The sequence below is a fragment of the Streptomyces sp. NPDC041122 genome (genome assembly GCF_055592445.1).
This window is the reverse complement of record NZ_JBVIYQ010000002.1, coordinates 476,993-531,894: the sequence shown is the minus strand read 5'-3', so window position 1 is coordinate 531,894 and position 54,902 is coordinate 476,993. Positions and strand designations below refer to the sequence as shown.

General features: G+C 72.6%; 56 protein-coding genes (2 of these 56 running past the window's edge). 29 read left to right on the top strand and 27 right to left on the bottom strand.

Annotation, left to right across the window (positions count from 1 at the left end):
• On the top strand, window positions 1-148 hold the final stretch of the coding sequence (locus ACZ6B8_RS08610; RefSeq protein ID WP_471077634.1) for a hypothetical protein. Its footprint begins 1,289 nt before the window's first position; 148 of the gene's 1,437 nt are visible here — the last part of the coding sequence; its start codon lies off the left edge, out of view; the stop codon is at window positions 146-148.
• Between the two features lie 36 nt (window positions 149-184).
• The gene (locus ACZ6B8_RS08605; RefSeq protein ID WP_471606706.1) at window positions 185-955 is read left to right on the top strand and encodes a hypothetical protein; all 771 of its coding nucleotides are present in this window, start codon (window positions 185-187) and stop codon (window positions 953-955) included.
• Window positions 956-1,020: 65 nt separating this feature from the next.
• Here ACZ6B8_RS08605 and ACZ6B8_RS08600 read toward each other — a convergent pair whose 3' ends face one another.
• Window positions 1,021-1,431 carry an NUDIX hydrolase gene (locus ACZ6B8_RS08600; protein ID WP_471606705.1) on the bottom strand — a complete coding sequence of 137 codons (411 nt, stop codon included), beginning with the start codon at window positions 1,429-1,431 and terminating at the stop codon, window positions 1,021-1,023.
• 205 nt (window positions 1,432-1,636) lie between these two features.
• On the opposite strand from ACZ6B8_RS08600, the gene ACZ6B8_RS08595 reads away from it, so the two are divergent.
• Window positions 1,637-2,065 carry a VOC family protein gene (locus ACZ6B8_RS08595; RefSeq protein ID WP_471606704.1) on the top strand — a complete coding sequence of 143 codons (429 nt, stop codon included), beginning with the start codon at window positions 1,637-1,639 and terminating at the stop codon, window positions 2,063-2,065.
• On the opposite strand, the gene ACZ6B8_RS08590 is transcribed toward ACZ6B8_RS08595, so the two are convergent.
• A complete protein-coding gene (locus tag ACZ6B8_RS08590; protein ID WP_471606703.1) occupies window positions 2,048-2,794 on the bottom strand; it encodes a DUF6597 domain-containing transcriptional factor in 747 nt (248 codons plus the stop codon). The genes ACZ6B8_RS08595 and ACZ6B8_RS08590 overlap by 18 nt on opposite strands.
• 9 nt (window positions 2,795-2,803) lie before the next feature.
• The gene (locus ACZ6B8_RS08585) at window positions 2,804-3,742 is read right to left on the bottom strand and encodes an AraC family transcriptional regulator (protein ID WP_471606702.1); all 939 of its coding nucleotides are present in this window, start codon (window positions 3,740-3,742) and stop codon (window positions 2,804-2,806) included.
• Between the two features lie 80 nt (window positions 3,743-3,822).
• Between ACZ6B8_RS08585 and ACZ6B8_RS08580 the strand changes: the two genes are divergently transcribed.
• The gene (locus ACZ6B8_RS08580) at window positions 3,823-4,680 is read left to right on the top strand and encodes an NAD(P)H-binding protein (RefSeq protein ID WP_471077616.1); all 858 of its coding nucleotides are present in this window, start codon (window positions 3,823-3,825) and stop codon (window positions 4,678-4,680) included.
• A gap of 51 nt (window positions 4,681-4,731) precedes the next feature.
• On the opposite strand, the gene ACZ6B8_RS08575 is transcribed toward ACZ6B8_RS08580, so the two are convergent.
• The gene (locus tag ACZ6B8_RS08575; protein WP_471606701.1) at window positions 4,732-5,946 is read right to left on the bottom strand and encodes a YihY/virulence factor BrkB family protein; all 1,215 of its coding nucleotides are present in this window, start codon (window positions 5,944-5,946) and stop codon (window positions 4,732-4,734) included.
• 17 nt (window positions 5,947-5,963) lie between these two features.
• Here ACZ6B8_RS08575 and ACZ6B8_RS08570 point away from each other — a divergent pair, with 17 nt between their 5' ends.
• Window positions 5,964-7,598: an acyl-CoA dehydrogenase family protein gene (locus ACZ6B8_RS08570; protein ID WP_471077610.1), complete on the top strand. Its 1,635-nt coding sequence runs from the start codon at window positions 5,964-5,966 to the stop codon at window positions 7,596-7,598.
• Between the two features lie 165 nt (window positions 7,599-7,763).
• On the opposite strand, the gene ACZ6B8_RS08565 is transcribed toward ACZ6B8_RS08570, so the two are convergent.
• Window positions 7,764-8,486, bottom strand: a complete 723-nt coding sequence (locus ACZ6B8_RS08565; protein ID WP_471606700.1) for a cysteine hydrolase family protein — start codon at window positions 8,484-8,486, stop codon at window positions 7,764-7,766.
• A complete protein-coding gene (locus ACZ6B8_RS08560) occupies window positions 8,483-9,070 on the bottom strand; it encodes an isochorismatase family protein (protein WP_471606699.1) in 588 nt (195 codons plus the stop codon). The genes ACZ6B8_RS08565 and ACZ6B8_RS08560 overlap by 4 nt, the downstream gene beginning before the upstream one ends.
• Window positions 9,071-9,269: 199 nt before the next feature.
• Here ACZ6B8_RS08560 and ACZ6B8_RS08555 point away from each other — a divergent pair, with 199 nt between their 5' ends.
• Complete coding sequence (locus ACZ6B8_RS08555; protein WP_471606698.1) at window positions 9,270-10,271, top strand: GlxA family transcriptional regulator; 1,002 nt, start codon at window positions 9,270-9,272, stop codon at window positions 10,269-10,271.
• Between the two features lie 74 nt (window positions 10,272-10,345).
• On the opposite strand, the gene ACZ6B8_RS08550 is transcribed toward ACZ6B8_RS08555, so the two are convergent.
• Complete coding sequence (locus ACZ6B8_RS08550; protein WP_471077598.1) at window positions 10,346-11,062, bottom strand: MIP family channel protein; 717 nt, start codon at window positions 11,060-11,062, stop codon at window positions 10,346-10,348.
• Window positions 11,063-11,348: 286 nt separating this feature from the next.
• Here ACZ6B8_RS08550 and ACZ6B8_RS08545 point away from each other — a divergent pair, with 286 nt between their 5' ends.
• The 15 genes from ACZ6B8_RS08545 to ACZ6B8_RS08475 all read left to right on the top strand — a co-directional run bounded on the left by ACZ6B8_RS08545 (window position 11,349) and on the right by ACZ6B8_RS08475 (window position 24,439).
• Window positions 11,349-12,647 (top strand): GAF domain-containing protein, encoded by a 1,299-nt coding sequence (locus tag ACZ6B8_RS08545; protein WP_471077595.1) that lies wholly within the window; start codon window positions 11,349-11,351, stop codon window positions 12,645-12,647.
• A gap of 49 nt (window positions 12,648-12,696) precedes the next feature.
• Window positions 12,697-13,284, top strand: a complete 588-nt coding sequence (locus ACZ6B8_RS08540) for a GNAT family N-acetyltransferase (RefSeq protein WP_471077592.1) — start codon at window positions 12,697-12,699, stop codon at window positions 13,282-13,284.
• Window positions 13,285-13,410: 126 nt separating this feature from the next.
• Window positions 13,411-13,494, top strand: a complete 84-nt coding sequence (locus ACZ6B8_RS08535; RefSeq protein WP_355806261.1) for a putative leader peptide — start codon at window positions 13,411-13,413, stop codon at window positions 13,492-13,494.
• Window positions 13,495-13,631: 137 nt separating this feature from the next.
• The gene (locus tag ACZ6B8_RS08530) at window positions 13,632-15,329 is read left to right on the top strand and encodes a nitrite/sulfite reductase (protein ID WP_471077589.1); all 1,698 of its coding nucleotides are present in this window, start codon (window positions 13,632-13,634) and stop codon (window positions 15,327-15,329) included.
• Complete coding sequence (locus ACZ6B8_RS08525) at window positions 15,326-15,505, top strand: hypothetical protein (protein ID WP_471077586.1); 180 nt, start codon at window positions 15,326-15,328, stop codon at window positions 15,503-15,505. The genes ACZ6B8_RS08530 and ACZ6B8_RS08525 overlap by 4 nt, the downstream gene beginning before the upstream one ends.
• A complete protein-coding gene (locus ACZ6B8_RS08520) occupies window positions 15,502-16,218 on the top strand; it encodes a phosphoadenylyl-sulfate reductase (protein ID WP_471606697.1) in 717 nt (238 codons plus the stop codon). Before ACZ6B8_RS08525 ends, ACZ6B8_RS08520 begins: the two co-directional genes overlap by 4 nt.
• Window positions 16,215-16,799, top strand: a complete 585-nt coding sequence (gene cysC, locus ACZ6B8_RS08515; protein WP_471077580.1) for an adenylyl-sulfate kinase — start codon at window positions 16,215-16,217, stop codon at window positions 16,797-16,799. The genes ACZ6B8_RS08520 and cysC overlap by 4 nt, the downstream gene beginning before the upstream one ends.
• Window positions 16,796-17,731 (top strand): sulfate adenylyltransferase subunit CysD, encoded by a 936-nt coding sequence (gene cysD / locus ACZ6B8_RS08510; protein WP_471077577.1) that lies wholly within the window; start codon window positions 16,796-16,798, stop codon window positions 17,729-17,731. Before cysC ends, cysD begins: the two co-directional genes overlap by 4 nt.
• 2 nt (window positions 17,732-17,733) lie before the next feature.
• On the top strand, window positions 17,734-19,104 hold the full coding sequence (locus ACZ6B8_RS08505) for a sulfate adenylyltransferase subunit 1 (RefSeq protein ID WP_471606696.1): 1,371 nt from the start codon (window positions 17,734-17,736) through the stop codon (window positions 19,102-19,104).
• A 246-nt stretch (window positions 19,105-19,350) separates the two neighbouring features.
• The gene (locus ACZ6B8_RS08500) at window positions 19,351-20,454 is read left to right on the top strand and encodes an ABC transporter substrate-binding protein (protein ID WP_471077571.1); all 1,104 of its coding nucleotides are present in this window, start codon (window positions 19,351-19,353) and stop codon (window positions 20,452-20,454) included.
• Between the two features lie 36 nt (window positions 20,455-20,490).
• On the top strand, window positions 20,491-21,282 hold the full coding sequence (locus ACZ6B8_RS08495) for an ABC transporter ATP-binding protein (RefSeq protein WP_471077568.1): 792 nt from the start codon (window positions 20,491-20,493) through the stop codon (window positions 21,280-21,282).
• Window positions 21,269-22,177, top strand: coding sequence for an ABC transporter permease (locus ACZ6B8_RS08490; RefSeq protein WP_471077565.1), 909 nt, complete (start codon window positions 21,269-21,271; stop codon window positions 22,175-22,177). Before ACZ6B8_RS08495 ends, ACZ6B8_RS08490 begins: the two co-directional genes overlap by 14 nt.
• A gap of 6 nt (window positions 22,178-22,183) precedes the next feature.
• Window positions 22,184-22,972: a sirohydrochlorin chelatase gene (locus tag ACZ6B8_RS08485; RefSeq protein WP_471606695.1), complete on the top strand. Its 789-nt coding sequence runs from the start codon at window positions 22,184-22,186 to the stop codon at window positions 22,970-22,972.
• Between the two features lie 11 nt (window positions 22,973-22,983).
• The gene (locus ACZ6B8_RS08480; protein ID WP_471077559.1) at window positions 22,984-23,841 is read left to right on the top strand and encodes an SCO6745 family protein; all 858 of its coding nucleotides are present in this window, start codon (window positions 22,984-22,986) and stop codon (window positions 23,839-23,841) included.
• 70 nt (window positions 23,842-23,911) lie between these two features.
• On the top strand, window positions 23,912-24,439 hold the full coding sequence (locus tag ACZ6B8_RS08475) for a GNAT family N-acetyltransferase (protein ID WP_471077556.1): 528 nt from the start codon (window positions 23,912-23,914) through the stop codon (window positions 24,437-24,439).
• Between the two features lie 27 nt (window positions 24,440-24,466).
• Here the strand turns inward: ACZ6B8_RS08475 and ACZ6B8_RS08470 are convergent, their stop codons facing one another.
• The 7 genes from ACZ6B8_RS08470 to ACZ6B8_RS08440 all read right to left on the bottom strand — a co-directional run bounded on the left by ACZ6B8_RS08470 (window position 24,467) and on the right by ACZ6B8_RS08440 (window position 30,560).
• The gene (locus tag ACZ6B8_RS08470; protein WP_471606694.1) at window positions 24,467-25,129 is read right to left on the bottom strand and encodes a mycothiol-dependent nitroreductase Rv2466c family protein; all 663 of its coding nucleotides are present in this window, start codon (window positions 25,127-25,129) and stop codon (window positions 24,467-24,469) included.
• Between the two features lie 88 nt (window positions 25,130-25,217).
• Window positions 25,218-26,234 (bottom strand): ketopantoate reductase family protein, encoded by a 1,017-nt coding sequence (locus ACZ6B8_RS08465; RefSeq protein WP_471606693.1) that lies wholly within the window; start codon window positions 26,232-26,234, stop codon window positions 25,218-25,220.
• Window positions 26,235-26,277: 43 nt separating this feature from the next.
• Window positions 26,278-26,661 carry a nuclear transport factor 2 family protein gene (locus ACZ6B8_RS08460; RefSeq protein WP_471077547.1) on the bottom strand — a complete coding sequence of 128 codons (384 nt, stop codon included), beginning with the start codon at window positions 26,659-26,661 and terminating at the stop codon, window positions 26,278-26,280.
• On the bottom strand, window positions 26,654-27,205 hold the full coding sequence (locus ACZ6B8_RS08455) for a DUF1697 domain-containing protein (protein ID WP_471606692.1): 552 nt from the start codon (window positions 27,203-27,205) through the stop codon (window positions 26,654-26,656). The genes ACZ6B8_RS08460 and ACZ6B8_RS08455 overlap by 8 nt, the downstream gene beginning before the upstream one ends.
• 73 nt (window positions 27,206-27,278) lie before the next feature.
• Window positions 27,279-28,487, bottom strand: a complete 1,209-nt coding sequence (locus tag ACZ6B8_RS08450) for a S8 family peptidase (protein WP_471077541.1) — start codon at window positions 28,485-28,487, stop codon at window positions 27,279-27,281.
• 347 nt (window positions 28,488-28,834) lie between these two features.
• Complete coding sequence (locus tag ACZ6B8_RS08445) at window positions 28,835-29,881, bottom strand: CDP-alcohol phosphatidyltransferase family protein (protein ID WP_471606691.1); 1,047 nt, start codon at window positions 29,879-29,881, stop codon at window positions 28,835-28,837.
• Between the two features lie 265 nt (window positions 29,882-30,146).
• The gene (locus ACZ6B8_RS08440; RefSeq protein ID WP_471078471.1) at window positions 30,147-30,560 is read right to left on the bottom strand and encodes a MarR family winged helix-turn-helix transcriptional regulator; all 414 of its coding nucleotides are present in this window, start codon (window positions 30,558-30,560) and stop codon (window positions 30,147-30,149) included.
• 189 nt (window positions 30,561-30,749) lie between these two features.
• Between ACZ6B8_RS08440 and ACZ6B8_RS08435 the strand changes: the two genes are divergently transcribed.
• From ACZ6B8_RS08435 to ACZ6B8_RS08425, 3 genes are all read left to right on the top strand, one after another.
• Window positions 30,750-31,829 carry an ABC-2 transporter permease gene (locus tag ACZ6B8_RS08435; RefSeq protein WP_471606690.1) on the top strand — a complete coding sequence of 360 codons (1,080 nt, stop codon included), beginning with the start codon at window positions 30,750-30,752 and terminating at the stop codon, window positions 31,827-31,829.
• A gap of 83 nt (window positions 31,830-31,912) precedes the next feature.
• Window positions 31,913-32,512 (top strand): DUF2975 domain-containing protein, encoded by a 600-nt coding sequence (locus tag ACZ6B8_RS08430; protein WP_471606689.1) that lies wholly within the window; start codon window positions 31,913-31,915, stop codon window positions 32,510-32,512.
• Window positions 32,512-32,745: a helix-turn-helix domain-containing protein gene (locus tag ACZ6B8_RS08425; protein WP_471606688.1), complete on the top strand. Its 234-nt coding sequence runs from the start codon at window positions 32,512-32,514 to the stop codon at window positions 32,743-32,745. Before ACZ6B8_RS08430 ends, ACZ6B8_RS08425 begins: the two co-directional genes overlap by 1 nt.
• 44 nt (window positions 32,746-32,789) lie before the next feature.
• On the opposite strand, the gene ACZ6B8_RS08420 is transcribed toward ACZ6B8_RS08425, so the two are convergent.
• Genes ACZ6B8_RS08420 through ACZ6B8_RS08410 form a run of 3 tightly spaced genes read right to left on the bottom strand, consistent with a single transcriptional unit; the run spans window position 32,790 to window position 35,841 of the window.
• Entirely contained in the window at window positions 32,790-34,085 is a 1,296-nt protein-coding gene (locus tag ACZ6B8_RS08420; RefSeq protein ID WP_471077526.1) for an ABC transporter substrate-binding protein, read from the bottom strand.
• Entirely contained in the window at window positions 34,085-34,921 is an 837-nt protein-coding gene (locus ACZ6B8_RS08415) for a carbohydrate ABC transporter permease (RefSeq protein ID WP_471606687.1), read from the bottom strand. Before ACZ6B8_RS08415 ends, ACZ6B8_RS08420 begins: the two co-directional genes overlap by 1 nt.
• Complete coding sequence (locus ACZ6B8_RS08410; protein WP_471606686.1) at window positions 34,918-35,841, bottom strand: carbohydrate ABC transporter permease; 924 nt, start codon at window positions 35,839-35,841, stop codon at window positions 34,918-34,920. The genes ACZ6B8_RS08415 and ACZ6B8_RS08410 overlap by 4 nt, the downstream gene beginning before the upstream one ends.
• Before the next feature lie 171 nt (window positions 35,842-36,012).
• On the opposite strand from ACZ6B8_RS08410, the gene ACZ6B8_RS08405 reads away from it, so the two are divergent.
• Window positions 36,013-36,876: a phosphotransferase enzyme family protein gene (locus tag ACZ6B8_RS08405; protein ID WP_471606685.1), complete on the top strand. Its 864-nt coding sequence runs from the start codon at window positions 36,013-36,015 to the stop codon at window positions 36,874-36,876.
• 61 nt (window positions 36,877-36,937) lie between these two features.
• Here the strand turns inward: ACZ6B8_RS08405 and ACZ6B8_RS08400 are convergent, their stop codons facing one another.
• From ACZ6B8_RS08400 to ACZ6B8_RS08385, 4 genes are all read right to left on the bottom strand, one after another.
• Window positions 36,938-37,645, bottom strand: a complete 708-nt coding sequence (locus ACZ6B8_RS08400; protein ID WP_471077514.1) for an exonuclease domain-containing protein — start codon at window positions 37,643-37,645, stop codon at window positions 36,938-36,940.
• Window positions 37,646-37,738: 93 nt separating this feature from the next.
• Window positions 37,739-38,980: an SAV2148 family HEPN domain-containing protein gene (locus ACZ6B8_RS08395; RefSeq protein ID WP_471606684.1), complete on the bottom strand. Its 1,242-nt coding sequence runs from the start codon at window positions 38,978-38,980 to the stop codon at window positions 37,739-37,741.
• A gap of 101 nt (window positions 38,981-39,081) precedes the next feature.
• Window positions 39,082-40,401 carry a copper amine oxidase gene (locus tag ACZ6B8_RS08390; protein ID WP_471077508.1) on the bottom strand — a complete coding sequence of 440 codons (1,320 nt, stop codon included), beginning with the start codon at window positions 40,399-40,401 and terminating at the stop codon, window positions 39,082-39,084.
• 63 nt (window positions 40,402-40,464) lie between these two features.
• A complete protein-coding gene (locus ACZ6B8_RS08385; RefSeq protein ID WP_471077505.1) occupies window positions 40,465-41,250 on the bottom strand; it encodes a Tat pathway signal sequence domain protein in 786 nt (261 codons plus the stop codon).
• 158 nt (window positions 41,251-41,408) lie between these two features.
• Here ACZ6B8_RS08385 and glgX point away from each other — a divergent pair, with 158 nt between their 5' ends.
• Window positions 41,409-43,517, top strand: coding sequence for a glycogen debranching protein GlgX (gene glgX / locus ACZ6B8_RS08380; protein WP_471077503.1), 2,109 nt, complete (start codon window positions 41,409-41,411; stop codon window positions 43,515-43,517).
• On the opposite strand, the gene ACZ6B8_RS08375 is transcribed toward glgX, so the two are convergent.
• On the bottom strand, window positions 43,492-44,817 hold the full coding sequence (locus ACZ6B8_RS08375) for an MFS transporter (protein WP_471606683.1): 1,326 nt from the start codon (window positions 44,815-44,817) through the stop codon (window positions 43,492-43,494). The genes glgX and ACZ6B8_RS08375 overlap by 26 nt on opposite strands.
• Window positions 44,818-44,907: 90 nt before the next feature.
• On the opposite strand from ACZ6B8_RS08375, the gene treY reads away from it, so the two are divergent.
• Entirely contained in the window at window positions 44,908-47,367 is a 2,460-nt protein-coding gene (treY, locus tag ACZ6B8_RS08370; RefSeq protein ID WP_471607173.1) for a malto-oligosyltrehalose synthase, read from the top strand.
• 18 nt (window positions 47,368-47,385) lie between these two features.
• On the opposite strand, the gene ACZ6B8_RS08365 is transcribed toward treY, so the two are convergent.
• On the bottom strand, window positions 47,386-48,456 hold the full coding sequence (locus tag ACZ6B8_RS08365; protein ID WP_471606682.1) for a cytochrome P450: 1,071 nt from the start codon (window positions 48,454-48,456) through the stop codon (window positions 47,386-47,388).
• Window positions 48,457-48,884: 428 nt separating this feature from the next.
• On the opposite strand from ACZ6B8_RS08365, the gene ACZ6B8_RS08360 reads away from it, so the two are divergent.
• Window positions 48,885-50,138, top strand: a complete 1,254-nt coding sequence (locus ACZ6B8_RS08360; protein ID WP_471606681.1) for a M14 family zinc carboxypeptidase — start codon at window positions 48,885-48,887, stop codon at window positions 50,136-50,138.
• A gap of 1 nt (window position 50,139) precedes the next feature.
• Here the strand turns inward: ACZ6B8_RS08360 and ACZ6B8_RS08355 are convergent, their stop codons facing one another.
• A complete protein-coding gene (locus tag ACZ6B8_RS08355; RefSeq protein ID WP_471077491.1) occupies window positions 50,140-50,691 on the bottom strand; it encodes an FHA domain-containing protein in 552 nt (183 codons plus the stop codon).
• Between the two features lie 157 nt (window positions 50,692-50,848).
• Between ACZ6B8_RS08355 and treZ the strand changes: the two genes are divergently transcribed.
• Window positions 50,849-52,594, top strand: a complete 1,746-nt coding sequence (treZ, locus tag ACZ6B8_RS08350; protein WP_471606680.1) for a malto-oligosyltrehalose trehalohydrolase — start codon at window positions 50,849-50,851, stop codon at window positions 52,592-52,594.
• Window positions 52,595-52,632: 38 nt separating this feature from the next.
• Here treZ and ACZ6B8_RS08345 read toward each other — a convergent pair whose 3' ends face one another.
• The 3 genes from ACZ6B8_RS08345 to ACZ6B8_RS08335 form a co-directional block, all read right to left on the bottom strand.
• Entirely contained in the window at window positions 52,633-53,775 is a 1,143-nt protein-coding gene (locus tag ACZ6B8_RS08345; protein ID WP_471606679.1) for an aminopeptidase P family protein, read from the bottom strand.
• A 103-nt stretch (window positions 53,776-53,878) separates the two neighbouring features.
• Window positions 53,879-54,478 (bottom strand): PDZ domain-containing protein, encoded by a 600-nt coding sequence (locus tag ACZ6B8_RS08340; protein WP_471606678.1) that lies wholly within the window; start codon window positions 54,476-54,478, stop codon window positions 53,879-53,881.
• 274 nt (window positions 54,479-54,752) lie between these two features.
• A protein-coding gene (locus ACZ6B8_RS08335; RefSeq protein ID WP_471606677.1) for a LysR family transcriptional regulator crosses the window boundary here: on the bottom strand, window positions 54,753-54,902 show its 3' portion. 723 nt of this gene lie beyond the right edge of the window; 150 of the gene's 873 nt are visible here — the last part of the coding sequence; the start codon falls outside the window, past its right edge; its stop codon occupies window positions 54,753-54,755.

Sequence of the window (54,902 nt, the reverse complement as noted above, 5' to 3'; positions counted from 1 at the left end):
GGGCGCCGCCGCCTCGGTGTGGCGGCAGCAGGAGAACGGGATCTGGACGTGGGACGGGGTCGATCTCGCCTACCCGCTGTGGATGACCTATCAAGGCCTTTCGGCGCTGCGGGCACATGCCGTATGGATGTATCAGCCGGGCGGGTGAGCCCCCGGCGGTGCGGCGGACGAGGGGGAGAGTGCATTGGGCGGTCGGCACGTCCACGACGCCAGGCGGCTCCTCGCGGAGCGGCTGGACGGGCCGGCCGGGGACGAGCTGGTGCGGGCCGCCCGCGCGGCCGTCACCGAACTGGCCGCGCCGGGGCTCCTGTTGCCGCTGATCCGGGAGCTCGCGGCGGGCGCCGGCGACCCCTCGGGGTGCGCGCTCCTCTCCTACCGGCACGTCCTCGGCTTCGACAAGCTGCTGCTGATCGACGGCGGGCCGCGGCACATGCTCCGCGCCCACGTGTGGCACCCCGGCCGCGGCACGCAGGAGGACATCCACAACCACCGCTCGCCGCTGGCCTCGTGCGTGGTGCGGGGCGCCCTCGGCATGGAGCTGTACGAGCCCGCGGACGCCGCCGCCGCGGAGGGGCTCGACACGTCCTGGTACCGGGAGTCGCTCGCGGGCGAGGAGGCGGACTGGCTCCTGGAGCCAGCGGGCGCCGCCCGGCTGCGGCTGACCCAGACCGCGCGGTACGCGGCGGGGAGCGGGTACGCGCTGCCGCCGCACGTCCTGCACCGCGCCTGGTGCGCCTCGCCCGGCACGACGGTCACGCTGTTCCTGGAGACGGGGGCGGGGCGGCGGCGGTACACGGACGTGTTCGCCGGACCCGGCACGGAGGCGGTCCGGACGGAGGCGGCCCACACGGAGGCGGCCAGCACGGACCAGGTCGGGCGGGCGGTGGCGAAGAAGCCCCTGGAGGTGGGGGACTATCTGGCGGAGCTCTCGGCACTGGCCGAGCTGCTCGGCTGACGGCACCGGGCGGCGGTGCGGGGCGACGGTGCGGGGTGCGTGCGGGCCCGCTCCGGGCCAACGGCTCAGCCGAAGGCCTGGCGGACGATCTCGCGGTTGTAGGCGTCGATCTCGACCTCGCCGAGCTCGGCGGGGGCGAGCCAGCGGTGCGCCTGGTCGGGCAGCGGCAGCGCCACGTCGAAGGTGAGGGGGCGGACGAGGAAGTTGTCCTGCCAGTTCTTCACCTCGTGCCCGCGGTAGGTGCTGAGGAAGGAGGACTCGCCGACCTTGCGGAGCACCTGGCCGAGCAGGCCCGTCTCCTCCTTGAGCTCTCTGAGGACGCCGTCCCGGGGACTCTCGTCCGGCTCCAGCTTGCCGCACGGCACACCCCACACGCCGGGCAGGAACCGCTCGGTCTCACTGCGCCGCACGAGCAGCACGCGCCCGCGGTGCGCCACCACGGCCGCCGCGAGCCGGTTGTCGCCGGGATAGTCCATGCCTTCCAACGTAGCGGGGAATCAGGGGGCGTGACAGCCGGGCCCGCGGACCTCGGCCACCGTTTCGCGTTCCCGCTGGTCGCGGACGAGCGGAACATAGACGTCCGTCAACCGACTGCCGTAGGCCATCACCCACACGCGTCGACGCGGCCGGTGTCCGATTCCTTCAAGACCGGGCGCGGGGCCACTGCCTACGCTGCCGGACATGAACAGCACACCGACATCACCCACCCCCCGCTTCGACCTGATCGGTCTCGTCGTCTCCGATCTGACCGCCTCGCTCGCCTTCTACCGCAGGCTCGGCCTGGAGTTCCCCGACGGCGCCGAGAGCGCGCCGCACGTGGAGGCCGAGCTCCCCGGCGGGCTGCGCATCGCCCTCGACACCGAGGAGACCGTCCGGTCCTTCCACCCGGGCTGGCGGGCGCCCACGGGCGGGGGCCGGATCGGGCTCGCCTTCCACTGCGAATCGGCCGCCGGCGTCGACGCCGTGTACGAGGACCTGACGGCCGCCGGGTACGCGACCGAGCTCAAGCCGTTCGACGCGCCCTGGGGCCAGCGGTACGCCGTCGTGCTCGACCCGGACAGCAACGGCGTCGACCTCTTCGCGCCGCTCGGATCAGCCCCCGCCCAGTAGCTCGCCCAGCGCAAGCCCGGTGAACTCCTTGACGTCCCGGGCGAGATGGGCCTGGTCGGCGTAGCCCGCGACGGCCGCGGTCTGCGCGTACGGCAGCCCGTCGCGGGCCAGCGCGAGCGCCCGCTGGAGCCGCAGGACGCGGGCCAGCGTCTTGGCCCCGTACCCGAAGGCCGCCAGTGAACGGCGGTGCAGCAGACGCGCGTTGACGCCGACGTCCGCCGCGGTCCGGGCGACCGGGCGGCCCGCGCGCAGCGCTCCGACCACCTCGGCGATGAGCGGGTCGGGCGGTTCGGCGTCGGCGGCCCGCTCCAGCGCGAGCTCCTCCAGGGCGGCCACCGGGTCGCCGGCGCCGTCCATCCGTCCGGTGAGGCGGCGGGCCCGCGACGCGGTCCACAGGTCGGCCAACTCCACGCGCCGGTCGCGCAGTTCGTGGGCGGGCACGCCGAGCAGGGCGGGCGCGGTACCCGGGGAGAAGCGGATGCCGACGTAACGGGTGCCGGGTCCGGTGTCGTCCGGCAGGTACGCGCGGGTGTCCGGTCCCGCGACGAGGAGCCGCCCCCGGGCCCACAGCAGGTCCATGCACCCGTCGGGCAGCACCGGACGGGTGCCGTCGGGAGCGCCGACGGCATCGCGGGTCCACATGACGGCGCCGGGCAGCCGGGCGGGCCGCTCCCGGTAACCACCGCTCCCGCCGGTCCCGGGCACCTCCGGACTCTCGTGGGCGGCCATGGGAAAAGGCTACGCCGCGCGCGTGCGGTGGTCCTGCGGGCTGACCCCGTACACCCGCTTGAAGGCGCCGGACAGCGCGAACGCGCTCCCGTACCCGACCCGGCGGGCTATCGAGGCGATGGTCAGCTCGCTGTCGCGCAGCAGGTCCGCGGCGAGCGCGAGCCGCCAGTGGGTCAGGTACGTCATCGGGGGCTCCCCCACCAGCTCCGCGAACCGCCGGGCCAGCGCGGCCCGCGAGACGCCCGCCCCGGCGGCGAGGTCCGCGATGGTCCACGGGTGGGCCGGGTCGTCCTGGAGCAGCCGCAGGGCGCGGCCCACGACCGGGTCGCCCATCGCCCGGTACCAGGCGGGCGCGGCGGCCTCCGGGCGGGAGAACCAGGCGCGCAGCGCGGCGATCAGGAGCAGGTCGAGGAGCCGGTCGAGGACGACGGCCTGACCGGGCTCGTCCCTGCCCAGCTCCGCCGCGACCATCGGCGTCAGCGGGCACTCCCACACCTCGCCGGGCAGGACGAGCAGCGGCGGCAGCGCGTCGAGGAGCCGTCCGGTGATCTCGCCCCGCATCTGGTAGGTGCCGATCAGCATCTCGACCGAGCCGTCGGGCGACTCGCCCCAGGAGCGCAGGCCGAGGTCCCGGTAGCGGGCGACCGGCGCGCCGTCCAGCGGTACGCACTGCTCGCCCGGCCTGATCTCGGCGAACGGCGCCGTGCCGGGCTCGTCGGCGCAGGTGTAGTGGTCGGGGCCGCGGGCGATGGCGAGGTCGCCGGGGCGGATCCGCTGGGCCGGGGCCCCGTTCTCGGGGGTGATCCAGGCGCTGTCGCGGACCATGACCATGACCGACAGGGGTGCCTCGTCGGCGATCCGGACGGACCAGGGCGGGTCGAACAGGGCGCGGATCATGAACGCGCCGCGCGCGCGGGGACCCTCCAGGAGGCCTGCCAGTACGTCCATGGCGGCAGCGTAGACGCACGCGTATGGCCGTGAGCCGCTCGGCGATGGTCCGGTGACCTGCGGGCCGGTTCACTGAGGCCATGACGACGAACACGGCCGAGACGGCGGGCACGACGGACATGACGGTTCTGGTGACGGGCGCGACCGGGCGGGTCGGGCGCAGGGTGGTGGAGTCCGCGAAGGCGGCGGGGCTCACGGTGCGGGCGGCCTCGCGGTCGGGCGCGGTGCGGTTCGACTGGGCGGACCGGTCGACCTGGGCGGGGGCCCTGCGGGGCGCGGACGCGGCGCACCTCGCGTATCTGCCGGACGTCGGCGCGCCGGGCGCGGCCGGGACGGTCGGCGCGTTCGCCCGGCTCGCGGTCGAGCTGGGCGTGCGGCGGCTCACGCTGCTCTCGGCGCGCGGCGAACCCCAGGCGCACGCGACGGAGCAGGCGGTGCGGGAGGCGGGCGCACGGTGGACGGTGGTGCGGGCCGCGTGGTTCGCGCAGAACCTCAGCGAGGGGCCGCTCCTGGAGGGGATGCGCGGCGGGGAGCTGGTGTTCCCCGCCGGTGAGGTCCTCGAACCGTTCATCGACGCGCGGGACATCGCGGACGTGGTGGTGGCGGCGCTGACCGGCGGCGAGCGCTTCGCGGGGCGGACCCTCGACCTCACCGGCCCCCGGCTGCTGACGTTCCGGCAGGCGGTGGCGGAGGTCGCGGCGGCAGCGGGGCGGGAGATCGCGTACGTGCCGGTGTCGGCCCGCGACTACGGGGCCGCGCTCGCGGGGTTCGGGATACCGGCGGCGGAGGTGGAGTTCCTGGTCGACCTCTTCGAGACGAACCTGGACGGGCGCAACGCGAAGCTCTCCGAGGGGGTGCGGGAGGTACTGGGCCGGGACCCCAGGGATTTCGCCGCCTTCGCCGGGGAACTGGCCGAGGCCGGCACCTGGAAGAGGTAGGTCCGGCCCCCCCGGGGCGAGGTCTCGGGGCTCTGCCCCGGACCCCGCTCCTCAATCGCCGGAGGGGCTGTTCCCACCGTTTCCGCTGTCTCCCCCGCGCCCCGTGCCGTTGCGCTTCGCGTGCTTGGCCTGCTTCGTGGGCTTCGCGGGTTTCGCGGGCGTCCGCAGCCGGGACGACACGTCGTCCGGGGGCAGGAAGCGGGACCAGCGTTCGGGAAACTCGGAGGGCATCTCGGGGTCGTCGGGATCGTCGAGATCCGCGAGCGCCTCGCGGGCGGCGGCCGCGCGGGCCACCACCTCCGCGGCCTGCGCCTCCCTTATGCGGTCGTTGGCGGCGCGGGCCGCCGCCGTGGCGACGGACGGCCAGACCCGGTCGATGGCCGCGTTGACGGCGGCGCCGACGAGGACCGCGAACGCCGACACCCCGATCCACAGCAGCACGGCGACCGGGGCCGCGAGCGAGCCGTAGATGGTGGGCCCCTCCACGGTGCTGGTGAGGTAGATGCGCAGCAGGAAGCTGCCGAGCACCCACATGGCGAGCGCGATCAGCGCCCCCGGCATGTCCTCCACCCAGGGCGAACGCACCGGCACGGACACGTGGTACAGCGTGGTCAGGAAGACCACGGAGAGGATCACGACGACCGGCCAGTAAAGGATCTGGACGACCGTCGTGGAGCCCGGCAGCAGGTTCACCACCGCGTCCGGGCCCGCCACCATCAGCGGCAGCGCGACCGAGCCGATCAGCAGCGCGACGATGAACAGGCCGAAGGCGAGCATCCGGGTCTTGACGATGCCGCGCACGCCGTCCAGGCCGTACATCACAGTGATGGTGTCGATGAAGACGTTCACCGCGCGCGAGCCGGACCACAGGGCGAAGACGAAGCCGATGGAGATGACGTCGGGCCGGCCGACCCGCAGCACGTCGTCCAGTATCGGCTCCGCGATCTGGCTGACGCCCTTGTCGGAGAGGACCGTGCGGGACGCCTCGAGGATGTTGTTCTGGACGCTGGCGATCGTGTCCGCGCCCGTCCACCGGTCCACGTAGGCGAGCAGCCCGATGAGGCTGAGGAGCAGCGGCGGCACGGAGAGCAGCGTGAAGAACGCCGCCTCGGCCGCGAGCCCAAGGATGCGGTACTCGACGCACGAGTTGACGGTGTCCTTGAGCAGCAGCCAGGCGGTCCTGCGCTTGGAGACGTTCCGGTAGAGAGCGCGGGCCCGTTTCCAACGGCCCGACGGCCGCCCGGGTGTTTCTTTTGCCTGGTGCACCTCCTTACCGTAGCGGCATGGCAGCCAGCACCCACACAGTGACCAACCAGGCTCCGCCCCTGGTGGGATATGACGTATTCGCGTCCGACCGCGCCCTCGTGGAGGGCGTCGAGCGGCACCTGGATCCGGAGCTCCTCGATTCCGCATCCGCGGAGCTCTCCCTGCTCGGCCGCTCCGCGGGTTCCGCCCAGGCACAGAGGTGGGGGGACCAGGCCAACGACAATCCGCCCGTCCTGCGCACGCACGACCGTTACGGCCACCGGATCGACGAGGTCGACTTCCACCCGGCGTGGCACCGGCTGCTCGGCAAGGCCGTCTCCGGCGGGCTGACCGCGGCCTGGTCGCGGCCCGGCGGACATCTGCGGCGGGCCGCGGGCTTCCTGGTGTGGACGCAGGCCGAAGGGGGGCACGGCTGCCCGGTCTCGATGACGCACGCCGCGGTGCCCGCGCTGCGCGCCGACCCGGAGCTCGCCGCCGAGTGGGAGCCGCGCCTCACCTCGACGGTCTACGACGAGGGGCTGCGCCCGGCGTCGCAGAAGGCCGGCGTCCTCTTCGGGATGGGCATGACGGAGAAGCAGGGCGGCAGCGACGTGCGGGCCAACACGACGCGCGCGTCGGCCCTCTCGGAGGACGGGACGTACACGCTCACCGGCCACAAGTGGTTCTGTTCGGCGCCCATGTCGGACGGGTTCCTGGTGCTCGCCCAGGCCGAGCAGGGGCTGACCTGCTTCCTGGTGCCTCGGGTCCTGGAGGACGGCACGCGCAACGCCTTCGCCATCCAGCGCCTCAAGGACAAGCTCGGCAACAGGTCCAACGCCTCCAGCGAGGTCGAGTTCGACGGGACGTGGGCGCGCCGGGTGGGCGACGAGGGGCGCGGGGTGCGCACCATCATCGAGATGGTGGCGGCGACCCGGCTGGACTGTGTGATCGGGTCCGCCGCGCTGATGCGGCAGGCGGTGGTGCAGGCGGTGCACCACGCCACGTACCGGGAGGCGTTCGGCGGCAAGCTCGTCGACAAGCCGCTGATGCGCAACGTACTGGCCGATCTGGCCCTCGAGTCCGAGGCGGCCACGACGCTGGCGCTGCGGCTGGCGGCGGCCTACGACGACGGGAGCGAGCAGGAGCGGGCGTTCCTGCGGCTCGCGGTGCCGACCGCGAAGTACTGGGTGACCAAGCGCTGCACGCCGATGGTCGGCGAGGCCCTGGAGTGCCTGGGCGGCAACGGCTATGTGGAGGAGTCCGGGATGCCCCGGCTGCTGCGCGAGGCGCCGCTCAACTCCATCTGGGAGGGCTCGGGCAACGTGCAGGCCCTCGACGTGCTGCGGGCGCTGCAGCGCGAACCGCAGGCGCTCAACGCGTTCCTCCAGGAGGTCGGCCGGGCCCGCGGCGCCGACCACCGCCTGGACGGCGCGATCAAGAACCTGCTGACCGAACTGGCCGATCTGGACGGCATCGAGGGCCGGGCGCGGCGGCTCGTGGAGCGGATGGCACTGGTGCTCCAGGGCTCGCTGCTGGTGCGGTACGCGCCACCGGAGGTGGCCGACGCGTTCTGCGCCTCGCGGCTCGGCGGGGACTGGGGCGCGGCGTTCGGCACGCTGCCGCACAGTCTGGATCTGGCCGCCGTGGTGGCGCGGACCGCACCGTCGGTCTAGCCCGGCACCCTGGTGCCGGCACGGGGGTGGTGCTGCGCCGACACGGCACCACCCCCGCCTCTCGGGCCCCCTGAGGAGCGAGAACACCGCACGGGCGGTGTGCTGTCCACCCTCGGACAACGTCCGGTCCTTGACCAGAGTTGCAAGAGGTTGCAACGGTCGGGGCTATGTGAGGTCGCGCTGCTCGGGGACCACGACGCCGAAGCGGTCCTGGATCGTGGCGAGGGCGGACTCGTGCACCTGCCGGGCGGGGATGCCGCGCGGGTTGCCGTTGACCGGGAGCGGGCGGGTGGCCGAGGTGTCGCCGATCACGGTGGGGTGGTAGCCGTGGTAGACGGCGCCCTCGGCGGTGAAGAGGGTGCACATGTGGGTCATGAAGCCGGAGATGATGACGTTCTTGCGGCCGGTCTTCTTGAGTTCGGCGGCGAGGTCGGTGTCGTGGAAGCCGTTGGGGACGGCCTTTTCGACGACGGTCTCCCCCTTGGCCGGCTTGAGTGCCGGAATGATCTGGCCGGCCTTCGACGTGAGGTCGTAGCCCTTTTCCACGACGTGGATGACGGGCGTGTGCGCCGTGCGGGCCCGCTCCAGGAGGGTCTCGGTGTTCTTGACCGCCTCGCGCCAGCCGGTGAGCTCCATCGTGCCGCCGGTGTAGACGTTCTGGTAGTCGACGAGGACCAGCGTCGCGTCGGACAGCTTCGCGGGCGTCTCGTCCAGCTTCATCAACTGGCGCAGCGTCGTGGTGTTCTTGGCGTGGTTCTTCTCGTGGCGCCGGTCGCGGCTGTCGGTGCGCGTGGCGGCCTCGGAGGTTCCGCCGCAGGCGGTCAGGGTGGTGGCGAGCACGGCGGCGGCGCCCAGGGCGGCGGCCGAACGCAGCAGCGCGGTCTTCATCGGACGATCTCCTTGTGGCTGGGAACCACGACCCCGTACAGGTCGGCGATGGTGGCCAGCGCACTGTGGTGCACCTGTGAGGCGTCGATGTCGGTGCCCGCGACCGGGAGCGAGCGGGTAGCGGTGGCGTCGGCGACGACGGTGGGACGGTTGCCGTTGAGGAAGGCGCCCTGGGCGGTGAACGCCACGCACATGTGGGTCATCCAGCCCGCGATGACGACGTCCTGCCCCTCGGTGAGGTGGGTGGCCAGGTCGGTGCCCACGAAGGCGTTCGGGACCTGCTTGACGACGACCGGCTCGCCCTCCAGGGGGGCGACCTGGGGGTGGATGGCGCCGATCTCGGCACGGATGTCGTACGGGGTGCCCTCGCCGCCGTCGTTGATGACGTGCACGACGCGGGTCCCGGCCTCGCGGGCCCGTGCCAGCAGCTGCGCGGCGGCGTCCAGGGACTCCTCCCAGCCGTCGAGTTCCATGACGCCCCGGGTGTAGGTGTTCTGGAAGTCGATCAGGATCAGCGTCGAGCCGGTGAGCTTCGCGGGCTCCTGGTCGAAGCCGTTGAGCTCGCGCAGCGTCGTTCTGGACATGGGTGTACCGCCTTCGGTGAGGTGTGGGAGAGGTGCAGTTCGCGGTGGCCCGCCGCGCTGTGCCTCCCACGCTAGGACCGGGCCGGCGCGTCGGCAATGACATGTAATCTGCAGATCCAGACATGGTGCAGACAGGGTCCAGGCGCGGGCCGGACGTGGACCAGACCTGCCCGCAACCCGGCTGACCAGGGGGAGTTCCGTGCCGGACACCGCCGCCCGACGGCTCATCGTCATCGTGCTCTTCGAGGGCGTCGACCTGCTCGATGTCACCGGGCCGCCCGAGGTGTTCTCCCTCGCCCTGCGCGAGACGGACGAGGCGGCGGGCTACCGGGTCGTGCTCGCCGCCGCGCGCATGGACCCGGTCACCACCGGCGCGGGCGTGCGCATCCTGCCCGACCTCACCTTCGAGGAGGCCGCGCGCCGCAGCATCGACACCCTGCTGGTGCCCGGCGCCGTGGAGGTGGACGAGGAGCGCCGCGTCCACCCGCTGGTCGACCCCGATCTCGTCGCGTGGGTGAAGGTGCTCGCCGGGCGTTCTCACCGGATCACCTCCGTGTGCGTGGGCGCGCATCTGCTCGCCGCGGCAGGGCTGCTGGACGGCAAGCGGGCGACCACGCACTGGTCGACCGCGCAGCGACTGGCGGCCGACCACCCGGCGGTGGAGGTCGACGCCGACCCGATCTTCATCCGTGCGGACAACGTGTGGACCGGGGCCGGCATCAGCGCCTGCCTCGACCTCTCCCTGGCACTGATCGCCGACGATCTCGGTGAGGCGGTCGCGCTGCGGGTGGCCCGGCAGCTGGTGATGTACCTCAAACGCCCCAGCGGCCAGAGCCAGTTCAGCGTGCCGCTGACCCAGCTCTCCACGACGCGGCGCATCGAGGACCTGCGCCACCACATCCTGCGCCGCATCGCCGAGCCACTGACCGTCACCGAACTCGCCGAGTACGCGCATGTCAGCGACCGGCATCTGACGCGGCTGTTCAAGACAGAACTGGGCGTCACCCCGCACGCGTACATCGAGTCGGTGCGCGTGGAGAAGGCACGCCACGACCTGGAGTCCTCGGACGCCACCCTCGAACGGATCGCGTCCGCCTGCGGTTTCGGCACGGTGGACACGCTGGTCCGCGCGTTCCGGCGCCGCCTGAGCACGACGCCCGGTGAGTACCGGCGCAGGTTCCGGGTGCCGCAGATGCCCTGAGCCCCACCCGGAGGACGGCTCCCCCCGAGGGGTGGCCGGGTGGGGCCGCGGTCAGCGGGGCGGGCGGCTCCGGATCACGCGGCGGACGCCTTGTCGGCGATGAGCCGCTCCTCGCCCGCGGGGTGGGTCACGTGGTGCACGAGCGCCGCGATCACGCCGCCCACCAGGGGGGCCACGATGAACAGCCACAGTTGGGACAGCGCGGCTCCCCCGGCGAACAGGGCGGGGCCAAGGCTCCGGGCGGGGTTGACCGAGGTGCCGGTCAGCGGGATGCCGACCAGATGGATGACGGCCAGCGCGATGCCGATCGGCAGCCCGTCGAAGCCGGTCACCGCCACCCGGTGCGTCACGCCGAGGACGACGAAGACGAGGAGGAAGGTCAGGACCACTTCCGTGAGGAAGGCGCCGCCCAGGTTGATGCCGACCTCGGAGCGGTCGTCGTAGCCGTTGCTGCCGAATGCGCCGCTCGTCCTCAGGCCCGGCACCTGCTTGGCGAGCAGGAAGAGCAGGGCCGCGCCCGCGATGCCGCCGAGGAACTGCGCGATCCAGTAGGTGACGGCGGTGCGGCCGTCGATGCGACGCGCGACGAGCATGCCGAGCGTCACCGCCGGATTGATGTGGCAGCCGGAGATCGGGCCGAGGGTGTACGCGAGGGCCAGCAGCGTGAAGCCGAACGCCAGCGCGATGCCGAGCGTGCCGATGAACGCCGCGCCGAGCACCGCCGACCCCACGGCGAAGAAGACGAGGAGCAACGTTCCGAGGAACTCCGATATCACCGCTCTGCTCTGCACAGCGACCACCTCACAGGCTTGCCGGACCCCCCGGCCATCGTCCGCCCGCCCGCGCCTTCCCACCTGTTCTGCCGGGGCCGAAGCCCGTAACGTACGCCCATTCGAGTGAGGGACCGGCTGCGCAGCCCACCAGTCGGCGCGGCAGCGGGCAGCGGGTACGAGCCGTACGTCTTGTCACCGCGGACGCGGACGCGAGGGGGACGGCACCTGACGCACGGCCCGGGCACCCGCCACCATGGACACCTGCCCCCCCCACACTGGTCTGGCCGGAAAGGACCCTGTGGCCATGAACGCCCCGCCGACGATCGACCTCGCGCGGATATCCGCCATGGACCAAACCCAGGCCGCGCGGCTCCTCAAGGGGGTGCGCGACGCCACCCTCTCCGGGCGGCGGCCGCAGCTCCTGCCGCGCCCCGTGATCGGCGACTCGTGGGGGCGGATGCTGCACGGCGGGGTCGACCCGGACCACGACGTCCGGTCCAGACCGCTCGGCGAGGAGGAGGTGGCGGAGCGGCGCAGGGCGTCGCCGCTCGCGGACGTCCTGCCCGACCTGCGCGACATCCTGGTCTCGGTGGCGGACGCGGCGCAGCACATCATGGTCGTCGCCGACACCGACGGGCGCGTGCTGTGGCGGGAGGGCAGCGCCGCCGTGCTGCGCCGGGCGGACTCGCTCGGCTTCGAACTCGGCGCGGACTGGTCGGAGGACGTCGTCGGCACCAACGGGATCGGCACGCCGCTGGTGGTGCGCCGCCCCGTACAGGTCTTCTCCGCCGAGCACTTCGTGCAGACCCACCACGCCTGGACGTGCACGGGCGCGCCGGTGACGGATCCGCGCGACGGCCGACCGCTGGGCGTGGTCGACGTCAGCGGTCCGTTGCAGACCGTCCACCCGGCCACGGTCGCCCTGGTCGACTCGGTGGCGAGGCTCGCCGAGGCGCGGCTGCGGGACCGGCACGTGCGGGCCCTCGACCGGTTGCGCGCGGTGGCGGCCCCGGTGCTGGCCCGGCTCGACGGGCGGGCGCTCGCGGTCGACGTGCACGGGTGGACGGCCGCGGTGACGGGCATGCCGCGGGCCGACCGTCTCGCGCTGCCCAAGTCCTTCGGGGCGGGCCGCACCTGGCTGCCCTCGCTGGGGCCGTGCCTGGTGGAGCCGTTGCCCGGCGGCTGGCTGCTGCGCCCCGACGACCCCGGCGGGACGCCCCAGCCGGTCACCGCGACCCGGCTCGTCCTGGACGTGAGCAGCCCGCGCCGGTGGACGCTCTCGGTGCTCGGCGGCGCCCGGGACTGGACCCACGACCTGAGCCCGCGCCACGCCGAGCTGCTCTATCTGCTCTGCACCTCCCGCGCCGGGCGCACCGCGTCGGATCTCGCCGAGGACATGTTCGGCGACCCGGCGCGCCGGGTGACCGTCCGCGCCGAACTCTCCCGCGTGCGGCGCTACCTGGGCGGACTGCTCGCCCACCGCCCCTACCGCCTCCACGAGGACGTCGACGTCGACGTGATCATGCCGGAGCGGTCGGCGGATCTGCTGCCCCACTCGATGGCGCCGGCGGTGCGCGCGGCGCGGCAGGGGGCGGAGCCTTGAGCGGGGCCCGGACGCGGCGCGGGCCCCGGCCCGTGGTTCGCTGAGCCCCATGAGCATCACTGTCACCACTTGGTCCCTGGAGCAGACGTCCCCCCGGGACCTGCTGCCGGCCGCCGCGCCCGACGGCGACATCACGATCGCCCGCGCGGAAGTGCCCTCGCCCGAGTTCAGCCGGTTCCTGTACGCGTCCGTCGGCGGGGACATCCGCTGGACCGACCGGCTCTCCCTGACCCACGCCGAGTGGCAGAAGCTGCTCGACCGGCCGGGGGTGGAGACCTGGGTCGCGTACGACCGGGGCACGCCGGCCGGATACGTGGAGCTCGCGGCGCGCGGTGAGCAGGGGGACGCGGCGGAGGGTGTCGTGGAGATCGTCTACTTCGGGCTGCTCCCGGCCTTCCGGGGGCGGCGCATCGGCGGCCATCTGCTGTCGGTCGGCGTGGCGCGCGCCTGGGACCTGGCCGAGCGGTGGCCGGGGCTCGCGCCGACCGAGCGGGTCTGGCTGCACACCTGCTCCAAGGACGGCGAGCACGCGATGGACAACTACCTGCGGCGCGGCTTCACGCTCTTCGACACCACCGTGGAGCAGGAGGCGGACGAGCCGACGCCGGGCCCGTGGCCGGGAGCCGCGCGCGACTGACGCCGCACGCCCGGTGGGGAACGACGACTTGTGACCGACGACACCCTTGTCCACGATGCGGGACAAGGGTGTCCGCATTCTGGATAATGCTGGACTGGGTCGAAAGTCCCATGACACGCTTCCGGCATGGATCGCACTGGAACAGCCTTGGTGAGTCGACGTCACGTCGATCTCGGCCGCATGTCCAGCGCCATGTGTCCGGCTCGCTGATCGACTCAGCGCCGCCGCATCCCTGATCTCTGATCTTCCCCGCACCCCTCCCTGCGCAGCGCCGCGCGCACATTTCCGCATGTGCCCATCCCCGCAGGTCAGAGCCGCATTCCCGCTGCCCCGAAGGAAGTACCACTATGGCCGCCACGCCAGAAAAGCCTGCCCCAGCAACGCCCCGCCGCAAGGCGAGCCGTCACCGCGGCGAGGGCCAGTGGGCCGTCGGTCACTTCACGCCGCTCAACGGGAACGAGCAGTTCAAGAAGGACGACGACGGTCTCAATGTGCGGACACGCATTGAGACGATCTATTCGAAGCGTGGATTCGACTCCATCGACCCCAACGACCTGCGCGGGCGGATGCGCTGGTGGGGTCTCTACACCCAGCGCAAGCCCGGCATCGACGGCGGCAAGACCGCGGTCCTGGAGCCGGAGGAGCTGGACGACGAGTACTTCATGCTCCGGGTGCGCGTCGACGGCGGCCGGCTGACCACCGAGCAGCTGCGCGTCATCGGCGAGGTCTCCCAGGAGTTCGCGCGCGGCACCGCCGACCTCACCGACCGGCAGAACATCCAGTACCACTGGATCCGCATCGAGGACGTCCCCGAGATCTGGCGGCGCCTGGAGGGCGTCGGGCTCTCGACGACCGAGGCCTGCGGTGACACGCCCCGCGTCATCCTCGGCTCGCCCGTCGCCGGCGTCGCGGAGAACGAGATCATCGACGGCTCCCCCGCCATCGACGAGATACAGCGCCGCTTCATCGGCAACCCCGACTTCTCCAACCTGCCGCGCAAGTTCAAGACCGCGATCTCCGGATCGCCGCAGCTGGACGTCGCGCACGAGATCAACGACGTCGCCTTCGTCGGCGTCCACCACCCCGAGCACGGCCCCGGCTTCGACCTGTGGGTGGGCGGCGGCCTGTCCACCAACCCCAAGCTGGGCGTGCGCCTGGGCGCCTGGGTGCCGCTGGACGAGGTGCCGGACGTCTTCGGCGGCGTGATCGGCATCTTCCGCGACTACGGCTACCGCCGGCTGCGCACCCGCGCCCGGCTGAAGTTCCTCGTCGCCGACTGGGGCCCGGAGAAGTTCCGCCAGATCCTCGAGGACGAGTACCTGCGGCGCAAGCTCATTGACGGCCCCCCGCCCGAGCAGCCCCCGGGCACCTGGCGCGATCACCTCGGCGTCCACCGGCAGAAGGACGGCCGCTTCTACGTGGGGTTCGCCCCCCGCGTCGGACGGGTGGACGGCGCCACCCTCACCAAGATCGCCGAGGCCGCCGAGGCGCACGGCTCGGGCCGGCTGCGCACCACGGCCGAGCAAAAGATGATCGTGCTCGACGTCGAGCAGGACCAGGTCGACTCGCTCGTCTCCGCCTTGGAGGCACTCGACCTGCGGGTCAACGCCTCGCCGTTCCGGCGCGGCACCATGGCCTGCACCGGCATCGAGTTCTGCAAGCTCGCCATCGTCGAGACCAAGGCGCGCGGCGCCTCTCTCATCGACGAACTGGAGCGCCGCATCCCGGAGTTCGACGAGCCGCTCACCATCAACATCAACGGCTGCCCGAACGCCTGCGCCCGTATCCAGGTCGCCGACATCGGCCTCAAGGGCCAGCTCGTCCTGGACGACGACGGCAACCAGGTGGAGGGCTACCAGGTGCACCTGGGCGGGGCCCTCGGCCTCGACGCCGGCTTCGGGCGCAAGGTCCGCGGCCTGAAGGTCACCGCCACCGAGCTGCCCGACTACATCGAGCGCGTCCTGCGGCACTTCCAGGACGAGCGCGAGGACGGCGAGCGGTTCGCGACCTGGGCGGCCCGCGCAGCCGAGGAGGCCCTCAAGTGAGCGAGCGCGCGGCACCCTTCTACTGCCCCTACTGCGGCGACGAGGACCTGCGTCCGAACGAGGCCGGTCACGGCGCCTGGGAATGCGCGGCCTGCAACCGCGCCTTCTCGCTGAAGTTCCTCGGGCTGCTCGCCCGGGGCGTTCAGCACACCAGCGGTGGAGGGGACCAGATATGACGACTGCTCAGGACCAGCAGCAGCTCGACGACGAGGCGTTGAGGGATCTTGCCGAGCAGGCGGGACGCGACCTCGAGGACGCCTCCGCCCTGGAGATCCTCCAGTGGGCCGCCGACACCTTCGGCGGACGGTTCTGCGTGACCTCCTCGATGGAGGACGCGGTGGTCGCCCACCTCGCCGCGCGGGCCATGCCCGGCGTCGACGTCGTCTTCCTCGACACCGGCTACCACTTCCCGGAGACCATCGGCACCCGCGACGCCGTCGAGGCCGTGATGGACGTCAACGTCATCACCCTCACCCCGCGGCAGACCGTGGCCGAGCAGGACGCCGAGCACGGCCCGAGGCTGCACGACCGCAACCCCGACCTGTGCTGCGCGCTGCGCAAGGTGCGGCCCCTGGAGGACGGCCTCAAGGGGTACGCCGCCTGGGCCACCGGACTGCGCCGCGACGAGTCGCCGACCCGCGCGAACACCCCGGTCGTCGGCTGGGACGAGAAGCGCCGCAAGATCAAGATCTCGCCGATCGCCCGCTGGACGCAGGACGACGTCGACGCCTACGTCACCGAGCACGGCGTGCTCACCAACCCGCTCCTGATGGACGGCTACGGCTCGGTGGGCTGCGCCCCCTGCACCCGCCGCCTGCTGGAGGGCGAGGACGCGCGGGCCGGCCGCTGGGCCGGGAACGCCAAGACCGAGTGCGGGATCCACGGATGACCGCGCCGCACGAGACACCGCAGCAAGAAACCCGGGAGAACCACGTGACCACCGGAGCCACCGTCTGGCTCACCGGCCTGCCGAGCGCGGGCAAGACCACCATCGCCCACGAGCTCGCGGGCCGGCTGCGCACCGAGGGCCGCAGGGTGGAGGTGCTCGACGGCGACGAGATCCGCGAGTTCCTCTCGGCGGGCCTGGGCTTCAGCCGCGAGGACCGGCACACCAATGTGCAGCGCATCGGCTTCGTCGCCGAACTGCTCGCCCGCAACGGGGTGTTGACCCTGGTGCCGGTCATCGCGCCGTTCGCCGACAGCCGCGAGGCGGTCCGCAAGCGCCATCAGACGGCCGGGACCGGCTATCTGGAGGTGCACGTCGCGACGCCGGTCGAGGTGTGCTCCGTACGCGATGTGAAGGGGCTGTACGCCAAGCAGGCGGCGGGCGAGATATCCGGTCTCACCGGCGTCGACGACCCGTACGAGGCGCCCGCGTCGCCCGATCTGCGCATCGAGTCGCAGGACCAGACCGTGCAGGAGTCAGCGGCGGCCCTCCACGCGCTGCTCACCGAGAGGGGTCTCGCATGACGACCGTCGCAGGCGTCTCCGAGGAGACGGACAGCCCGTACGCGCTCAGCCACCTGGACGCCCTGGAGTCCGAGGCGGTGCACATCTTCCGCGAGGTGGCGGGGGAGTTCGAGCGGCCGGTGATCCTCTTCTCCGGCGGCAAGGACTCCATCCTCATGCTGCACCTGGCGCTGAAGGCCTTCGCCCCCGCGGCGATCCCCTTCTCGCTGCTGCACGTGGACACCGGGCACAACTTCCCCGAGGTCATCGCCTACCGCGACCGCGTCGTCGCCGAGCACGGGCTGCGCCTGCACGTGGCCTCCGTGCAGGAGTACATCGACGCCGGCAAGCTGCGCGAGCGCCCCGACGGCACCCGCAACCCGCTGCAGACCGTGCCCCTCACCGAGAAGATCCAGAGCGAGCGCTTCGACGCCGTCTTCGGCGGCGGACGCCGCGACGAGGAGAAGGCCCGGGCCAAGGAACGCGTGTTCTCGCTGCGCGACGAGTTCTCCCAGTGGGACCCCCGCCGCCAGCGCCCGGAGCTGTGGCAGCTCTACAACGGCCGCCACGCGCCCGGCGAGCACGTCCGCGTCTTCCCGCTCTCCAACTGGACCGAGCTGGACGTGTGGCAGTACATCGCCCGCGAGGACATCGACCTGCCGCAGATCTACTTCGCCCACGAGCGCGACGTCTTCCGGCGCTCCGGCATGTGGCTCACCGCCGGCGACTGGGGCGGCCCCAAGGAGGGCGAGACCGTCGAGAAGCGCCTGGTGCGCTACCGGACGGTCGGTGACATGTCCTGCACCGGCGCCGTCGACTCCGACGCCACGACGCTGGACGCCGTCATCACCGAGATCGCCGCCTCCCGGCTGACCGAGCGGGGCGCCACCCGCGCCGACGACAAGCTCTCCGAGGCCGCGATGGAAGACCGCAAGCGCGAGGGGTACTTCTAACCATGAGCAACAGCACCACCGAGCCGGTCCAGCCGCTCTCCACCGAGCAGCTCTCGGCCACCACCCTGCTGCGGTTCGCCACCGCCGGTTCCGTCGACGACGGCAAGTCCACCCTGGTGGGCCGCCTCCTGCACGACTCCAAGTCGGTCCTCACCGACCAGCTGGAGGCGGTGGAGCGGGTCTCGCAGGACCGCGGCCAGGAGGCCCCCGACCTCGCGCTGCTCACCGACGGCCTGCGCGCCGAGCGGGAGCAGGGCATCACCATCGACGTGGCGTACCGCTACTTCGCCACGCCCCGGCGCCGGTTCATCCTCGCCGACACCCCCGGCCATGTGCAGTACACCCGCAACATGGTCACCGGCGCCTCCACCGCGGACCTCGCCGTGGTCCTCGTCGACGCCCGCAACGGAGTCATCGAGCAGACCCGCCGGCACGCCGCGGTCGCCGCCCTGCTGCGCGTCCCGCACGTCGTCCTCGCCGTCAACAAGATGGACCTCGTCGACTACCGGGAGGGCGTCTTCGCCGCCATCGCCGAGGAGTTCACCGCCTACGCCGGCGAGCTGGGCGTCCCCGAGATCACCGCCATCCCGATCTCGGCGCTGGCCGGCGACAACGTGGTCGAGGCCTCCTCCAACATGGACTGGTACGGCGGCCCCACCGTCCTGGAACACCTGGAGACCGTCCCGGTCAGCCACGACCTGGCCTCCTGCCACGCGCGGCTGCCCGTGCAGTACGTGATCCGCCCGCAGACGCCCGAGCACCCCGACTACCGGGGCTATGCGGGCCAGATCGCGGCCGGCACGTTCCGCGTCGGCGAGTCCGTGACGGTGCTGCCGTCCGGCCGCACCTCGAAGATCGCCGGGATCGACCTGCTGGGCACGCCGGTGGACGTGGCCTGGACGCCGCAGTCCGTCACCCTGCTCCTGGCGGACGACATCGACATCTCGCGCGGCGACCTCATCGTGCCGAGCGGCGACACCCCGCCGACCACGCAGGACGTCGAGGCCACGGTCTGCCACGTCGCGGACTCCGCGCTCACCGTCGGCCAGCGGGTGCTGCTCAAGCACACCACCCGTACGGTCAAGGCGATCGTCAAGGACATCCCCTCGCGGCTCACCCTCGACGACCTCTCCCAGCACCCGGAGCCCGGGCAGCTCGTCGCCAACGACATCGGCCGCGTGAAGGTCCGCACCGCCGAGCCGCTCGCGCTCGACGCGTACGCCGACTCGCGCCGCACCGGCTCCTTCCTGCTGATCGACCCGGTGGACGGCACGACGCTCGCGGCCGGCATGGCGGGTGACGCGTTCGCCGCCCCCGCCGACGACGCCGAGCGGGCGAACACCCCCGCGGACGACGAGGGCTGGGACTTCTGACATGGGTTACGTCGACATATTCGCGACGTTCGCGAAGGAGGGCGGCCGCATCGGCAGCGGCGCCCTCGGCAGCGGGCAGGGCGGGGTCGCGCGATGTGTGAGGTGACGCCCCTGGCGTGGGCCGCGCACGCACACCGGCCGCGCGCCCACGCCCTGCCCGTACGACACCCGCGAAGACGAAGACCTGCCGATCTCCCGGCCACGACCTGACGGCGTGCGACCGGGCCAACGAGGGGACCACCTCCCGTGCCTGCTTCACGTACCCGCATCGCCGCCCTGGCGGCCCTGCCCCTGCTGGCCCTGGCGCTGAGCGCCTGCGGCTACGGCTCCGAGTCCGACGACACCGACGACGGCTCCAAGGTCGCGGCCGGCGCCAAGAAGATCGACGATCTGGACAGCGTGAAGATCGGGTATTTCCCGAACCTCACCCACGCCACCGCCCTGGTGGGCAACCAGGAAGGCCTCTTCCAGAAGGAGCTCGGCGGCACGGAGGCGAAGTACTCCCAGTTCAACGCCGGCCCCTCGGAGATCGAGGCGCTCAACGCCGGCTCGATCGACATCGGCTGGATCGGCCCCTCCCCCGCCATCAACGGATACACCAAGTCGCAGGGCAAGAACCTGCGGATCATCGGCGGTTCGGCCTCCGGCGGCGTGAAGCTGGTGGTGAACCCCGACAAGATCAAGTCCCTGGACGACGTCAAGGGCAAGAAGATCGCGACGCCGCAGCTCGGCAACACCCAGGACGTGGCCTTCCTCAACTGGATCGCCGAGAAGGGCTGGGACGTCGACGCGCAGAGCGGCAAGGGTGACGTGTCGGTGCTCCGCACCGACAACAAGATCACCCCGGACGCCTACAAGTCCGGTTCCCTGGACGGCGCCTGGGTGCCGGAGCCGACCGCGTCCAAGCTGGTCGCCCAGGGCGGCAAGGTGCTGCTCGACGAGGCCGACCTGTGGCCGGACAAGAAGTTCGTGATCACCAACATCATCGTGCGGCAGGAGTTCCTGAAGGAGCACCCGAAGGTCGTCGAGGCCGTGCTGCGCGGCTCGGTGAAGACCAACGCCTGGATCGCGAAGAACCCCGAGAAGGCGAAGGCAGCCGCCAACGCCCGGCTGAAGGCGGACACCGGCAAGCCGCTGCCCGCCGAGGTGCTCGACCCCGCGTGGAAGTCCATCACCACGACCGACGACCCGCTGGCCGCCACCCTCGACGCGGAGGCGGACCACGCGGTCAAGGCCGGGCTCCTGGACAAGCCCGACCTCAAGGGAATCTACGACCTGCGCCCGCTGAACAAGGTCCTCGAGGCCGCGGGGAAGTCCCCGGTCGACGACGCCGGTCTCGGCGTCAAGTAACCCCGGATCCAGCCGAGTTCCCAGGAGGTGACGACCATGGCAACCACTCTCGCCAAGGCCGCGGAGGGCATCCGCACCACGGCCGCGCACGCCGCACGGATCGAGCACGTCTCGAAGTCCTTCAACGGGCCCGCCGGGCCCCAGTTGGTCCTGGACGACATCACGCTCGATGTCGCGCCGGGCGAGTTCGTCACCCTCCTGGGCGCCTCGGGCTGCGGCAAGTCGACGCTGCTCAATCTGGTCGCCGGCCTCGACAAGCCGTCCGCGGGCACCATCGCGACGGACGGGCGCCCGGCTCTGATGTTCCAGGACCACGCGCTCTTCCCGTGGCTGACCGCGGGCAAGAACATCGAGCTGGCCCTCAAACTGCGCGGCGTGCCGAAGCCGGAGCGCCGCCCGAAGGCCGAGGAGCTGCTCGAACTCGTCCGGCTGCGGGGCGCGTTCGGCAAGCGCGTGCACGAGCTGTCCGGCGGCATGCGCCAGCGCGTCGCGCTGGCCCGCGCGCTCGCCCAGGACAGCCGGCTGCTCCTGATGGACGAGCCGTTCGCGGCGCTCGACGCGATCACCCGTGACGTGCTGCACGACGAGCTGACCCGGATCTGGCGGGAGACGGACGTCTCCGTCCTCTTCGTCACGCACAACGTCCGCGAGGCCGTGCGCCTGGCGCAGCGCGTCGTGCTCCTCTCGTCGCGCCCCGGCCGGGTGGCGCACGAGTGGCGGGTCGACATCGACCACCCGCGCCGCATCGAGGACACCGCCGTGGCGGAACTGTCCGTCGAGATCACCGAACAACTGCGTGGGGAGATCCGCCGTCATGGCAAGGACTGAGACGACCCGCCCGGCGAAGGAGGCCGGGGACGGCCAGGACCTCGCCGGCCTGGAGGCGGGCCTGGACGCGCTGGAGACGCACGCGGGCCCCACCCGGCCGCCCGTCCGTGAGGTTCTTCTCCAGAAGGTGCTGCCGCCGGTCACCGCCGTACTGCTCGTCCTGCTGGTCTGGCAGGCGCTGGTCTCCTTCAAGATCGTCGACGACCCGACCAAGCTGCCGGCGCCGTCCGCGGTCTGGGACGAGGCCCGCGAGGCCTGGCTCGCGGGCACGCTCCTCGACTACATCTGGACCTCCGTCTCGCGCGGGCTGCTCGGCTTCCTGCTCGCCCTGGTGATCGGCACACCGCTCGGCCTGGTCGTCGCGCGGGTGCGCTTCATCAGGGCCGCGATCGGCCCGATCCTCTCCGGTCTGCAGTCGCTGCCGTCGGTCGCCTGGGTGCCGCCGGCCGTGATCTGGCTGGGCCTGGACAACCGGATGATGTACGCGGTGATCCTGCTCGGCGCCGTGCCGTCCATCGCCAACGGCCTGGTCTCGGGCGTCGACCAGGTGCCCCCGCTGTTCCTGCGCGCGGGCCGCACGCTCGGCGCGACCGGGATGCGGCACACCTGGCACATCGTGCTCCCCGCGGCACTGCCCGGCTATCTCGCGGGCCTCAAGCAGGGCTGGGCGTTCTCCTGGCGCTCGCTGATGGCCGCGGAGATCATCGCGTCCTCGCCCGACCTCGGCGTGGGCCTCGGCAAGCTCCTGGAGAACGGCCGCAACGCCAGCTCCATGCAGATGGTCTTCCTCGCCATCTTCCTCATCCTGATCGTCGGCATCGCCATCGATCTGCTCATCTTCAGCCCGCTGGAGCGGCGCGTCCTGCGCAGCCGCGGCCTCCTGGTGAGGAGCTGAACCACCGTGCACACCCCGCAACGTCCCGCCGCGCCCCGTCCCGTCCTCCTCGTCGTCGCCCACGGCAGCCGCGATCCGCGGCACGCCGCGACCGTGCGCGCCCTGGTGCGCCAGGTGCGCGCGCTGCGCCCGGGGCTGCGGGTGGAGACCGGTTTCCTGGACTTCGACGCCCCGACCGTTTCCGGGGTGTTGGAGCGGCTGGACGCCGAGGGGGTACGGGACGTGGTGGTGCTGCCGCTGCTGCTGACCCGGGCCTTCCACGCCAAGTCGGACATCCCGGCGGTGCTGCGCGCGGCGCCGGCCCGGCTCCGCGTCACCCAGGCCGCGGTCCTCGGCCCCTCGCCGCTGCTCCTTGCCGCCCTGGAGCGGCGGCTGTACGAGGCGGGGCTCGATCCCGCCGACAAGTCCTCGACCGGGGTCGTGCTGGCCTCGGCGGGGTCGTCCGACCCGGAGGCGATCGCAGTGATCGCTGACATCGCGCGGGAGTGGCGGCACACCGGTTGGTGCGCCGTGCGGCCTGCGTTCGCCTCCGCCTCACTGCCCCGCACGGAGGACGCCGTGCGGGCACTGCGGGCCACCGCCGGGGTGCGGCGGGTGGCCGTGGCGCCCTACGTCATCGCCCCGGGCTTCCTGCCGGACCGGATCGCGCAGGGCGCGGCCGGCGCGGACCTGCTCGCGGAGGTGCTCGGCGAGGCCCCGGAAGTGGCCCGGCTGCTGCTGCGGCGCCATGACGAGGCGTATGCGCCTGGCACCTGCCCCGTTGCTCCCCTGGCGCGGATTCCCGCACTGGCCTAGCTTGTGGGGTCATGACCCCGAGCCGATCCCGCACACTGTGGCTGCGGACCGAACCCCTGCACGCGGTGGTCTACTTCGAGGAGCGTTGCCGCGGTCTCGGCCGGGCGGTGGGGCTCAAGGGCTTCTGGATGGGGTACTTCGCCGCCCGTACCGCCCCGATGGGCCGGGTCGGCCCGGGCGTCGCGGCCGCGGCACTCGGTGTCTTCGCCCCGGGGATGGTGGCCCGGTCCCTGCCCTCGGCCTGGGAGTACGCCTCCCCCGACCGGGTCGTGGAGGAGCGCGCCCGGCTGACCGCCACCGCCCTGCGCCATCTGGTGCCCTCCGTCGACGCGCTGGCGGCCGCCGTGAACGGGCCGCTGACGGCCATGGTCGAGGACGCGCCGGCGCTCGCCCGCCCGCTGTTCGCCGCCAACCGGGATCTGGCGCGCCGCGCGGATCCGGTGGAGCAGCTGTGGCAACTGGTCACGTGCGTCAGGGAGTTCCGGGGAGACGCGCATGTGGCGGTCCTCGCCGACCACGGTCTCGACGCCCGGGAGAGTCTCGTCCTGGCCGCCGTGACCGACCGGGTGGATCCGGCCGGCATCCGGCAGGACCGGGGCTGGAGCGAGGAGGAGTGGGCGGTGGCCGTGGACCGGATGCGCGCCGCCGGTCTGCTCGACGCGTCGGGGCGGGTCACCGAAAGCGGCGTCACCGAGCGGGAGTTGATCGAGGACGACACGGACCGCCTCGCGGAACGGCTGCTGCGTCCGCTGTCCAAGGGTGAGGTGGACGAGCTCCTCGCGGCCCTGGAACCGGCGGCCCGCCACATCCTCGGCACCCGCCTGATGCCGTTCCCCAATCCCATCGGTCTGCCGCGCCCGGTGGGGTGAGCGGGCCGCCGGACCGCAGCACGGTGAAAACGCTTGCAGTACGAGGGGCCGTCCCTTTACCGTCACGCGGATGACTCCTGAACTGCGGTCCGAACGCCTTGTCCTCTCGCCCTACGTCGCCGCCGACGAGGCGGACTTCGTCGCGCTCTTCCAGGACGAGCCGGTGGGCCGCTGGTTCGGCGACGGCATGCAGAGCGCGGCGGAGGACCGCGCCCTGTTCGGCCGGATATTCACCCTGATCTACGCGGAGGAACGCTTCCCCGTCTGGGCGGTCCGGTACGAGGGGCGCTATGTCGGGCACGCCGAGATCAAGCCCTCCCCCGAGTCCTGGCTCGACGGCCACGAGATCGTCTACGGCCTGAACCGGGCGAGCTGGGGCCTCGGGCTCGGCACCGAGCTCGCCCGGCTCCTCACCGCGTACGGCCACGAGAGCCTCGGTCTGGCCGAGGTGCACGCGACGGTGGACTCGGAGAACGCCCCTTCCCTCTCCGTACTCAAGCGCCTCGGGTACACGCAGGGCCGCCAGATCACCGACGAGGACGGCCGCGTCACCCTGCAGCTCACCTCGCGGCTGCCCGCGCCGCCCGCCGAATCCTGAGTCCGCGGCCGGCGACGTCAGGCGGCGTCAGGAGAAGTCGAGCCCGCCGGTGCGGGTGCGCTTGAGCTCGAAGAAGTCCGCGTGGCCCGCGAGGACACGGAAGCTGTCGAAGAGCCGGGCGGCCTCCTCGCCGCGCGGGATCGCCCGGAGCACCGGCCCGAACCAGACGGTGCCGTCGACGTGGATCGTCGGCGTGCCCACATAGCCGTCGGCCTCGGGGTCCTTGCCCGCGTCGTGGCTGCGGCGCAGCAGCACGTCGTACGAGGCGTCGTGCGCGGCGTCGGCGAGGTCGGCCGGCAGACCGAGTTCGGCCAGGGCCGCGGCGCCGACCTCGTCGAAGTCCTCGTTCTTCTCCTGGTGGACCCGGGTGCCGAAGGCGGTGTACAGGTCGCGCAGGACGCCCTCGCCCAGCCGGTCCGCGGCGGCCGCGGCGATGCGGGTGAGGGTCAGCGAGCGGTCGACCAGGTCCCGGTACCAGTCGGGCAGGTCGTTGCCCTCGTTGTGGAAGTACAGGCTCATCACGTGGAAGCGGACGTCGAGGTCGCGGTGGCGTTCGACCTCCAGGATCCAGCGCGAGGTGATCCAGGCGAACGGGCAGGCCGGGTCGAAGTAGAAGTCGACCCGGGTCGGGGCGGGTGCGGGTGCGGGGGCCTGTGCGGGGGTGTCGGGTGCTGCGGCCGGCGTCGTCATGCGTCCACACTATCCAGCCGGTGGCACCCGCTCGTGGGCCATTGGCACGGCGCCGGCATGGGCCACTTCGCCGTCGCAGCGCGGGTGTTCAGGAGCGGTCCCGGGCCGCTTCGCCGACCTCGCGCACGAGCTCGGCCACCGTCATGGATCCGGCGGGGCGGCGCTCGCGCGCCAGCCTGTTCGCCACCCGCCGCAGGGCGTCGTTCACCGGTGTCGGCACCCCGTGCACCCGTCCGAGCAGGGAGATCTCGCCGTTGAGGTAGTCGGCCTCGATGCTGCCCGTGCCGCGGTCCAGGCTCTGCCAGGAGGAGCCTCCGCCGCGCGGCGAGCCGTCGAGGGGCTCGAGGCGGATGCGGTCGCCGCGGACCTCCCGCTGCTCCGCCTCGCCCGCCCAGGCGATCCCGGCCGCGGTGAAGGCGGCCTCGCCCTCGGCGCGGGCCCGCGCGTACACGCCCTTGGCCCGTTCGTCGGTGATCGGCCCGGTGGCCGCCTCGACGGCGTTGGCCAGGTTGGCCAGGAGCTTCGCGTACTTCCAGCGCATCACGTCGGGGACGACGGGGGCGAGGATCCCGGACTTCTCCAGGTCGGCGGCGATCCGGGCCGCGGTCCCGTCGGTGCCCGCGGGGTAGCGGCCCAGGTGCAGGATGCCGGTCCAGGGGGCGCAGGGCGCGGAGACCGCGCCCGGTTCGGTGTGGGACGAGGGCAGCCAGACGCAGACGCCGTAGACGTGCCGGAAGCGGCGCAGGGCGATCCGTTCGCTCTCGACGCCGTTCTGCGCGCAGAGCAGCGGGAGCGTCTCGGCCGCGGTGCCGCCGTCGGCCACCAGGTGGCCGCCCCAGGCATCGAGGGCGGCCACCGCGTCCTGCGTCTTGACGGCCAGGAACAGCACGTCGTCGGCGCGCAACTCCCTCAGTTCCTCGGGGTGTTCGACGACGGGGACACGGTGGACGGCGATGCCCTCGGGGGTGTGCAGGCGCAGCCCGCCGTCGCGCAGCGCCGCCGCGTGGGCCCCTCGCGCGACGAGCACCACGTCGTGTCCGGCCTCGGTGAGCCGCCCGCCCACACTGCCGCCGACCGCCCCTGCCCCGATGATGATGTAGCGCACGGGTCCGAGCCTCGCACATCGGGGGCACCGCTGACCAGGAACGTCAGTCGTCGTGGAAGAGCGTGCCCTGATGGAACCAGAGCCGCCAGCCGTCCTCCGTACGCCGCCACAGCGAACTGCGGTGCGCCCGGCGGCCGTTGTCGTCCGTGTCGAAGGTCAGCTGCACCAGGTCGTCGGCGAGCTGGACACCCCGCATCCGGGAGGTCGTGGTGGGGCTGCCGACGGGGTCCGCCGTGAGGACCTCGATGACCGAGGTGCGGTCCCATCGCCTGCCGGAGGCGCCGATCTCGGTGAACTCGGGGTGCAGCAGCGCCCCGAAGAGCTCGGGCGAGGCCCGCACGCCGGGGTCGAGGAGGCGCAGTTCGCCCTCGATGGCCGCCTCGACGGCGGGGGTGCGGGTGGGGTCCGTGGGCGCGCGGTCAGTCACGGGTCATCTCCACGAGCCGGGTGACGGTGTTCCAGTTGCGGCTGGTGGCGACGATGCCTTTGTTCAGGCCGGGCCTGGCCAACTGCTCGGCGAGCTTGGAGCGGCCGAGGCCGTCGGGTGCGTACAGGTAGAGGACGCGGTCGCCGAGCTTGAACTCCTCGGGCAGATAGGCCGTTTGGTCCAGGGAAGCGAAGCGGCCGGGGTCGACGGGGGCGGAGAAGTAGGTGGCGTGCAGTTGCTTGGCCGCCAGGTCGGCGGCGGGGAACGGACAGGCGTCCACCACCGCCCGCAGGTACGCGCCGTCGCGCACCAGCACGTCGACGGCGAAGCCGAAGCTCTCCTCGATCGCCGCCCGGATCCCGGCGGCCAGCGACTCCTCGTCGCCGTGGTCCGCGGTGAAGACGGCGTTGCCGCTCTGCAGATACGTCCGCACGCCGCCGTGGCCGAGGCCTTCCAGAAGGGTCCGCAGCTGGGCCATCGGCACCTTCTTGTGGCCGCCCACATTGATGCCGCGCAGCAGCGCCGTGTATGTCTTGATCGCCATGCGGACACGATAGAGCGGCCGTCGTGCCCCGTGGGGGTGGGCACGACGGCCGCGGCTCAGCGGGTCGCGAGGACTACTCGACGACCTTCAGGAGCTTGTTGGGCGTGCCCTCGCTCGGGTTGGAGATCTTGTCCGGGGTGGCGCCGTCGGTCAGCGCCTTGGCGACGTCCGCGGGCTTGGCGTCCGGGTGGCCCGCGACGTAGACGGCGGCGGCGCCCACGACGTGCGGAGTGGCCATCGAGGTGCCGGAGATGGTGTTCGTGGCGTCGTCGCCGGTGTTCCAGTCGGACGTGATGTCCGAGCCGGGGGCGTAGATGTCCACGACGGAGCCGTAGTTGGAGAAGTCCGACTGCTCGTCGTCCTTGGTGGAGGAGGCGACGGTGATGGCGTCCTTCACGCGGGCCGGGGAGCCCTGCGAGGCGTCGGTCGACTCGTTGCCCGCGGCCACCGCGAAGGTGACGCCCGCGTCGATCGCCTTCTGGACGGCCGCGTCGAGCGCCTCGTCCGCGCCGCCGCCGAGGCTCATGTTGGCGACGGAGGGGCCCTTGTGGTTCTTGGTGACCCAGTCGATGCCCGCGACGACCTGCTCGGTGGTGCCGGAGCCCTGGTCGTCCAGGACGCGGACGGCGACGATCTTCGCCTTCTTGGCGACGCCGTGCGCCTCACCGGCGATGGTGCCGGCGACGTGCGTGCCGTGGCCGTTGCCGTCGTCGGCGTTGTCGTCGTTGTCGATGGCGTCGAATCCGGAGGTGGCGCGCCCGCCGAAGTCCTTGTGGCTGATCCGGACACCGGTGTCGATGACGTACGCGGTGGCGCCCTCGCCCGCGGCGTCGGGGTAGGTGTACTTCTTGTCGCCCGCAGTGTCCGCCTGGTCGATGCGGTCGAGGCCCCAGGACGGCGGGTTGTCCTGAGTGGCGTCGATGGAGAACTTCTTCGACTGGACGACCTTGCCGACGGCCGGGTCGGCGGCGAGGCGCTTGGCCTCGGTCTCACTCAGGCCCTTGGCGGAGAAGCCGTTGATGGCGGAGGAGTAGTTGCGCTTGAGCGAGCCCCCGTACTCCTCGGCCAGGTCGGACTTGGCGTCCTTGTCGGCCTTCTCGTCGAGCATCACGATGTAGCTGCCGGCGACCGCGCCCTTGGCGTCGGCACCGAAGACCTTGCCCTCGGCGGGGGTGGCCGCGCCGGCGAAGGAGGTGGCGAAGACGGTCACGCCGACCGCGGTGGTGGCGGTGGCTATCGCCGCGGTGAGCTTCATCGTGCGGGCACGCTTGTGAGTTGCCATGAAGAGGGGTCTCCTCGTGGTGAATGTGGGGGGATGTGGGGGGTATTCAGCTGTTGTGCCAAAGGTTCGCCGCGGCAACAACTTCCTCGCGACGCCCCTTGACGACCGGAAGATCTCCGGGTGTTGGGACGAAACCCTGTCTGATTGACGGGCGCAGATCAATACCTACATACAGCTGTGACTTGTTCAACAAGGTTCCGTAATAACAAACCGGATCTGTCGCACCGGAAGTGGACATCCCGCCCCACAAACCCCCCAACTCCCGGTAACAGCAGGCGTCTTGCGCCCCACACGCACCACGGGCGGGCCGGAGAATTCCGGCCCGCCCGTGGTGCGTGTGACGCCGCTCAGGCCGCGGTGACGACCTGCTGCTCCGCCTCGAAGGAGTCGATGGTCCGGGTGAAATCCCGGGTCGAAAGCAACAGCTTGTAGATGATGGCGAGTTCGAAGACCAGAAGGAGCGCGCCGGAGACGATCGTCGCGGGCATCACCACGTCGAAGAGCGGGCCGATCATGAAAACGCCCATCTGGAATTCGATGCCGCTCACCAGGTGCGCGCGGATACGGTGGCGCAGCAGGAAGGAGCGGGCCCGCAGATACGCGGGGAACTTCCGGCGGAACTCCTGGTGCAGGTCGATCACCTGCGGCTTGGGGGCAGGCGCCGGCTCACCCTCGACCGCCGCCCCCTCGACCGCCTCGCCGGGCCGCCCGTAGGACGTCCCGTCCGGCTGCCCGTACGCGGCCTCGCCCGGCTGCGCGTACGGCGCCTCGCCCGCGGCACGCTGCAGGTCCTGCTCGATGTCCGCCGACGGGTTGTCCCGCAGCAGGTCCTCCATGAAGGCGAGCTCGGCCTGGTTCTGCGCGCGGCGCGCGGCGCGCATGCGGGCCTTGATCTGCTTGCGCATGGTGTGCCGGATCTTGAAGATCTCCAGCGAGTTGATGTAGCGCAGGGTGTCGAGCGCGACGACGGCGAGCGCGAGCCAGATGTAGAGGGTGTCACCGGTGCGGTCGTACTGGCCCCACATCAGGGCGACCCCGCACACCATGACGCGGATCCGGTCGAAGACGAAGTCCAGCCACGCACCGAAGACGGAGCCCTGCCCGGTGAGCCGGGCGAGCTTGCCGTCCATGCAGTCGAAGATGAAGCTGAAGTGGTAGACGACCGCGCCGAGCGCGAGCCACTTCCAGTCGCCGAGGGCGAAGCACGCCGCCGAGCCGAGGCCGAGAAGGAACGCTCCCCAGGTGATCTGGTTGGGCGTGACCCGCGTCCGCATCGCGGTGAACCGCACGAGCGGCGTGGCGACCGGATCGACGAGCAACACGGTCCACCACGCGTCGCGCTTCTTCTCGGTGATGCGGCGCACCTCGGCGAGGGGCGGTATGTCTCGGCGCATGGGGGTCAACTTCCTGGCGTTCGGCGAAAGTTCATCTCACGCTAGGGAAGGCTTTGCCCAAGGAACAAGATCTGGCCCGTGCAACCTTTGACCGGGGGTAACGGTCAACCTTTCAGGACGAGTCAATGGCTCTCTCAGCTTGATGCCGCGTTACCTGAGCGTTATGGAATGACCGGGGCGTTACCTAAAAGCCTCACTGAGCGTTACTTGGTGCCCCTTCGGGCAGCCGCCCGGTCAACGGCCCCTGCCCTCCCCGGGCGCCTGGCTACTGTTCCCCCGAAACCGCACCCTCACCGGCCTCGGCCGCCTCGTTGTAACGCAGCAGGTATCCGGCGAAGCGCGCCAGATCCTCCTCGCTCCATCCCCCGAGCCGATCACGGAACGCGACGCGACGGGCGGCACCGACCTGCGCCAGAACCTCGTCGCCGCGGTCGGTGAGGTGCAGCACGTGCACCCGGTGATCGGCCGGATCCAGCCGTCGTTCGACCAGGCCGGCCTTCTCCAGCGCCCCCACCTGACGGCTGATCGTCGACTTGTCGAGCGTGTAGTGCGCGGCCAGGTCCGTGGCCCGGCAGCCTCCCCGGTCCTCCAGGTGGCTGAGCAGCGTGAAGGACACCAGCGAGAGCTCGGGGTGCATACGGGCGGCGGTGGCGCGCGCCCGCCGGGCGAAGGCGGTCATCTCCCGCTGGATGACGTCGACGACGTCGTCCCGCTCCGCGGGTCGGGCCCCGTCTCGATCGCTCACGATTTCTCCCTTTTCCAGAATGGTTGTAGAGTACAACATCGAAAAGAGTTGTATATGCCAACCATATCGGCGACGCCGCCCCGCAGACCGGGCCCGCCGCCCCTCGAACCACCGGAGTGCCCCATGTCCGCCCCCGCGGAACCCGCCCCCCGACTGCGTGACGCCCTGCGCCACGTCCTGCTCCACCTGGTCACGCCCCTGCTGATGTGCCTCGGCATGGGCCTCGCCTACATGGGCGCCTTCGTCACGCCCGAGCCGAACGACATGCCGGTCGCCGTCGTCGGGTCGGGTCCGCAGACCCAGGTACTCGCCCAGACCGTCAAGGACAAGGCGGGCGACGCCCTGGACGTGCGCACCCTCACCTCCCGCGCCCAGGCCGTCGACGCGCTCGCCTCACAGGACATCGCGGGCGCCTTCGTGCCGGACGCGAAGTCGCCCGAGCTGCTCGTCGCCACCGCCGGGTCCGACATGAGCGCGACCGCCGCCCAGAAGATCTTCACGCCGGTCGCCACCGGTCAGGGCGTACCGCTCAAGGTCACCGACGTGGCGCCGCCGGTCGAGGACGACCCCACGGGGCAGGGCCTCTTCTTCCTGCTCGTCGCCGTGAGCATCGGCAGTTACGCGTCGGTGGCGGTGCTCGGCGCGGCGGGCGCGGGGCTGCGGATGCGGGCCAGGGCCGGCCTCGTCGTGGGGGTCTCCTTCGCCGTCAGCCTGATCGGGGCGGCGCTCGCGGGACCGATCTTCCACCTGGTGCACCAGGGCCTGTGGGGCGTATGGGCCATGGCGTGGCTGTACGCGGCCGGCATCCTCTTCATCGGCGTCGGGCTGCACACCTTCCTGAAGCGGTGGACGACGCTGGCCATGATGGTCCTCTTCGTGATGCTCAACTTCACGACGTCCGGCGGCCTCTTCCGGCCCGAGCTGCAGAACGGCTTCTTCGGCTCCTTGCACGCGTTCTGGAACGGCGCGGGCTTCGTCGAGGGCATCCGCAGCCACCTCTACTTCGGCGGTCACGGCCTCGCCCCGCACGTCTGGACGCTGGCCGGCTGGCTGGCCGTCGGGCTCCTGGCCGTCGGTGTCGCGGGGCTGTGGGAGCGGCGCCCGCGGAAGACCGGCGCCGAGCGCGACACCCCCGCGGAGCGGGCCACCGGCGCCGAACGGGCGGCCGGGGAAGAGGAGATGGAGGAGTCGGTGGCGGTCTGACCACCCCGCGCCGCGACCGCCGCGCCAGGGGCCGACTTGTCGAATATCGATATGCTCCCCTACGGTGGGCATATCGAAAATCGATGGGGAGGAACATCATGGACACCCGGCTCACGAGGACTCTGGCCTCGGTCACCTTCGCGCTGGCGGTGCTCTGCGGGCTCGCGGGCCTCGGCAAGGCGGTCACGCATCTGCTCGACGACGGAGCGGTCTGCGTGAAGACGGACTTCTGGGCCAACGCCCCCCTCGCCGACCGCCTGCCCGTCGCCCACGGGGTGACGGCCGACGGCAGCACCACCCGCCTCTGCCAGGACGACCCCTCCACGGGTCAGCGGATCGCCGAACTCGGGGACGCGGTGCCCTGGCTGCTGTTCGGCGCCCTCGCGCTGCTGCTCTTCTCCGTACTCCTGAGGACCGTGCTGCGGCAGGGGCCGTTCACCGAAGCGGTCGCGTACCGGCTCTCCCTGCTCGGCTGGTTCGTCGCCGTGGGCACGCCGCTGTGCGGGCTCGTCGTCGGCTGGTCCCGGTCCTGGCTCGTCGGGAGCATGGCGCCGACCGTGGGCTCCGGGCCGACGGTCGCCGGGTCGATGGTGCTCGTCCTCGCGGGTCTCGCCGCGGTGATCATGGGGAAGGTCATGCGCGAGGGCGTGCGCATGCGGGAGGACCTCGAAGGGACCATCTGATGCCCGATGAGGAACTCCACGCCATCCGGATCCACCTCGACCGGCTGCTCGCCGAGCGCGGCATGACGCTGACCGAACTGTCCGCGCAGGTCGGCATCACCGTCGTGAACCTCTCCGTGCTCAAGAACGGGCGGGCCAAGGCCATCCGGTTCTCGACCCTGTCGAGGATCTGCGAGGTCCTGGGGTGCCAGCCGGGAGAGCTGATCACGCACGACCCCGAAGGCCCCACGTGAGCGGCCCGGGTAGCGCGCGGCCGGCCTGATCCGGCGGGAAAGCCCTACCGCTGGTACCTCGCGAGCACCAGATTGCCGTCCTTCACCAGCCGTTCGCGCAGCTCGCCGAGGTCGATCGCGCCGCTGTAGTACTCCTGCAGCGCCGGCGTCGCGACCTTGTCCTTCCACTCCGGGTAGCCCCGCACGGTCTGCGCGGGGGCCGGGCGGAGGTTCGCGGCGAGGGCGGTGCCCACGGCCCAGTCGTCCTTCCCGGTGCGCAGGGCCGGGTCCTTCAGCGCCTCCTCGCCGGTCGGCAGCATCCAGTCGCCGCGCGCGAGCTTCACCATGTTCTTCGGCCGCAGGAAGAAGTCGATGAACTCGACGGCCTCCTTCTTGTGCGGGCTGTCCTCGGCGACGGACAGGGTCTGCGGGCTGACGCCCTGCGCGGGTCCGTCCTCGCCGGCCGGCGCCGGGAGCACCTGCCAGTCGAATCCCTCGGGCGCCTGCTGGACGATCTGCTGGCGGTACGAGAACCCGAGCGGGACCATCGCGTACTTGCCGCCGAAGAAGCCGGGCAGGGTGTCGGCGCCGCCCATGCCGAGCGTGGTTCCGGAGGCGCTTTTGTCGGTGTTGACCTGGTCGTGGACCGTGCGCGGCATGACCTGGTCGGCCGCGTCGAAGCGCACGTCGACCTTGCCGTCCGCGCCCCGGTGGAACATCCGGCCACCGGTCGACATCGAGAGGTTGAGCGTCGCGGAGACCGGCTCCTTGAGCGGCCAGGCGACGCCGTACTTACCGTCCTCGCCGTCGCCCAGCTCCTTGGCGACGGTCCGGAACTCCCGCCAGCTCCACGGCTTCTTGGGCGTCGGGATGCGCACCCCCGACTTCTTCAGCCACGTCGAGTTGGCGATCAGGACGCGCGGCTCCTGGAGGAACGGCACGCCGTAGACCCCGTCGTCGAACGTCGCCGTCTCCCAGCTCCGCCCGGGGATGTCGGACTTCAGCCGCTCGGGCAGCAGGTCGCCGATGTCCGCGAGGTATCCGCCGTACGCGAAGTCGGCGAGGTCGTCGGAGGCGTCATGGATGATGTCCGGCGCCTCGCCGCCCTCGAAGGAGGTGAGCAGCTGGTCGTGGACGCTGTCCCAACTGCCCTGGATGAGCTCGACCTTGACGTCGGGATGGGTGGCGTTCCACTCCGCGACGAGCTTCTTGTTGGCGTCGACGGACTCCTTCTGCCAGGCCAGCGACTGGAACTGGAGGGTGATCTTTCCGTCGTCGTCGCCGGAGTCGCCGCCGCAGCCGGCGAGCAGCAGGGCGAGGGCCGCGGCCGCGGCGGTCACCAGGCGGGGGCGCGTACGCATCAGGCCTTCACCGCCCCGGCCAGCATGCCGCCGGTGATCCGCTTCTGGATGATCGCGAAGATGACCAGCGAGGGGAGGGTGGCGAGGAACGCGGCGGCGGCGAGCGGGCCGAGGTCGGCGACGCCCTCCGTGCCGATGAAGCGGTTGAGGATGACCGGCAAGGTCTGCTTCTCCGGGGTCTTGAGCAGGACGAGGGCGAAGAAGAACTCGTTCCAGGCGGTGATGAAGGAGAACATCACGGTGGCCACGATGCCGGGCGCGAGCAGCGGCGCGACGACCGAGACGAAGGTCCGCGTCTTGCTCGCGCCGTCCACCGCCGCGGCCTCCTCCAGCTCGGCGGGGACCGCGCGGACGTAGCCGACGAGCATCCACAGCGCGAAGGGCAGCGACCACACCACGTACACCAGGATCAGTCCGGCCAGCGAGTTGATCAGGTGCAGGTTCTTCAGGACCAGGAAGAGCGGAATGATGATGAGGACGAACGGGAACGCCTGGCTGATCACCACCCAGCCCGTCGCGGCCTTCGCGACGCGGCTGCGGTGCCTCGCGATCACGTAGGCCATGGGGGTCGCGATGACGACCGCGATCAGGGCGGCGCTGAGGGCGGCGATCAGGGAGTTGCCCGCGGCCCGCAGGAGCGGCTGCTCGTCGAAGGCCTGCCGGAAGTTCTCCAGCGTCGGGTCCTTCGGGATCCAGGTCGGGTGCAGACTGCCCAGTTCCCGCGCGGGCTTGAAGGCCGTGGAGATCAGCCAGAGGAACGGGAAGGCGAGGAAGACGAGATAGCCGGCGAGCGCCAGGTACTGCGCGGCGCGCGTCGACTTCTTGGTGCGCATCATGCCTCGTCGCCTCCCTTCAGGCGGCCCACGAGATAGACGGCGAGGATCACCGAGATCACCGCGACCATGACGCAGCCCATCGCCGCCGCGTAACCGAACTGGCCGTAGCGGAAGGCCTCTTCGTAGGCGAAGAGCATGGGAAGCCGGGTGCGGCCACCGGGACCGCCCTGGGTGAGCACGTAGACCAGGGCGAAGGAATTGAAGTTCCAGATGAAGTTGAGCGCCGTGATGGCGAGGGCGACCGGTTTGATCGCGGGCCAGGTGACGGTGCGAAAGCGCCGCCAGGCGCCCGCGCCGTCCATCGCGGCGGCCTCGTGCAGCTCCCGCGGGGTGTTCTGCAGACCGGCGAGGAGCGCGACGGTGGTCTGCGGCATGCCGGCCCACACCCCGACGACGATCACCGCGAGGAGTGCGGTGCCCGTGCCGGTCAGCCAGTCCTTGCCGTCGCCGAGGCCGAGGCTGCCGAGGGTCTCGTTCAGGACACCCGCGTCCGGGTGGTAGACGAGCCGCCACATGATGCCGACGACGACCTCGGGCATGGCCCACGGGATGATCGCCAGTGCCCGCGCCAGCCAGCGCAGCCGGAGCTCCTGGTTGAGCAGCAGCGCGAGGCCGAGCGCGAGCAGGAACTGCGGCACGGTGACGCCGAACGCCCAGATCAGCCCGATCCGGAACGAGTCCCAGAAGAGCGTGTCGTGCAGCAGGTCCTGGAAGTTGAGGACACCGACCCACTGGGTGGGCCGGGTGCGGCCCGACTGGGAGTCGGTGAAGGCCAGCGCGATGCCGTAGAGCAGCGGTCCGACGCTGAGGACGAGGATCGGGATCAGCGCGGGCAGCACGAGGAACCAGGCGCCGTGATCCGCGGCCTTGCGTCCCGGCGCGCCTCTCGATGACCGCTTCGTCGCGGTCGCCACTGTCACGTGAATCGGCTCCTTCGGGCGGCACGGCTGGGTTCGGCCGCCCGGGCGGCCTCCGTCATCGTGCTGATGTGCTCTTGATACGTCAAGCAGCTGCGCGCCCGCGCACACCGGTTGGCCTGTGCGAATGGGAGACTGTCGGCCGGACAGGGCACCAGGTGCGGGAGGCACGGGATGGATGAGGCGCGGGCGCGGGACGTGCTGGCTGCGGCGGGGCTGACGGGGCCGGCGGGCGGGGCGCGGTTGCTGGCCCTCGGCGAGAACGCGGTGTTCGCCCTCGACAACCTCGTCGTCAAGGTCGGCCGCGCCGCCCCCGAGCTCCTCGCCCGGGCACGGCGCGAACTGGCCGTCGCCGACTGGCTGGAGCAGGCCGGCGTCCCCGCGGTGCGGGCCGCCGAGTCCGGGGCCCGGCTGGTCGACGGTCACCCGGTGACGCTCTGGCACCGGCTCCCGGAGGCCGTGCGCCCCGCCGAGCCGCGCGATCTCGCCGCGCTGATCCGCCGGGTGCACGCACTGGACTCCCCCTCCTTCGCCCTGCCGCGCCGCGAACTGCTCGGCGGCGTGGAGCGGTGGCTGCGGCTCGCGGGTGACGCGATCGACCCGGCCGACGCGGAGTATCTGCGCACGCGCAGGGACGGGTTCGCGGCGGCCGCGGCCGCGCTGACCCCGCACCTCGCGCCGGGCCCCATCCACGGTGACGCGCTGCCCCGCAACGTCCTGATCGGCCCGGACGGGCCGGTCCTCGTCGACCTGGAGACCTTCTCCGCCGATCTGCGCGAGCACGACCTGGTCGTCATGGCGCTCTCCCGCGACCGGTACGGACTCGCGCCCGAGGCGTACGACGGGTTCGTGTCGGTCTACGGGTGGGACGTGCGGGAGTGGGAGGGGTGCGCGGTGCTGCGGGGTGCCCGGGAGACGGCCAGCTGCGCGTGGGTCGCCCAGCACGCGCCGTCCAACCCCAAGGCGCTGACCGAGTTCCGGCGCCGGGTGGCGTCCCTGCGGGACGGTGACGCGACGGTCCGGTGGTGCCCCTTCTGAAGGTTCCGGCGGTTCCGACGGTTCTGACGCTTCTGACGGCCGCCTACCCGGTGGCCGCCGCTCACGGGTGCCTGAGCGGCCACACCCCGTCCACCACCGCGTCCGCGTTCCCCTTCTTGCGCAGGAAGTTCTGGAAGTCCGCCGCCCAGGCCGCGTACCACTCGATCTGACGGCGGTGCAGCTCCGCCGGGCCGAGGGAGGCGACCTTCGGGTGGCGGTCGGCTATCGCGCCGGCGAGCCGGGCCGCGGCCTGCGCGTCGGACGCGGCGTCATGGGCCGACTCCAGGGCCACGCCGTACTCCGTGCAAACCGCCTCCAGGTTCCGCTTGCCCCTGCGGTAGCGGTCCACGGAGCGGTCGATGGTGTACGGATCGATCACCGGGGCGGGGTCGGCGCCGCCCAGGCGGCTGCGCAGGGACGGCAGGCCGTGCCGGCGCAGCTCCGCGGAGAGCAGGCTCAGGTCGAAGACCGCGTTGTACGCCACGACCGGGACGCCCGCCTGCCAGTACGAGGTGAGGACGTCCGCGAGCGCGTCCGCCACCTCGGCGGCGGGCCGGCCCTCGGCCGCCGCCCGCTCGCCGGTGATGCCGTGCACGGCGACCGCCTCGGCCGGGATCGGGATGCCCGGATCCGCCAGCCAGGTGCGGTGCCCCAGCGTCTCGCCGGCCTTGACCTCGATCACCGCGCCGGTGACGATGCGTGCCTCGCTCGGGTCCGTCCCCGTGGTCTCCAGGTCGAAACCGATCAGCAGCTCCTGGTGCCAGCCCATGGCCCGCCCCCTTCTTCGTGGTGCTTTCCCCCAGTGACCACCACGATCCCACGCGCCACTGACAATCCGGCCGCGGCCTTCGGAGCCCGTCTCTCAGGAGACCGGACGCGAGTCCGCCCAGGCCAGCTCGAACTCCTCGCGGTATGTCGTGAAAAGACCGCCCTCGCCCGGATCTCCCGACTTGACCACCCGGCTGCCGCCCCGCAGCACGAGCACCGGCGCCTCCATCCCGCGCGTCCCGCGCAGATACGACTGGACGACCGCGATGCCGTCCGCGCCGTCCCCGTCGACCAGGTAGGCGGTGAAGCGCGGCGTCTCGTCGAAGACCTGGATCTCGAAGGCGTCCGGGTCGCGAAGGCGCGCCCTGACCCGGCGCATGTGCAGGATGTTCATCTCCACCGAGCGGCTCAACTCGCCCTTCTTGAGCCCCAGTTCCCGCTCCCGGCGCTTGACCGCGCTGCTCGCCGGGTTGATGAAGAGCAGCCGCACCCGGCACCCGGATTCGGCGAGCCGGACCAGCCGGCGCCCGGAGAAGTTCTGCACCAGGAGGTTGAGGCCTATGCCGATGGCGTCGAGGCGGCGGGCGCCGCCGAAGATGTCCTCGGCGGGGAACTGCCGCAGCAGCCGCACCCGGTCCGGGTGCACGCCCACCACGTCCGCGTACCGGTCGCCGACCAGGTCCTCGACGGCGTCGACGGGCAGCCGCCGCGCGGAGGGCGTGTCGGTACCGGAGCCGAGCATGTCCAGGAGCCGGGCCGAGGCCCGCTCGGCCTGGGCGAGGACCGCCTGGGACAGGGCGCGGTTGCGGGAGACGACGTTCCGGGTGACCTCCAGCTCGTCCAGGGCCAGCTCCACGTCGCGCCGGTCGTCCAGGTACGGCTCGAAGCACGGCCAGTGCTGCACCATCAGCTCGCGCAGCTGCGGCAGCGTGAGGAAGCTGAGGACGTTGTCGTCGGCCGGGTCGAGGAGATAGCCCTTGCGGCGGCTCACCTCGCGCACGGCGACGGCCCGCTGGACCCACTCCTGGCCGGCCGGGCCCGCGGCGGCGACCACCCAGTCGTCGGCGTGGACCGGTTCGTAGACGGGACGCAGTACAGCGGCCACGACCGCGCGCAGCCGCTGTTCCACCAGATTCAGCCAGATGTAGGCCCGCCCGGCACGCTGTGCGCGCGTACGGACCTCGCGCCAGGCGTCGGCGTCCCAGTCCAGTTCGGGTCCGATCTGAGATCCCATCTCCATCGGCCGCGCCAGAGACACCGCTCCGGGAGGTATGTCGGCGGAGCTCCCCTCGTGACCGTCGTCACCAGGGGGCAGCTCCCGACCACCCGAGCTCACCCGCGCACCGCCTTCCGCCCCCGGACTCTCCCCCAGTCAACGATCAAGGAAGGGTACTCCGGGAGCGGCGGGCGGTGCAGCCCGATGGGCAGGGTGGTTTCTCAACCGCCCAGCGGCGGCTGGCCGTTCTGGTCGGCCAGGTCCTGCGGAGTGAGCGGGCTCATGGCGGTGACGTCCCGCGCGGCCAGCGAGAAGCCCTGCCAGTGGACCGGCATGGGCTGCTGGTCCTCGTCCCGCGCGATGTGGTGGAAGCCGATGTGCACCCAGGTGACCGGGTGGTCCATCGCCTGGCCGTTCACCCACTTGTCGACGCTGGTCGGTGTGCCGTTCGGGCACCCCGGGTTGTTGCTCGCGTACTGCTCGCACGCCTTGTACTGGGTGAAGTACACGTCGTGCTTGGTGAACTCGCGGCCGGCGTGCTTGTTGCTGGGGCCGGGCACGATCTCGTACGAGCGCGGGTGTCCGTCCTTGTTCTTGCCGGTGTTGCTGACCACGCGCCACCAGCGCATGTCCTTGTGGTCGCCGGTGAGCTCCTTGGTGACCTTGGTACGGGTGGTCTTCGTGGTGGGGCTCCCGTCGCCGGTGGGCGGGGTGACCGTGGAGTCGTACTGCTCGACCTTGGCCTTCGGGGAGCCGTCCAAGCCGAAGTTGAGCCGCCAGAAGACGTTGTGGGCGTGGCTCTCGGCCTTGGCCTGGTCGCCCTTGCCGATGGGCCAGCCGCGGCTGTCGCCGCCGTCGTAGTCGTACGGCGAGAGGCTGCCGGTCGCGCCGACGTTGGACGTGATGGTGCCGTCGGAGGAGAACCGCCACTCGGTGATGTACTCGTACCAGGAGGCCTTGTTCACCGTGTAGACGAGCAGGTCCTTGCCCTGGCCCGTGTAGAGCTTGCCGTTGCCGCCGGTGCTCTGGTCGTCGTTCAGGCGGTACGCGTGCCCACGCGCGCGCGTGGTGGCGCACAGGCCCTTCACGTCGCCCCGGTGCGGGACCTTGACGGTCTTGATGGTGCCGCCGGGACACTCGCCCGGGTTGAGGTTCTGCAGCGCCTGGCCGAAGTCGGTGCCGGTGACGTCGTCGTACTCGGCCTGGCCGTCGTCGTAGGGGACGTGCACCTGGGCGAGGCGCGCGCTGGTCAGCACGGGTATCGGCTTCGGCTCGCCCTTCGGCTGGTAGCTGATCTTGTCGAGGATCAGCCCGGAGAGCGTGTTGTAGTGCCAGCACATGCGCCAGGTCGTGCCGCCGTCGACGGTCTGCTCGATCTTGTAGGCGTCACTGCAGTCGGCCGCGGCCGCGGGAGCGGCGGGCGGTGCCTGGGGCGTGGCGGAGGCGGACGGGGCGACGGCCATGACACCGCCGAGGAGCGCGGGGACCGCGAGGGCCGTGACGGCTCGTCTGCGGGCGCGCGAGACTCTGTTGACGTGCATTGCGGAGTGAACTCCCTCGTACGAGGAGAAGCTGGTGTGTGGTGTCGTGCGCGGGCGGCCGGATCAGCCGAGGCGGCCCACGGTGCGGGTGCTCAGGTCGACGACGAGGGCCCGGGTGTCGATCCACGGACCGTTCTTGACCTTGGTGACGACCTGCAGACACCGGTGCTCGCCGCACTCGCCGAGGTCGGACGGCACCCGCTTCACGGTCTCCTTGCGGAAGACCATGCCGCTCAGCTGGAGCTGTTGCGGGCCGGTCAGCGCCTTGCCCGTGGCGTGCTTGAAGTCCTTCTTCAGGCCCTTGCCGAGCGGGTCGGCGATCAGCAGCCTGGCGCCCTCGGCGAGCTCGTCCTGGCTGGGCGGGGGCTGCACGTTCCGCGTGGTGACGGTGTCGTCCACCGTGCCGCTCTTCAGGTCGACGGTCTTGGTGATGACCGCGTCCTTCTTGTAGTCGTAGTAGACGACCTCGGCCCGGCGCGGCGGCGCGGCGCCGCTGTCGGCCGGCTCCGGCTCACTGAGGTTGGTGGACAGCAGCTGCGGGCCGCGGTCCCCTTCGACGTCCCGGGCGCTGGAGCGCATCTGGCCCGAAACCGATGCCTTCTCCGCGCGCGCTATCTCGGCGTCGGTCAGCGGGTCGCTGCCGACTCCGTTCGTGCCCTCCTCGGGCGCGGCTTCCACGACGCCGTCCTTGGCCACGGCGTCCTGTTGTGCCGCCGCGGCGTTGGCCTGGCGGTCCCCCGAGCCGCCCGACCCCGGCAGAGCGACGCCCACCAGCACGGCGGTGGCGGCCGCCGCGACCGCCGCGCCCGCCACCACCTTCCCCAGATGGCGTCTGACTGTCTCTCGCACTTACTCCCCCTACTCCCCTGGCGCCCCACCGCGGGGCATGCCGAGTATGTGGTCGGACGGTTAGACGGGTACAACTCCGGGGTGGTTGCCCCACTTTCGGGCAGACTCTGGCCAAAGTGGCCCCGAGTCGAGGGGGCGTGAGTGGAAGAGTCGTATACATGCAGGTCTGGCCTGGGCAGGCGTATCCCTTAGGTGCCACCTACGACGGAGCCGGTACGAATTTCGCGGTCTTCTCCGAGGCCGCAGAGCGCGTGGAGCTGTGTCTGCTGCACGACGACGGCTCGGAGACAGCCATCGAGCTGCGCGAGTCCGACGCGTTTGTGCGGCACGCGTATCTGCCCGGCATCATGCCGGGACAGCGCTACGGCTTCCGGGTGCACGGCCCCTACGCACCGGAGCAGGGGCACCGTTGCAACTCCGCGAAGCTGCTGCTCGATCCGTACGCGCGCGCGGTCAGCGGGCGCATCGACTGGGGAGAGGAGGTGTACGGCTACCACTTCGACGAGCCCGGCGCGCGCAACGACCTGGACTCGGCGCCGCACATGATGACGTCGGTCGTGGTCAATCCGTACTTCGACTGGGGCGACGACCGCCCGCCGCGCACGCCGTACCACGAGACGGTGATCTACGAGGCCCATGTGAAGGGCCTGACCATGCTGCATCCGGACCTCCCGGACGAGCTGCGCGGGTCGTACGCGGCGCTCGGCCACCCGGCGATCGTCGAGCACCTCTCGGAACTGGGCGTCACGGCATTGGAGTTGATGCCGGTCCACCAGTTCGTGAACGACCACCGCCTGGTGGACATGGGCCTCAACAACTACTGGGGCTACAACACCATCGGCTTCTTCGCCCCGCACAACGCGTACGCCTCCTGGGGCGACCGGGGCGAGCAGGTCCTGGAGTTCAAGCAGGCCGTGAAGGCGCTGCACGAGGCGAACATCGAGGTGATCCTCGACGTGGTCTACAACCACACGGCCGAGGGCAACCACCTGGGCCCGACGCTCTCCTACAAGGGCCTCGACAACGCCTCGTACTACCGCCTCACCGACGATCCCCGCTACTACATGGACACCACGGGGACCGGCAACTCCCTGCTGATGCGCTCGCCGCACGTGCTGCAAATGATCATGGATTCGCTGCGGCACTGGGTGACGGACATGCATGTGGACGGATTCCGCTTCGATCTCGCGGCGACGCTGGCGCGGCAGTTCCACGAGGTGGACCGGCTCTCGTCGTTCTTCGACCTGGTGCAGCAGGATCCGGTGGTCAGCCAGGTGAAGCTGATCGCCGAGCCCTGGGACGTCGGTGAGGGCGGCTACCAGGTGGGCAACTTCCCGCCGCTGTGGACCGAGTGGAACGGCATGTACCGGGACACGGTGCGCGATCTGTGGCGGGGCGAGCCGCGCACCCTGGCGGAGTTCGCGTCCCGGCTCACCGGCTCGTCCGACCTCTACCAGGACGACGGCCGGCGCCCCCTGGCCTCCATCAACTTCACCACCTGCCACGACGGGTTCACGCTGCACGACCTCGTCTCGTACAACGAGAAGCGCAACGCGGCCAACGGCGAGGACAACCGGGACGGCGAGAGCCACAACCGGTCGTGGAACTGCGGGGCCGAGGGCGAGACGGAGGACGAGGACGTCCTGGCCCTGCGGGCCCGGCAGATGCGCAACTTCATCGCCACCCTGATGCTCTCCCAAGGGGTGCCGATGCTCAGCCACGGGGATGAGTTCGCGCGCACCCAGGGCGGCAACAACAACGCCTACTGCCAGGACAACGAACTGGCGTGGGTGCGCTGGCCGGACGGCGAGACCTCGCTGCTCGCCTTCACCCGGACCATGGCGATGCTGCGGCGCGACCATCCGGTCTTCCGCAGGCGCCGGTTCTTCCACGGGCGCCCGGTGCAGGGCACCCGCGACGAACTGTCCGACATCGCGTGGTTCACGCCCGAGGGCACCGAGATGGAGCAGAGCGACTGGGACTCCTCGCAGGCGCGGGCGCTCAGCGTGTTCATGAACGGCAACGCCATCTCGGAGCCGAGCCCGCGCGGTGAGCGGATCTCCGACGACTCGTTCCTGCTGTTGTTCAACGCGTCGCCGGAGCCCACGGAGTTCGTGGTGCCGGTCAACCACGGCCGGCAGTGGCAGATCGTCGTCGACACGGCGCTGGAGGAGGGGGTGCCGGTGGGCGGGGGCCCGAAGGTGGGGGCCGGCGACCGGCTCACGCTGGCGGACCGGAGCCTCACGGTGTTGCAGCGTCCGGCGTGACGGCGGCGCGGGGCGGCTGAGCGGGGGCCGTGGCGATGGGCGGGGCGTCGTGCGGCGTTCCGCCCCCGCCCGGCTCCTGGCGGGGTGTTTCGTGGCGGGGCGTCTCGTGGCGGGCGATCAGGGCCACCACGAACGCCACCGCCGCGGCCGCGCTGCCGAGGGCGAAGGCCGCCCCCGCGCCGTGCGACTCCGCGAGCCGCCCCGCCACGGCCAGCGTCACCGCCTGGCCGCCGACGAAGGCGCTCGCCGCGAAGGTCATGCCCTCGGCCAGCCGCCGGGTGGGCACCGCGCGCTCGGTCAGCGCGAAGCCCGTGATGAGGTTCGGGGCGTAGATCGCGCCGAAGAGCGTGACCACTACGTAGAGGCCCGCCAGGCTGTCGGTCCACACCAGGGGCAACGACAGGAGCGTCGCGGCGGCCGTCGCCACCCGCCACCGCGCGAGCAGCCCGAACCGCTCGGGCACCGCCGCCATGGAGAGCCCCACCACGGCGCTCATGACGCCCATCGCCGCGTAGACGAGCCCGGCCTGCCCCGGCTGCCCCAACTCCTCGGTGAGCGCGGTGATCCCCGCCCCGCAGGCGCCAAGCAGCACGCCCAGGAAGAGCAGGCCGACCCGCACCACGTACACCGAGCGCGGCAGCCGCGGGCGGTCGCCCCGCGCGCGGGTGGGCGCGTCGGCCGCGGCCTTGGCCGTACGGCCGGTCGGGTGGAGTGCGAAGGCGGTGCCGCAGCAGGCGACCAGGAGCGCGGCGAACCCGAACGCGTACGCCGGATGGCCCGCCACCGACGCGAGGCCCACCAGGGCGGGCCCGAGCACGAAGGACAGCTCGTCCATGGTGCTCTCCAGGGACAGGACGGTGCTCGCGAGCCGGTCGTCGCCGCCCTCGGCGCGGACCAGCGGGACGACACGGGCCCGGGCCAGCGGGCCGATCCCCGGGATCGTCGCGCCCGCGAGGAAGCCCAGGACGACGAGGGCGGGCGTGGGCAGGTCGGCGACGGCGCCCAGGGTGTACGCGGCGATCGCCACGGCGTTGAGGAGCGAGAAGGCGAGGACGACGGGCCGCTGGCCCCGCCGGTCGGCGAGCCGGCCGACGAGCGGGCCGAGCGTCACCTGGCCGAGCGCCAGCGCGCAGGCGACGATCCCGCCGGTGGCCAACGATCCGCTCGTCTCGGTCACCAGGAGCACACTGCCGAACTGGATCATCGCCACGGGCAGCCTGCCGAAGAAGGACACCACGGGCAGCAGCGGCCCCGTCATGCGAAGCACCGTGCGGTACGCGTCCCGCGTGTTCTCAGCCATCGTCCGACGCTAACGACGCGGTGGCGCGCACACGCATGAGTCGATGACACGAAAGCCGTCGACGGGGGTACGTACGTTCACATGACGCGTATGACGCCGGAACGTCCCGGGGTCGCGGTCCCGCCGCCGCCCACCGCCACCTACCGCCTCCAGCTGCAGCCGGACTTCCCCTTCGCCGCCGCCGAGGCGGCCGTCCCCTACCTGGCCTCCCTCGGCGTCTCGCACCTGCACCTGTCGCCGGTGCTGGAGGCGGTCCCGGGGTCGACGCACGGATACGACGTGGTGGACCACGCGCGCGTGCGCGGCGAGCTGGGCGGCGAGGAGGGGCTGCGGTCGCTCTCCCGCACCGCCCGCGGCGCCGGGCTCGGACTCGTCGTGGACATCGTGCCGAACCACATGGCGGCCGTCCCGCGGTACAACCGCGCGCTCTGGGAGGTGCTGCGCGAGGGGCCCGCGTCGCCGTACGCCCACTGGTTCGACATCGACTGGCAGGCGGGCGACGGGCGGGTCCTGCTGCCCGTCCTCGGCGGGCGGCTCGGCGACGAGCTCGACCACTTCCGGGTCGACGGGACCACCCTGCGCTACCACGACCACGAGTTCCCCCTGCGGGACGGCACCGAGAAGCTGCCGCTCCCCGAGCTCCTCGACGCGCAGTGGTACCGCCCCGCCTGGTGGCGTCTTGCCCGTACGGAACTCAACTACCGGCGCTTCTTCACCATCTCGGACCTCATCGGGGTGCGCGTCGAGGAACCGGACGTCTTCGAGGCCACCCACGCCACGATCCTGCGGCTGCTCGACGAGGGCGTCGTCGAGGGCCTCAGGATCGACCATCCCGACGGCCTCGCGGACCCCGGCGCGTACCTCCGGCGGCTGCACGAGGCGACCGGCGGACGCTGGACGGTGGTGGAGAAGATCCTCGCCGACGGCGAACACCTGCCCGCCGCCTGGCCCGTGGCGGGCACCACCGGCTACGACGCGCTGCGCCACCTCGACGGCGTCCTCGCCGACCCGGCGGGCGCCGGTGAACTCCTCGGCCAGTACCGGCGCTTCGCCGCGGCCCCGGCCGACCGGGGCGGCGACTGGGACGCCACGGTGCGCCGCGCCGCGTACAAGGTCGTCACGCACGAACTGGCCGCCGAGGTCGAGCGCCTCACGCGGGTGGCCGCCGCGGTCTGCGCGGCCGAGCCCGCCCTGCGCGACCACGCCCCGTGGACACTGCGCACCGCGCTCAGGGAACTGCTCGTCCGGCTCCCCGTCTACCGGCCCTACGTCTCCGGTGGCGACGCCCCGGAGACGGTCCTCACCCCGCGGGCCGCCGAGGAGGCCAGGGCGGCCTTCTCGGTGCCGGAGGAGGCCGACGCGGTCGACGTCGTACGGGAGCTGGCCCTCGGGCGGCTGGGCGCCGCGCGGTCCCGTCCCGCACGGGAGGGCATGGCGGAGTTCCGGGTGCGGTTCGCGCAGACCGCGTCGGCGCTGCGCGCCAAGGCCGTCGAGGACACCGCGTTCTACCGGCACGCGCCGCTCCTGTCGGCGGCGGAGGTGGGCGGCGCGCCCGAGCGCCCCGCGGTGCCGGTGGCGGAGTTCCACGCGTACTGCGCGCGCGTACAGCGCGACTGGCCCTACTCGGGGACGGTCCTGACGACCCACGACACCAAGCGCAGCGCCGACGTGCGGGCGGGCATCTCCGTCCTGACCCAGTGCCCCGACCGGTGGGCCGACCTGCTCGCCGAGGTGACCGAGCGGACCGCACGGGCGGGCGGCACCGGCGCGCCCGACCCCCAGCTGGCCTGGGCGGCCTGGCAGACGGCCGTCGGCTTCGGTCCCCCCGACGAGACGCGGTTGGCGAACGCGCTCCTGAAGCACGTGCGCGAGGCGGGCCTGCACACCAGCTGGACCGAGCCCGACGAGGCGTACGAGAAGGCGGTGGCCGCCTTCGTGGCGGCGGGGCCGTGCGGGCCCCCGCAGGACGCGGTGGCGGCCCTCGCGCGGGAGCTCGGCCCGCATGTGCGGGCCAACGTCCTGGGGGCGGCGCTCCTGCAGCTGACGATGCCGGGGGTGCCCGACGTCTATCAGGGCTCCGAGGTCGAGTACCGCGCACTGGTCGATCCGGACAACCGGCTGCCCGCGCGCTTCGAGCCGGACGCCCTGGAGCGGCTCGAATCCGATCGGGAGCGCCGGGACCTCTCGGCGGAGAAGCTGGCGCTCACCTCGGCGGCGCTGTGGCTGCGTGGCCGGCGCCCCGAGGTGTTCGGGGGCGCGGCGACGTACGAGCCGCTGGCCGCGGAGGGCCCCGGCGCCGCGCACTGCGTGGCGTTCGCCCGGTCCGGCGAGGTCGTGGCGGCGGCGACACGGCTGTCCCTGCGGCTCGCCGACGCGGGCGGCTGGCGGGACACCGAGCTGGCGCTCCCGGCGGGCCGGTGGTCCGATCTGCTCGCACCTGAGCGGGAGTTCGAGGGGCACGCGCGCGTGGCGGAGCTCTTCGCCGAGTCGCCCGTGGCGCTCCTGGAAAGGGTGCCCGCGGCTCCGGACGAGCGGCCCGCCGGGGCGTGACCGGCCGGCCCAGGTGGCTCACCCGGGACGTACCAGCAGTGTCCGCGGGCCGCGGGTCAGCAGCCCCCGGGGTTCCGGCCGGAACCCCGGGGCCCAGCCCATCCCGGGCAGGGCGTCGAGCAGGGCCCGCAGCCCGTACTCGGCGATGTGGCAGGCGAGTGCGGCGCCGAGGCACGCGTGGCGCCCGGTGCCGTGGGCGAGGTGGCCCGGGTCCGCGCGCAGCACGTCGTAACGGTCGGGGTCGGCGAACCGCGCGGGGTCGCGGCCCGCAGCACCGACCAGACAGGCCACGACCGCCCCGGCGGGCAGCGGTGTGCCCGCCACGGTGACCGGGCGCACCGCGCGGCGCAGCACGACGGGGGCGGGCGGGTCGCGGCGCAGGGACTCCGCCCAGGCCGCGGGGATCAGCTCGGGACGCTCGCGGACCAGCGCCAGTTGGCCGGGGTGGTCCAGGAGGTTGGCGAGGAAGGAGGCGAGCGCGAGGGCGGTGGCGTCGCCGCCCCCGCCGAGCAGCGCGCCGACGAGCCCGGTCACGGCCTCGTCCGACAGCGGGCGGCCCCCGACCTCGGCGGCACACAGCACGGAGAGCAGGTCGTCACCGGGGCGGGCGCGCCGGCGCACCAGATGGGGCCGCAGCCGGGCGTCCAGCGCGTGATGGTGGCCCACGAGGTGGGTGAGGCCGCCCCGGCACCACTCCTGGACGTACGCGGCGTCCTCGGGCGGCAGGCCGAGAGCGGTGACCACGGCGGCGGCCGGCAGCCACCGGCAGAACTCGGCGACGAGGTCGGCCTCCGGGCGGGCGGCGATGCGGCGGGCGAGCACATGGGCGGTGCGCGAGGTCCCCGCGGCCAGGGCGGCCAGCGCGTCGCCGCGCAGCCCCGGCTCGACCAGGGCACGGTGCGCCTGGTGCGTGGCGCCCTCCATGTGGGTGAGGGTGCGGCCAGGAGGCGGCGCCACGAGCCACGGCCGCGCCAGCGCGTCGCGCACGTCCTCGTACCGGCTGACCAGCCACGCGCCGAGGAGCTCGTCACGCACCAGGGGGTGGCGCTCGCGCAGGACGCGGAAGACGGGGTGGGGGTCGCGCGCCACCGCGGGCGACACGAGACTCGGCGGCGCCGGGCGGCGCCGACCGGCGGACGCGACGGGCTCGCACGGCGCCCGGGACGCCGTGGCCGGGGCGGGACCGCCCCCTCCGGCCGGCGTGCACCGACCGGGCGACGGCCGCGCGGCAGGCTCCGCGGGGGGCGCGGAGAAGGCCGGTTCCGCGGCCGGTATCGGGCCGTCGGACGGGACGGACGGGCAGCGCACCACGGGCTCCGACCTGTGCTTCGGCGCGGCGAGCGGCCGCGCGGGTGTGTTCAGCGGACCACCGGCAGGCCCGCGGCGCAGTCCGCGTGCGGCCGGACGGGTGACGCCGGGTGGGGCGGGATCGCACGTATGTGTTCTTGACACCTTCTCCCTGGCGTGGCGTACTGCGATTGCCTCAGTGGTGGACCGGGACGGGGGGCCAACCGGCGGTGCGGCACTATCCCAGCGTTCCTGAACTCGTCCTTGCCGCCTCTCAGTTGGCGGCCCACCGGCCCGAGCTGAGCACCCTGCGCGAAGTGGGGCTCTCGCGCGGGGGGCGGCCGTTGCACCTGCTCTCCGTGGGGCGCTCGCCGCAGGCGGTCCTCGTCGTCGCGGGGGCGCACGCCAACGAGCCGACCGGCGGCTCCACGCTGCTGCACCTCGCCGAGCGGACCCTGCGCGACGCCCGGCTGCGCGACGCCGCGTCCTGGCACTTCCTGCTCTGCGCGGACCCGGACGGCGCGAGCCTGCACCGCACGCCCGCGCCGCGCACGCTCCTGGAGTACCACCGGAACTTCTTCCGCCCGGCCGGCCCCGAGCAGCCGGAGTGGTCGCCCTCCGTGCTGCCGCCCGACCGGCTGCCGCCCGAGACGCGCGCGCTGACCGCCGTCATCGACGAACTCCGGCCGTATCTCCAGGTGTCCCTGCACGGCACGGACCTGGGCGGCAGCTGGGTGCAGCTGACCAAGGACATCCCCGGGCTCGCGGAACCGTTCGCCAAGTCGGCGGCGGAGCTGCACATTCCGGTGGAGACGGGGGCGTCGGACGCGGCCGGCTGGCTGGTCTCAGGACCCGGCGTCCACGTGCTGCCGGGCCCCGGCACGCGAGCGGCGTACCCGAGCCTGCCCGAGGACGCCCGGCTCACCACCTGGCACCGCACCCACCGCTACGGCGGGCGTACCGCGATCGTCGAGGTGCCCATGTGGGCGAGCGACCTGGTCGACGACCCGGCGGTGCACCCCGCGCCGGTCCGCGCGATGCGGGCGCTGGCGCGGCGGCTGCGGCGGGACGCGCGGCTCGTGGAGGAGATCCTCGCCGACGCGCTGCCGCGGCTGCCGCACGCCGAGGGCCCGCTGCTGCGTGCGGCGTGCTGGGCGCTCGCCCTGGTGCCGGGGCTCGCCGACGACTGGTGGCGGCTGCCGCCCGCGGGCACGTCGATGGCGTACATCGGGAGCGTCGACGCCTTCGGCAGGCGGCTGCCGCTGCGGTCGGCCGCGATGCTGCTGCGGGTGCTCGACGCGGCGGGCGACCGGGCGGCGCCGCGCCTGGAGCGCCTGGTGACCCAGTGGAGCGAGGCGTTCGCGGAACGGTTCAGGGCGCGCTGGGTGCCTCTGGAGGACCAGGTGGAGCATCAGTCCCGGACGACGGTCGCGGCCGCGCTGCACGCGCGCGTACAGAGCGACGCCGACCGCGCGGGGCGGTGACTCAGCTCGTGGCGAGGCGGAACGACATCCGGCCGAAGCTCACCAGGTCGCCGTCCTGGACGAGGGCGGCACCGGTCACCCTGCGGCCGTTGACGGACGTGCCGTTGGTGGAGCCGAGGTCGCGCAGCACCCACATGCCGCCCTGCCGGCCCAGCTCGGCGTGCACCCGGGAGACCGTGTCGTGACTGAGCCGCAGGCCGTTGGCGGGGTCGCGGCCTATCCGCAGCGGGTAGGGGCTGTCGGGCGAGGGCAGCAGCAGCTTCGGGAGCCGCTCGGCCTGCCAGGCCCTGCGCAGTTTCATCGTGAACCCGGAGACCGCGCCGACGCCGTCGAGCACCCGGCGCGTCCAGCGGCCCTCGGTCCGCAGATCCGCGGTGAGCACAGCCAGCTCGTCGGGCCTGCGGGCGGCGAACACCAGCTCCATGCGCCGCACGAACGTGTCGTGGGAGAGCCTGCCCGCGGCCGCGCCCTCCTTGAGTGCGTCCAACGCCCGGTCCCGCTCGACGTCCGTCACCCTCGCGGGGTACGTGGAGAACTCGAAAGAGGATGTCACCAGGCGATTGTCGGGCAATCGCGCCCCGGGTGTCCAGAACGGCGGGAGCGAGGTGCGATCGGCCGCTTCCCCTACGCACGGCCGGTTTCTGACGCACCATAGGACGCACGTGTGCGGACAGCGGGTGTGGCGGACAGCGGACGAAGGGGAACCGTCGGTGAGGTTCGAAGTGTGGGCGCCGGAGGCCGAGCGGGTCGTACTGGAGTGTGCGGGCGCGTCGCACACACTGGAGCGCGACGGCGACCGCGCGGGATGGTGGTCGGGCGAGGCCCCGGCCGAGGACGGGACGCGGTACGGCTTCTCCGTGGACGGCGGTCCGCTCCTGCCCGACCCGCGCTCGCGGCGCCAGCCCGACGGCCCCGACGGCCTCAGCGCGGTCGTCGACCACGGCCGCTACGCGTGGCGTACGCCCTGGCCCGGGCGCGGGGTGCGGGACGCCGTCCTGTACGAGCTGCACGTGGGCACGTACACGCGCGAGGGCACCCTCGACGCGGCGGCGGACCGGCTCGGGCACCTCGCGGACCTCGGCGTCACCCACGTGGAGCTGATGCCGCTGTGTCCCTTCCCCGGGCGGCACGGCTGGGGGTACGAGGGGGTGTCACTGTGGGCGGTGCACGAACCGTACGGCGGGCCCGAGGCGTTGAAGCGCTTCGTCGACGCGGCGCACGCGCACGGCATCGGCGTCGTCCTGGACGTGGTCCACAACCACCTCGGCCCGTCCGGCAATTATCTGCCCGCCTTCGGCCCCTACTTCACGGAAACCCATCAGACGCCCTGGGGCGCCGCGGTCAACCTGGACGCGCCCGGCTCGGACGAGGTACGGGCGTATCTGCTCGGCAGTGCGCTGGCCTGGCTGCGCGACTACCGGCTCGACGGCCTGCGGCTCGACGCGGTGCACGCGCTGGTGGACACGCGCGCGTGCCACATCCTGGAGGAACTCTCCACGGCCGTCGACGCGTTGGCGGACGAACTCGGCAGGCCGCTGTCCCTGATCGCCGAGTCCGACCTCGGCGATCCACGCACCGTCACCCCGCGCGCGAGCGGTGGACTCGGTCTGCACGCGCAGTGGAACGACGACTTCCACCACGCGCTGCACACCGCGCTCACCGGTGAGGCGCAGGGGTACTACGCGGATTTCGCGCGCGCCCCGCTGGCCGCGCTCGCCAAGACGATGACCCGCGCGTTCTTCCACGACGGGACGTACTCGACGTTCCGGGGCCGCGCCCACGGCCGCCCCGTGGACCGCGCGCGGACGCCCGCGTACCGCTTCCTGGGGTACAGCCAGACGCACGACCAGATCGGCAACCGCGCGCAGGGCGACCGGCTTGCGGCCGCCCTCTCCCCCGGTCTGCTCGCCTGCGCGGCGGCGCTCACCCTCACCGGCCCCTTCACGCCGATGCTGTTCATGGGCGAGGAATGGGGCGCGTCCACGCCGTGGCAGTTCTTCACCGACCACACCGACCCCGACCTCGCCGAGGCCGTACGCCGCGGCCGGCGGCGGGAGTTCGCGGCGCACGGGTGGGCCGAGGAGGACATCCCCGACCCGCAGGACCACGGCACCCGGGACCGCTCCTGCCTCGACTGGTCCGAGCCCACGGACGGCCACCACGCCCGCCTGCTCGCCTGGTACCGCGAGCTGATCGCCCTGCGGCGCACCCGCGGCGATCTGACCGACCCCGACCTGGCGGCGGTGCGGGTCGCGTTCGACGAGGGGGCGCGCTGGTTCGCGTTCCGGCGCGGGGACCTGCGGATCGCGGTGAACCTCGGCAAGGAGCCCGTCGTCCTGCCGCTCGACGGGCGCCACGCGCGCGTGCTCGCCGCCTGGGAGCCGGTGGCCGCGCCCGGGGCGGACGGTGTGGTGCGGGTGCCCGCGGAGTCGTGCGTGATCCTGGCGGCCTCGTAGCGCGCCCCGACCGGCCGCGGGCCGGCCCGGGCGCTCGCTCAGTCGACGACGGCCATCTCGCGGGCGGTGGTGTTCAGCCGCCGCCCGCCTTCCTCGGTGACCGTCACGATGTCCTCGATGCGCACCCCGAAGCGGCCCGGCAGATAGATGCCTGGTTCCACGGAGAAGCACATGCCGGGCACCAGCGGCTGCTCCTCGCCCTCGATCATGTAGGGCGGTTCATGGGTGGTGACGCCGATGCCGTGACCGGTGCGGTGGATGAACCGCTCGCCGTAGCCGAACTCCGTGATCACGGCGCGGGCCGCGCGGTCGACGTCCTGGCAGGCGGCGCCGGGCCGCACCGCCGCGCACCCCGCCGCCTGCGCCTCGCGCACCACGTCGTGGACGCGCTGCTCCTCCGCCGTCGGGTCGCCCACGTGCACCGTGCGGGAGGTGTCCGAGCCGTAGCCGTGCAGCAGGCCGCCGAAGTCGAGGACGACCATGTCGCCGTGCTCGATGACCCGGCCGCCCGCCTCGTGGTGCGGGTTGGCGCCGTTGGGGCCCGATCCGACGACGGTGAAGTCGACCTGGGAGTGCCCGAACTGCCGCAGCAGGTCGGCGAGATCGGCGGCGACGTCCGTCTCCTTGCGCCCGGCGAAGCGGACCTTCTGGATCTCCTCGTACGTCGCGTCGGCCGCGGCCCCCGCCGCGGCGAGGCGCTCCAGCTCGGCGGCGTCCTTGACGGCGCGGAGCATCGGCAGCCCCTCGGTGAGGGACACGTACGAGGTGCCGGGCAGCGTGCGCTGGAAGCCGAGCAGATGCATCGCCCAGGCGTTGTCGCTCACCCCGAAACGGCCGGCAGCGTCGAGGAGCGGGGCGGTGACGGCGTACGGGTCCTTGCCGTCGGTCCAGTCCCGCAGGGTGAGGGCGGGCGCGCCCGCCGCGCGCTCGGCGTCCGGCGCCTCCAGGGTGGGCACGACGAGGACGGGGTCCTGCCCGGCGGCGAGCACGAGCATCGTCAGGCGCTCGGTCGCCGCGGTCGGCCGATAGCCGGTGAGCCACACGAGATCGGGCCCCGGCGCCACGAGCAGCCCGGCGAGCCCCGCTTCGGCGGCCTGGGCGGCGGCCCGCTCCATGCGGGCCCGGTAGTCGTCGCTGGTGAAGGGCGCGGGGACGGGGGCGGCGTCGGGCACGGGGCTCATGAGGACCTCCTGTTGGCTACGCCTGCATCTTGCCCCTGGCGGGGGGCGACCGCGAACGCGTTGTCGGCCGGGGGCGGGGGTGTTCTGCGGCTCGGGGGGGGCGTCACGTCACGATGCCCGGCCTGGTGGTCAGGGTCTGGCGGGTGCCGCTCGCGTGGCGCACCGTCAGGGCGACCTCCTTGCCGGTACGGGCGGCGCGGACCGCCGTGGCGAGCTCGGCCGCGGAGTCGAGGTGCCTCCTGCCGAAGGTGAGCACGGTGTCGCCGCGGACCAGGCCCGCGGTGTAGCCGGGGCCGGGGATGTGCACGCCGACGAGCAGGGCGCCCGCGCCGCCGGGGGCGTCGACGGCCTCGACGCCGAGGGTGGCGGTCCTGGCCGGGGCCGCGGGGTCCGCGTGCGGCGCGGGAGCGGTTGGGGGCTTCGCGGGGGCGGGGGCGGGGGCGCCCGGCGGGGTGGGGCCGGCGGCGGATACTCCTGGTGCGTTCGGGGCGACGTGCGGGCCGGCGTTCGGGGCGGTGTTCGGGGCGGTGTTCGGGGCGGTGTTCGAGGCACCCGGCGCCTTGGGCCCACCGGTGCCCCGCCCCGCCGCCTTCTGCATCTCGGCCAGCTTGCTCATGCCGATGACGGTGGCGCCCACCGTGCCGAGGCCGACGCCCGCGAGGACCAGGACGGCCGCGAGGACCAGCCCCGACAGCAACGTCATCAGGCGGCGACCCCGACGGCGCGCGGCATGCGGCCGGTGGCCTCGGCCCGGCTGCCTGCCCGACTGCCCGCTCGGGCGTTCGCCTGCTGTGCCGTTGCCCTGACGTGGGCCCTGACCGTGACTTGGGCCCTGGCCCTGGCTCGGGTCCTGACCCGGCTTCCGGTCGGACGGCCCGCCGGGACGTCGCCCCGGCATCGGCTTGGGACGCAACGTGGTCTGATCCATGGCTCGCCTCCGGCCACAGCCCTACCCTGTGCCACCCCGCGGCGACGCCTCACGAACGGGTGACGTCCAGCTGTGCGGCCAGCGCCGCCGCGGGCCCGCGCAGGGTGCCCGCGTGGAGCAGTTCGGTGCGGTGGACCACGCGGGGCGCGGTCAGCGGCACGGCGACGGTGCCGGGCGCCTCCCCGGCCGCGGACCGGGG

Excerpts from the sequence above, each read along its gene's own strand:
- ACZ6B8_RS08490 (WP_471077565.1), top strand. The coding sequence starts at position 21,269 with ATGGCAAGGACTGAGACGACCCGCCCGGCGAAGGAGGCCGGGGACGGC.
- ACZ6B8_RS08480 (WP_471077559.1), top strand. The coding sequence starts at position 22,984 with ATGACCCCGAGCCGATCCCGCACACTGTGGCTGCGGACCGAACCCCTG.
- glgX (WP_471077503.1), top strand. The coding sequence starts at position 41,409 with ATGCAGGTCTGGCCTGGGCAGGCGTATCCCTTAGGTGCCACCTACGAC.
- ACZ6B8_RS08455 (WP_471606692.1), bottom strand. The coding sequence starts at position 27,205 with ATGGCGATCAAGACATACACGGCGCTGCTGCGCGGCATCAATGTGGGC.
- ACZ6B8_RS08570 (WP_471077610.1), top strand. The coding sequence starts at position 5,964 with ATGGCAGCCAGCACCCACACAGTGACCAACCAGGCTCCGCCCCTGGTG.
- ACZ6B8_RS08340 (WP_471606678.1), bottom strand. The coding sequence starts at position 54,478 with ATGACGTTGCTGTCGGGGCTGGTCCTCGCGGCCGTCCTGGTCCTCGCG.
- ACZ6B8_RS08545 (WP_471077595.1), top strand. The coding sequence starts at position 11,349 with ATGAACGCCCCGCCGACGATCGACCTCGCGCGGATATCCGCCATGGAC.
- ACZ6B8_RS08415 (WP_471606687.1), bottom strand. The coding sequence starts at position 34,921 with ATGATGCGCACCAAGAAGTCGACGCGCGCCGCGCAGTACCTGGCGCTC.
- ACZ6B8_RS08470 (WP_471606694.1), bottom strand. The coding sequence starts at position 25,129 with ATGACGACGCCGGCCGCAGCACCCGACACCCCCGCACAGGCCCCCGCA.
- ACZ6B8_RS08345 (WP_471606679.1), bottom strand. The coding sequence starts at position 53,775 with ATGAGCCCCGTGCCCGACGCCGCCCCCGTCCCCGCGCCCTTCACCAGC.
- ACZ6B8_RS08440 (WP_471078471.1), bottom strand. The coding sequence starts at position 30,560 with ATGACCGCCTTCGCCCGGCGGGCGCGCGCCACCGCCGCCCGTATGCAC.
- ACZ6B8_RS08375 (WP_471606683.1), bottom strand. The coding sequence starts at position 44,817 with ATGGCTGAGAACACGCGGGACGCGTACCGCACGGTGCTTCGCATGACG.
- ACZ6B8_RS08400 (WP_471077514.1), bottom strand. The coding sequence starts at position 37,645 with ATGGGCTGGCACCAGGAGCTGCTGATCGGTTTCGACCTGGAGACCACG.
- ACZ6B8_RS08530 (WP_471077589.1), top strand. The coding sequence starts at position 13,632 with ATGGCCGCCACGCCAGAAAAGCCTGCCCCAGCAACGCCCCGCCGCAAG.
- ACZ6B8_RS08505 (WP_471606696.1), top strand. The coding sequence starts at position 17,734 with ATGAGCAACAGCACCACCGAGCCGGTCCAGCCGCTCTCCACCGAGCAG.
- ACZ6B8_RS08585 (WP_471606702.1), bottom strand. The coding sequence starts at position 3,742 with ATGGACGTACTGGCAGGCCTCCTGGAGGGTCCCCGCGCGCGCGGCGCG.
- ACZ6B8_RS08390 (WP_471077508.1), bottom strand. The coding sequence starts at position 40,401 with ATGCACGTCAACAGAGTCTCGCGCGCCCGCAGACGAGCCGTCACGGCC.
- ACZ6B8_RS08495 (WP_471077568.1), top strand. The coding sequence starts at position 20,491 with ATGGCAACCACTCTCGCCAAGGCCGCGGAGGGCATCCGCACCACGGCC.
- ACZ6B8_RS08430 (WP_471606689.1), top strand. The coding sequence starts at position 31,913 with ATGGGGAGGAACATCATGGACACCCGGCTCACGAGGACTCTGGCCTCG.
- ACZ6B8_RS08520 (WP_471606697.1), top strand. The coding sequence starts at position 15,502 with ATGACGACTGCTCAGGACCAGCAGCAGCTCGACGACGAGGCGTTGAGG.
- ACZ6B8_RS08595 (WP_471606704.1), top strand. The coding sequence starts at position 1,637 with ATGAACAGCACACCGACATCACCCACCCCCCGCTTCGACCTGATCGGT.
- ACZ6B8_RS08540 (WP_471077592.1), top strand. The coding sequence starts at position 12,697 with ATGAGCATCACTGTCACCACTTGGTCCCTGGAGCAGACGTCCCCCCGG.
- ACZ6B8_RS08535 (WP_355806261.1), top strand. The coding sequence starts at position 13,411 with ATGGATCGCACTGGAACAGCCTTGGTGAGTCGACGTCACGTCGATCTC.
- ACZ6B8_RS08580 (WP_471077616.1), top strand. The coding sequence starts at position 3,823 with ATGACGACGAACACGGCCGAGACGGCGGGCACGACGGACATGACGGTT.
- ACZ6B8_RS08590 (WP_471606703.1), bottom strand. The coding sequence starts at position 2,794 with ATGGCCGCCCACGAGAGTCCGGAGGTGCCCGGGACCGGCGGGAGCGGT.
- ACZ6B8_RS08435 (WP_471606690.1), top strand. The coding sequence starts at position 30,750 with ATGTCCGCCCCCGCGGAACCCGCCCCCCGACTGCGTGACGCCCTGCGC.
- ACZ6B8_RS08420 (WP_471077526.1), bottom strand. The coding sequence starts at position 34,085 with ATGCGTACGCGCCCCCGCCTGGTGACCGCCGCGGCCGCGGCCCTCGCC.
- ACZ6B8_RS08560 (WP_471606699.1), bottom strand. The coding sequence starts at position 9,070 with ATGTCCAGAACGACGCTGCGCGAGCTCAACGGCTTCGACCAGGAGCCC.
- ACZ6B8_RS08425 (WP_471606688.1), top strand. The coding sequence starts at position 32,512 with ATGCCCGATGAGGAACTCCACGCCATCCGGATCCACCTCGACCGGCTG.
- ACZ6B8_RS08405 (WP_471606685.1), top strand. The coding sequence starts at position 36,013 with ATGGATGAGGCGCGGGCGCGGGACGTGCTGGCTGCGGCGGGGCTGACG.
- ACZ6B8_RS08600 (WP_471606705.1), bottom strand. The coding sequence starts at position 1,431 with ATGGACTATCCCGGCGACAACCGGCTCGCGGCGGCCGTGGTGGCGCAC.
- ACZ6B8_RS08450 (WP_471077541.1), bottom strand. The coding sequence starts at position 28,487 with ATGGCAACTCACAAGCGTGCCCGCACGATGAAGCTCACCGCGGCGATA.
- ACZ6B8_RS08565 (WP_471606700.1), bottom strand. The coding sequence starts at position 8,486 with ATGAAGACCGCGCTGCTGCGTTCGGCCGCCGCCCTGGGCGCCGCCGCC.
- ACZ6B8_RS08445 (WP_471606691.1), bottom strand. The coding sequence starts at position 29,881 with ATGCGCCGAGACATACCGCCCCTCGCCGAGGTGCGCCGCATCACCGAG.
- treY (WP_471607173.1), top strand. The coding sequence starts at position 44,908 with ATGACGCCGGAACGTCCCGGGGTCGCGGTCCCGCCGCCGCCCACCGCC.
- ACZ6B8_RS08475 (WP_471077556.1), top strand. The coding sequence starts at position 23,912 with ATGACTCCTGAACTGCGGTCCGAACGCCTTGTCCTCTCGCCCTACGTC.
- cysD (WP_471077577.1), top strand. The coding sequence starts at position 16,796 with ATGACGACCGTCGCAGGCGTCTCCGAGGAGACGGACAGCCCGTACGCG.
- cysC (WP_471077580.1), top strand. The coding sequence starts at position 16,215 with ATGACCGCGCCGCACGAGACACCGCAGCAAGAAACCCGGGAGAACCAC.